At 59.1% G+C, this 47702-nt stretch carries 48 protein-coding genes; 23 read left to right on the forward strand and 25 right to left on the reverse strand.

Translation table 11 applies throughout. From position 1 onward, the window contains the following. Positions 1 to 99: 99 nt before the first annotated feature. The 7 genes from AB5Y67_RS12065 to AB5Y67_RS12095 form a co-directional block, all read right to left on the reverse strand. On the reverse strand, positions 100 to 1587 hold the full coding sequence (locus AB5Y67_RS12065) for a peptide MFS transporter (RefSeq protein WP_234915158.1): 1488 nt from the start codon (positions 1585 to 1587) through the stop codon (positions 100 to 102). Between the two features lie 525 nt (positions 1588 to 2112). Next, positions 2113 to 3015, reverse strand: a complete 903-nt coding sequence (locus tag AB5Y67_RS12070; RefSeq protein WP_106844060.1) for a hypothetical protein — start codon at positions 3013 to 3015, stop codon at positions 2113 to 2115. Between the two features lie 11 nt (positions 3016 to 3026). Next, positions 3027 to 3794, reverse strand: a complete 768-nt coding sequence (locus AB5Y67_RS12075) for a hypothetical protein (RefSeq protein WP_005335887.1) — start codon at positions 3792 to 3794, stop codon at positions 3027 to 3029. Positions 3795 to 3806: 12 nt separating this feature from the next. After that, positions 3807 to 4349 carry a hypothetical protein gene (locus AB5Y67_RS12080; RefSeq protein ID WP_199427741.1) on the reverse strand — a complete coding sequence of 181 codons (543 nt, stop codon included), beginning with the start codon at positions 4347 to 4349 and terminating at the stop codon, positions 3807 to 3809. Between the two features lie 22 nt (positions 4350 to 4371). Next, positions 4372 to 4656: a DnaJ domain-containing protein gene (locus AB5Y67_RS12085; protein ID WP_113739870.1), complete on the reverse strand. Its 285-nt coding sequence runs from the start codon at positions 4654 to 4656 to the stop codon at positions 4372 to 4374. Between the two features lie 280 nt (positions 4657 to 4936). After that, positions 4937 to 5689, reverse strand: a complete 753-nt coding sequence (locus tag AB5Y67_RS12090; protein WP_199427742.1) for an SDR family NAD(P)-dependent oxidoreductase — start codon at positions 5687 to 5689, stop codon at positions 4937 to 4939. Beyond that, complete coding sequence (locus AB5Y67_RS12095; RefSeq protein WP_144713996.1) at positions 5686 to 6564, reverse strand: NAD(P)-dependent oxidoreductase; 879 nt, start codon at positions 6562 to 6564, stop codon at positions 5686 to 5688. The genes AB5Y67_RS12090 and AB5Y67_RS12095 overlap by 4 nt, the downstream gene beginning before the upstream one ends. A gap of 130 nt (positions 6565 to 6694) precedes the next feature. Between AB5Y67_RS12095 and AB5Y67_RS12100 the strand changes: the two genes are divergently transcribed. After that, positions 6695 to 7519, forward strand: a complete 825-nt coding sequence (locus AB5Y67_RS12100; protein ID WP_199427743.1) for a LysR family transcriptional regulator — start codon at positions 6695 to 6697, stop codon at positions 7517 to 7519. Positions 7520 to 7594: 75 nt separating this feature from the next. Here the strand turns inward: AB5Y67_RS12100 and AB5Y67_RS12105 are convergent, their stop codons facing one another. The 4 genes from AB5Y67_RS12105 to AB5Y67_RS12120 are packed head-to-tail and all read right to left on the reverse strand — an operon-like array spanning position 7595 to position 11340. Then, on the reverse strand, positions 7595 to 8110 hold the full coding sequence (locus AB5Y67_RS12105; protein ID WP_199427744.1) for a protein disulfide oxidoreductase: 516 nt from the start codon (positions 8108 to 8110) through the stop codon (positions 7595 to 7597). Positions 8111 to 8113: 3 nt separating this feature from the next. Next, a complete protein-coding gene (locus tag AB5Y67_RS12110) occupies positions 8114 to 8857 on the reverse strand; it encodes a DsbA family protein (protein ID WP_199427745.1) in 744 nt (247 codons plus the stop codon). A gap of 9 nt (positions 8858 to 8866) precedes the next feature. Then, positions 8867 to 10909, reverse strand: coding sequence for a protein-disulfide reductase DsbD (locus tag AB5Y67_RS12115; protein ID WP_199427746.1), 2043 nt, complete (start codon positions 10907 to 10909; stop codon positions 8867 to 8869). Between the two features lie 53 nt (positions 10910 to 10962). Beyond that, positions 10963 to 11340: a hypothetical protein gene (locus tag AB5Y67_RS12120; protein ID WP_005354882.1), complete on the reverse strand. Its 378-nt coding sequence runs from the start codon at positions 11338 to 11340 to the stop codon at positions 10963 to 10965. Between the two features lie 181 nt (positions 11341 to 11521). On the opposite strand from AB5Y67_RS12120, the gene AB5Y67_RS12125 reads away from it, so the two are divergent. From AB5Y67_RS12125 to pspG, 4 genes are all read left to right on the forward strand, one after another. Next, entirely contained in the window at positions 11522 to 12250 is a 729-nt protein-coding gene (locus tag AB5Y67_RS12125) for a 1-acylglycerol-3-phosphate O-acyltransferase (protein WP_019446682.1), read from the forward strand. 210 nt (positions 12251 to 12460) lie between these two features. Beyond that, on the forward strand, positions 12461 to 13123 hold the full coding sequence (pspA, locus tag AB5Y67_RS12130) for a phage shock protein PspA (RefSeq protein WP_110303598.1): 663 nt from the start codon (positions 12461 to 12463) through the stop codon (positions 13121 to 13123). Between the two features lie 2 nt (positions 13124 to 13125). Further along, positions 13126 to 13332 carry a PspC domain-containing protein gene (locus AB5Y67_RS12135; protein ID WP_005335873.1) on the forward strand — a complete coding sequence of 69 codons (207 nt, stop codon included), beginning with the start codon at positions 13126 to 13128 and terminating at the stop codon, positions 13330 to 13332. Between the two features lie 48 nt (positions 13333 to 13380). Continuing rightward, positions 13381 to 13599, forward strand: coding sequence for an envelope stress response protein PspG (pspG, locus tag AB5Y67_RS12140; RefSeq protein ID WP_005335871.1), 219 nt, complete (start codon positions 13381 to 13383; stop codon positions 13597 to 13599). A gap of 90 nt (positions 13600 to 13689) precedes the next feature. On the opposite strand, the gene AB5Y67_RS12145 is transcribed toward pspG, so the two are convergent. Then, complete coding sequence (locus tag AB5Y67_RS12145; RefSeq protein ID WP_199427747.1) at positions 13690 to 14034, reverse strand: GIY-YIG nuclease family protein; 345 nt, start codon at positions 14032 to 14034, stop codon at positions 13690 to 13692. 44 nt (positions 14035 to 14078) lie between these two features. Here AB5Y67_RS12145 and AB5Y67_RS12150 point away from each other — a divergent pair, with 44 nt between their 5' ends. Beyond that, positions 14079 to 14813, forward strand: coding sequence for an ABC transporter substrate-binding protein (locus tag AB5Y67_RS12150; RefSeq protein ID WP_199427748.1), 735 nt, complete (start codon positions 14079 to 14081; stop codon positions 14811 to 14813). Here AB5Y67_RS12150 and rarD read toward each other — a convergent pair. Then, positions 14795 to 15685 carry an EamA family transporter RarD gene (rarD, locus tag AB5Y67_RS12155; protein ID WP_042052465.1) on the reverse strand — a complete coding sequence of 297 codons (891 nt, stop codon included), beginning with the start codon at positions 15683 to 15685 and terminating at the stop codon, positions 14795 to 14797. The genes AB5Y67_RS12150 and rarD overlap by 19 nt on opposite strands. Before the next feature lie 99 nt (positions 15686 to 15784). Here rarD and AB5Y67_RS12160 point away from each other — a divergent pair, with 99 nt between their 5' ends. Continuing rightward, the gene (locus AB5Y67_RS12160; protein ID WP_199427749.1) at positions 15785 to 16372 is read left to right on the forward strand and encodes a uracil-DNA glycosylase family protein; all 588 of its coding nucleotides are present in this window, start codon (positions 15785 to 15787) and stop codon (positions 16370 to 16372) included. A gap of 4 nt (positions 16373 to 16376) precedes the next feature. Here AB5Y67_RS12160 and AB5Y67_RS12165 read toward each other — a convergent pair whose 3' ends face one another. Then, a complete protein-coding gene (locus AB5Y67_RS12165; protein ID WP_128834201.1) occupies positions 16377 to 17234 on the reverse strand; it encodes a DMT family transporter in 858 nt (285 codons plus the stop codon). A gap of 91 nt (positions 17235 to 17325) precedes the next feature. Here AB5Y67_RS12165 and AB5Y67_RS12170 point away from each other — a divergent pair, with 91 nt between their 5' ends. Then, positions 17326 to 18216 (forward strand): LysR substrate-binding domain-containing protein, encoded by an 891-nt coding sequence (locus AB5Y67_RS12170; RefSeq protein WP_107682801.1) that lies wholly within the window; start codon positions 17326 to 17328, stop codon positions 18214 to 18216. Between the two features lie 9 nt (positions 18217 to 18225). On the opposite strand, the gene znuB is transcribed toward AB5Y67_RS12170, so the two are convergent. Both znuB and znuC read right to left on the reverse strand, forming a co-directional pair. Beyond that, a complete protein-coding gene (znuB, locus tag AB5Y67_RS12175) occupies positions 18226 to 19005 on the reverse strand; it encodes a zinc ABC transporter permease subunit ZnuB (protein WP_042019412.1) in 780 nt (259 codons plus the stop codon). A gap of 21 nt (positions 19006 to 19026) precedes the next feature. Further along, positions 19027 to 19803: a zinc ABC transporter ATP-binding protein ZnuC gene (gene znuC, locus AB5Y67_RS12180; protein WP_005354861.1), complete on the reverse strand. Its 777-nt coding sequence runs from the start codon at positions 19801 to 19803 to the stop codon at positions 19027 to 19029. A gap of 93 nt (positions 19804 to 19896) precedes the next feature. On the opposite strand from znuC, the gene znuA reads away from it, so the two are divergent. After that, entirely contained in the window at positions 19897 to 20829 is a 933-nt protein-coding gene (gene znuA, locus AB5Y67_RS12185) for a zinc ABC transporter substrate-binding protein ZnuA (protein WP_199427750.1), read from the forward strand. Positions 20830 to 20896: 67 nt separating this feature from the next. Beyond that, positions 20897 to 21571, forward strand: coding sequence for a transglutaminase-like cysteine peptidase (locus AB5Y67_RS12190; protein ID WP_042052461.1), 675 nt, complete (start codon positions 20897 to 20899; stop codon positions 21569 to 21571). Here the strand turns inward: AB5Y67_RS12190 and AB5Y67_RS12195 are convergent. Further along, positions 21566 to 22507, reverse strand: coding sequence for a TAXI family TRAP transporter solute-binding subunit (locus AB5Y67_RS12195; RefSeq protein ID WP_111900247.1), 942 nt, complete (start codon positions 22505 to 22507; stop codon positions 21566 to 21568). The genes AB5Y67_RS12190 and AB5Y67_RS12195 overlap by 6 nt on opposite strands. Further along, complete coding sequence (locus tag AB5Y67_RS12200) at positions 22504 to 23802, reverse strand: LapD/MoxY N-terminal periplasmic domain-containing protein (protein ID WP_064341643.1); 1299 nt, start codon at positions 23800 to 23802, stop codon at positions 22504 to 22506. Before AB5Y67_RS12200 ends, AB5Y67_RS12195 begins: the two co-directional genes overlap by 4 nt. 260 nt (positions 23803 to 24062) lie before the next feature. Between AB5Y67_RS12200 and mepM the strand changes: the two genes are divergently transcribed. Then, positions 24063 to 25400: a murein DD-endopeptidase MepM gene (mepM, locus tag AB5Y67_RS12205; RefSeq protein ID WP_042081590.1), complete on the forward strand. Its 1338-nt coding sequence runs from the start codon at positions 24063 to 24065 to the stop codon at positions 25398 to 25400. A 71-nt stretch (positions 25401 to 25471) separates the two neighbouring features. Here mepM and AB5Y67_RS12210 read toward each other — a convergent pair whose 3' ends face one another. Then, positions 25472 to 26416 (reverse strand): D-2-hydroxyacid dehydrogenase, encoded by a 945-nt coding sequence (locus AB5Y67_RS12210; protein WP_005363043.1) that lies wholly within the window; start codon positions 26414 to 26416, stop codon positions 25472 to 25474. Positions 26417 to 26578: 162 nt separating this feature from the next. On the opposite strand from AB5Y67_RS12210, the gene AB5Y67_RS12215 reads away from it, so the two are divergent. After that, complete coding sequence (locus AB5Y67_RS12215; RefSeq protein ID WP_005335839.1) at positions 26579 to 27160, forward strand: YjaG family protein; 582 nt, start codon at positions 26579 to 26581, stop codon at positions 27158 to 27160. Positions 27161 to 27230: 70 nt separating this feature from the next. Here the strand turns inward: AB5Y67_RS12215 and AB5Y67_RS12220 are convergent, their stop codons facing one another. Further along, on the reverse strand, positions 27231 to 27710 hold the full coding sequence (locus tag AB5Y67_RS12220) for a MarR family winged helix-turn-helix transcriptional regulator (protein ID WP_199415965.1): 480 nt from the start codon (positions 27708 to 27710) through the stop codon (positions 27231 to 27233). A 163-nt stretch (positions 27711 to 27873) separates the two neighbouring features. Between AB5Y67_RS12220 and AB5Y67_RS12225 the strand changes: the two genes are divergently transcribed. Beyond that, positions 27874 to 28401, forward strand: coding sequence for a hypothetical protein (locus tag AB5Y67_RS12225; RefSeq protein WP_005335836.1), 528 nt, complete (start codon positions 27874 to 27876; stop codon positions 28399 to 28401). Positions 28402 to 28410: 9 nt separating this feature from the next. Then, positions 28411 to 30009 (forward strand): BCCT family transporter, encoded by a 1599-nt coding sequence (locus AB5Y67_RS12230; protein ID WP_199427751.1) that lies wholly within the window; start codon positions 28411 to 28413, stop codon positions 30007 to 30009. 119 nt (positions 30010 to 30128) lie between these two features. Here AB5Y67_RS12230 and AB5Y67_RS12235 read toward each other — a convergent pair whose 3' ends face one another. Continuing rightward, positions 30129 to 31367 carry a multifunctional CCA addition/repair protein gene (locus AB5Y67_RS12235; RefSeq protein WP_199427752.1) on the reverse strand — a complete coding sequence of 413 codons (1239 nt, stop codon included), beginning with the start codon at positions 31365 to 31367 and terminating at the stop codon, positions 30129 to 30131. A 237-nt stretch (positions 31368 to 31604) separates the two neighbouring features. Between AB5Y67_RS12235 and mutY the strand changes: the two genes are divergently transcribed. From mutY to mltC, 3 genes are all read left to right on the forward strand, one after another. After that, positions 31605 to 32657, forward strand: a complete 1053-nt coding sequence (gene mutY / locus AB5Y67_RS12240) for an A/G-specific adenine glycosylase (protein ID WP_199427753.1) — start codon at positions 31605 to 31607, stop codon at positions 32655 to 32657. An 8-nt stretch (positions 32658 to 32665) separates the two neighbouring features. Continuing rightward, entirely contained in the window at positions 32666 to 32938 is a 273-nt protein-coding gene (locus tag AB5Y67_RS12245) for an oxidative damage protection protein (RefSeq protein ID WP_005335828.1), read from the forward strand. Positions 32939 to 33055: 117 nt separating this feature from the next. After that, on the forward strand, positions 33056 to 34159 hold the full coding sequence (mltC, locus tag AB5Y67_RS12250; RefSeq protein WP_199427754.1) for a membrane-bound lytic murein transglycosylase MltC: 1104 nt from the start codon (positions 33056 to 33058) through the stop codon (positions 34157 to 34159). Between the two features lie 85 nt (positions 34160 to 34244). Here mltC and AB5Y67_RS12255 read toward each other — a convergent pair whose 3' ends face one another. After that, positions 34245 to 34631 carry a YgiW/YdeI family stress tolerance OB fold protein gene (locus AB5Y67_RS12255; RefSeq protein ID WP_005335826.1) on the reverse strand — a complete coding sequence of 129 codons (387 nt, stop codon included), beginning with the start codon at positions 34629 to 34631 and terminating at the stop codon, positions 34245 to 34247. A gap of 254 nt (positions 34632 to 34885) precedes the next feature. Here AB5Y67_RS12255 and AB5Y67_RS12260 point away from each other — a divergent pair, with 254 nt between their 5' ends. Together AB5Y67_RS12260 and ompA are read left to right on the forward strand one after the other, a co-directional pair. After that, positions 34886 to 35923 (forward strand): SGNH/GDSL hydrolase family protein, encoded by a 1038-nt coding sequence (locus AB5Y67_RS12260; RefSeq protein ID WP_064341648.1) that lies wholly within the window; start codon positions 34886 to 34888, stop codon positions 35921 to 35923. Between the two features lie 265 nt (positions 35924 to 36188). After that, positions 36189 to 37226: a porin OmpA gene (gene ompA, locus AB5Y67_RS12265; RefSeq protein WP_005335824.1), complete on the forward strand. Its 1038-nt coding sequence runs from the start codon at positions 36189 to 36191 to the stop codon at positions 37224 to 37226. A gap of 131 nt (positions 37227 to 37357) precedes the next feature. Here the strand turns inward: ompA and AB5Y67_RS12270 are convergent, their stop codons facing one another. Continuing rightward, entirely contained in the window at positions 37358 to 38380 is a 1023-nt protein-coding gene (locus AB5Y67_RS12270; RefSeq protein ID WP_019445736.1) for a GGDEF domain-containing protein, read from the reverse strand. A 134-nt stretch (positions 38381 to 38514) separates the two neighbouring features. On the opposite strand from AB5Y67_RS12270, the gene rnr reads away from it, so the two are divergent. Further along, positions 38515 to 40902 (forward strand): ribonuclease R, encoded by a 2388-nt coding sequence (gene rnr, locus AB5Y67_RS12275; RefSeq protein ID WP_064341649.1) that lies wholly within the window; start codon positions 38515 to 38517, stop codon positions 40900 to 40902. A 287-nt stretch (positions 40903 to 41189) separates the two neighbouring features. Here the strand turns inward: rnr and AB5Y67_RS12280 are convergent, their stop codons facing one another. After that, on the reverse strand, positions 41190 to 42893 hold the full coding sequence (locus AB5Y67_RS12280; RefSeq protein ID WP_064341650.1) for a LeoA/HP0731 family dynamin-like GTPase: 1704 nt from the start codon (positions 42891 to 42893) through the stop codon (positions 41190 to 41192). Then, positions 42890 to 45097, reverse strand: coding sequence for an AAA family ATPase (locus AB5Y67_RS12285; RefSeq protein WP_199427755.1), 2208 nt, complete (start codon positions 45095 to 45097; stop codon positions 42890 to 42892). The genes AB5Y67_RS12280 and AB5Y67_RS12285 overlap by 4 nt, the downstream gene beginning before the upstream one ends. Positions 45098 to 45816: 719 nt before the next feature. Between AB5Y67_RS12285 and rlmB the strand changes: the two genes are divergently transcribed. The 3 genes from rlmB to AB5Y67_RS12300 are packed head-to-tail and all read left to right on the forward strand — an operon-like array spanning position 45817 to position 47653. Then, positions 45817 to 46566, forward strand: a complete 750-nt coding sequence (gene rlmB, locus AB5Y67_RS12290) for a 23S rRNA (guanosine(2251)-2'-O)-methyltransferase RlmB (protein ID WP_199427756.1) — start codon at positions 45817 to 45819, stop codon at positions 46564 to 46566. A gap of 2 nt (positions 46567 to 46568) precedes the next feature. Further along, on the forward strand, positions 46569 to 47141 hold the full coding sequence (locus AB5Y67_RS12295) for a Crp/Fnr family transcriptional regulator (protein WP_199427757.1): 573 nt from the start codon (positions 46569 to 46571) through the stop codon (positions 47139 to 47141). A gap of 56 nt (positions 47142 to 47197) precedes the next feature. Next, positions 47198 to 47653: a GNAT family N-acetyltransferase gene (locus AB5Y67_RS12300; RefSeq protein ID WP_005335818.1), complete on the forward strand. Its 456-nt coding sequence runs from the start codon at positions 47198 to 47200 to the stop codon at positions 47651 to 47653. Positions 47654 to 47702 lie beyond the last annotated feature (49 nt).

A 47702-nucleotide genomic window follows, 5' to 3' on the forward strand; every position in this document is an offset into this window, starting at 1 on the left:
CGCCATCCATGATGGCGGGGCCCTTCGCATTATCAGCCGCATTGCTGATTCAACCGTTCGCACTGGCAGGGGCCAATAAAATGGCTGGCCCGAGCCCGATTAGACAGGAATGGCTGTCGCCGCCGGTGGCGGGGTGATCTTGGAGGCGATCAGCTGGCGCAGGCGGGGCACCAGCAGGAGCAACACCACGCCGCCCGCCAACGAGCCCCAGCCCAGCATATTGAATACTGAGCTGTAACCCGGGTTGGTGGCGGCCGGGGTGCTGCCGATATTTTGCGGCATGGCGCCGGAGACATAGCCCGCCAGCACAGAGGCGACGCCGGTCACCATCATCCAGCAGCCCATCATCAAGCCTTGCAGGCTGGCGGGGGCCAGCTTGCCAATCATGGCGTAGCCGATGGGGGAGATGAGCAGCTCGCCAAAGCTCTGCAGCACATAGCTGATGGCGATCCACTTGAAGGCGACCAGCCCGTCGGCCCCCGCCAGATGGATGCCGAGCGGCAGCACCAGCATGCCGAGCCCCATGCAAAACAGGGAGGCGGCAAACTGGGAGGGGATGTCGATATTCCAGCCCTGTTCGCGCAGCCGCTTGAACAGCAGTGCCATCAGCGGGCCACCGATGACGATGACAAGGGTGTTGATGTTCTGGATCCACTGGGGGGCGACCCGCAACCCGAACACGTTGAGGTTGATGTTGTGCTCGGAGAAGAGCATCAGCCCCATGGGCGCCAGCTGGTAGAGCGACCAGAAGATAAGGGAGCCGAGGGCGAGGATCAGATAGGCCACCATGCGGCTGCGCTCGGCGGCGTCCGGGTGGCGGGCTGTCATCACGCAGAGCAGCACCAGCACCACGGCCCCCAGGATCAGCACGAAGCTGCCGCTAAAGCTGGCGTGGGTCAGCAGCAGACGCAGCGCTGGCACCAGCATGGCCAGAATGGCGATCCCGGCCAGCATGCGGCGGTAGAAGCCGCTCCCTTTGACATGGCGCAGCGGGGTGCTGATATCCGCCAGAATGGGCCAGCAGGCGAAGGTGGCGATGATGGCGATGATGTTGCCCAGCGTCGCAAACAGGAACAGGGTGCGGTAATCCTCGGTGAGCTGGAAGTAGCCCGCCACCGTGAAGCCGATAAAGAAGCCCAGATTCATGCCGGCGTAGTTCCACAGGAAGGCGCTCTCGCGGCGGTGATCATCCGGGGCGAAGCGCTGGGTCAGCATCATGTTGAGGCAGGTGACGTTGAGGCCGCTGCCGGTAAGGAACATGGCGAGCCCCCAGTAGAGGCCGGTGATCCCCATCTCGGCGATGAAGTAGCAGCCGATCACCTGCAGCACCATCCCCATCACGAACAGGTTGCGGTTGCTGAGGTAGCGCCCGCCGAGATAACCGCCAAACAGGTGCAGGCCATAGTTGAAGGCACCGAAGACCCCCATCATGGCGTTGGCCTGGGATTCACTGAAGCCGAGCCGCTTGGTGGCGTAGAGCACCAGCGTGGAGTAGAGCACGGCAAACCCCAGAGTCGAGAAGGTCTGGATAAAGAACAGCGCCCCGGAGCCGGGGGGAATGGTGGGGTGTTGATTCGAAGCGCTCACGGTCTGTCTCCTGTGAGAGAAGAAAGTCATAACTCGTCCTGAGAGCGTACCGGTCTGCTGCCGGCTAGCCTTGTGCGCTTCCATGCTGGTCTGAAGGCCGGTCTGTCATTTAGCGGCCAAGCGGTGCAAATAGCCATACCTGAAATTTAATCTGGCGCGATTAATTGCTTTTTATTGATCTATTCCGCCTTTTTATGCGTGATTGAGCCGTGGTTTTAGCTCGGCTTACCACGCGGTTGCGGCACGGTTGATGTGATCCAGTCGGCTATTTGGTGCTGATTCTGGCGCTGTAGCGGGATCTGCGTCCCGCTTTGTTGCCCCGAAGCGCAGCTGGCGCCAAGCCGTTGTATTGCAGGTTGTTTATTCATCCCTGGGTATTGAGTGAATAAATATCGGTAAGAGAAGAGCCAGCCCCGGGGTGACTTGCGCGTGTTCTCTCTTTGCTTGGGAGAGGGTGAGGGGAGGATAAAACAACGCCCGGCGGGCCGGGCGTTGTGGTGCGACTGATGGGCGGCGAAAGCGGCCTTAGAAGTCGTGGTAGAGCGGCCAGCCGAGCAGCGGGTGCTTGAGACCGGCGCGCATCTCGACGTTGTCGAGCTTCTCCGGCGAGGCGTTCTCTTTTTGCAGCAGCTGGTACTGGCGCACAAAGCCGAGGGTGTGCAGCAGGTTGGGCACAAAGCCCGGGCTCAGCTCCTGCCGCAGGGCGGCGGCCATGTCGGCAGGCAGCGCGCTCAGCATCAGAGCGAGCTGGGCGGCGAGATAGTCTGTGTCGTACCAGCCCTCGTCGAGCTCAATCTCCCGCGCCAGTTTGCGCTTGAGATCCTGCTTCACCTTGAGCGGGGCGGCGCCACTGCCCTTGCCGCAGAGGATGCGGTAGAGCAGCGCTTCGGCCAGCTTGTCCTCCATGGTGGGGTGGTCGCTTTCGCAGGCGAAAAAGTGCTGGTCGATGAGCTCCATCAGGCGGCTCTTGTTGTGCTCGGTCAGCGCCTTCTCGTACTCCTGCCACCCTTGCCACTCCTCCACATCGGGCGGGCTCGAGATCTTGTCCAGCAGGCGGGCATCCACGTCACCGTAGAGGCTGTTGCCAGCCTGCTTGGGGCTGACGGTAATGAGCATCGACCAGCCCTTCTGGAACGGCTTGATGGGGCCTTCCGGCGCCTGCAGCAGCGCCAGCGCTTTGGCCGGATCACGCGCCGAGAGCTCCTGCAGACCGAGGCTCACCACGCCGATGACGTCGTGGGCCGCCTGCTCCAGCAGGTGCATCTTGTACTTGTTGTAGTATTTGTCGGCGAATTTGAGGCTCATCAGCACCGCCTTGCCCTTGATGGCGGCCAGCTGCTGCTGACTCAAGAGTTCGTTGTCGCGGCCAAAGCGCAGCACCTGAGTCAAAAAGGGGCCCTGGTTGGCATCGCGAATGACTAACTGCATGAATGGGCTCCTTAATCCAGAAAGCTGAACATGTCGTCGACGTCGCCGTACTCGTCTTCCTCGACCTTGTTCTTCTCTTTGGCCTGCATCACCAGCTCGGCGGCAAACTTGTTGATGATGCCGTCCCAAGTGGAGTGCTCGTTGCGCAGCAGCGCCTTGATGGCTTTCTCCACCTCTGGGGCCAGCTCGCGAATGAGCATCAAGAGGCTGCGCGGGTCGTCCAGCGCGTAGTCGTGGACATCCTCGCTCTGCTGGCGCTCGCTGTAGCGCAGGGACTCTTCGAGATCTTCCTCTTCGGCGTGCAGCACGTCGCGATAGCCTTCGTCCTCTTCATAGCGATCGCCGCGATAGAACTCGATAAAGGGGATGGCGAGGTAGAAGAGACCGGCCGGATCTTCGGCCACGCACTCGAGGATCTCGCGCTGCTTGGCTTCGCTATCCTGGGTGCGGATCAGGTAGTTGAGGAAGTCGAAGGTGTGCTGTTGCAGCTCGTCGGCGTTGTTCTTGATCGCCTCTTCCCAGTAGAGCGGCTGCTGGCAGACGATGTCGCGGATCCGCTCCGGGGTCATCAGCTCGGAGATGATGGAGGGGAAGGAGATATCGTGCTGGCCGTTAATCTGGGTCAGGGTAACGATATCAATGTTTTCAATCACTTCTGCCAGCTGGTCGTCAGACATGGTCTTGGCGATCAGCTCGAACTTCTCGCTGGCCTGCTTCGGCTCGATAACGGCCAGCTCTTTGATTTCGATGGCGGTAATTTCTATCAGACTGTTGCTCATGCCTTGCCCCAATTAGAAACGGACTTCGTCGTACATATCCTGATCGCCGTCGTCATCACCATAGCGGTCACTGCCGCCATGGTAGTCGGCGTCGGCATCTTCCCCGTCTTCATCTTCTTCGTCGCGCAGCTCATAGTCGTCATCACTGCGGTGGCTGCCGCGCGGCAGCGGGTTGTCGAGCAGAAACAGCACGGCGCAGGCTTCCATCAGCTGATCTTCGCTCTGGGCCCGCACCGCCTTGACCAGCGGCAGGGCGGCGTTGTTGAAGCCGACGCTCACCTTGAACTCGTCCCAGCTAGGCTGCTCGCCGTTGGCGAGCCACTTGTTCCACTGCGACTTGGCCTTGGCCGGGAACTGCACCCGGCCATAGAGGGCCAGCGGCAGATACTCGGGCATAAACTCCAGCATGCTCATATCGGCCAGCAGCAGGCTCTTCATCTGGTCGGTGAACTGTTCCAGCCCCTTGGGGTCGTCCTGATCCCGGTAGGATTCGATGTTTTCGCTGGCATCGCTTTGCAGCGACTTGAGCCGCGCCTGGTCCCATCTCTTTTGCATAGTTGCTCTTCTGCCTGCTGTTTCAGGGGTAGAACTGATCCCACATCTCCTGCATGGCTGCAGCGGGATCGGTCACAATGACGTTGTTGAAATCCTTGATAAAGGCGGCCCGCTGTTTTGGATCGGACAGCACTTCATAGGCCTGCTTTACCTGATGCAGCTTGATGGCTGCCTGCTCTTTCTCTTCTTCACTGGCCCCGTGCAGCTTGTCGGGGTGGTACTGGTTCGACAGCCGACGATAGGCCTTTTTGATGTCGTTTTCGCTGGCGTTGGACTTGACGCCCAGCACCCGAAAGTAGTTGTTCATGGCAGATCCTGCATCACTGGCATCATAGGATTCACGCTGCGAGTGCCTGATGGTGGGGATTGGCAAACCAGGCACGGCAAAAACCCGTCATTTTAACGGAAACAGCCCGCCAACGCGATGAGTTGGGCGATCAATTAACGGGCGAAATGAAGAGGGGTCAGTTGAGCGTCTATTGTTGCCAGTCGGTCTGGCCAGTGCAAGGGCGGCAGGGCAAAAGCGATGAAAAAACGGGCAGGAAAGGCATGGGCGGCAGGCCGGGGCGAGGCTGCCGCCGCAGGGGTTACTCCTCCCAGAAGGAGGCGGAGGTGTGGTAGATCATCTTCTTGCTCATCCCGCCATCGACCACCAGATTGGTACCGTTGATAAAGTCGTTCTGGGGATCCGCCAGAAAGAGGCAAGCGCGGGTGATGTCGTCGGGGCGCCCGACCCGGCCGCTCGGGTGCTGGCGGTGATCCACCTCGGTCAGGGTGTGGTAATCCTCCGCCTGGATCCAGCCCGGACTGATGGCATTGACTGTGATGGGATGGTCGGCCAGCGAGTTGGCGAGGGACTGGGTGAGAGCGACCAGTGCCCCCTTGGAGGCGCCGTAGGCATCCCAACCCGGTTCGTTCTGCTGCCAGCGGGTGGAGGCAATATTGATGATGCGGCCATAGGGCAGATCGCGGTTGACCTGCACAAAGGCGCGGGCGCAGAGCATGGCGCCGCGCACATTGACCGTCATCACCTGATCGAACTGGGCTGCGCTCAGCTCCTCGAAGCGGGTGTGGAACTTGCTGATGGCGCCGTTGTTGATCAGCAGATGGAGGCAGCCATGTTGCGCGCGCACCTCGGCAAAGAGCCGCACGATGGCCTGCTCATCGCGCAAGTCGAGCGGGTGAAAGTGGATCTCGGGATGGTCAAAAGCGTGAGGAGCCAGATCGGTGGCAATCACCCGATAACCCGCCTCGGCCAGCCCGATGCAGAGCTGGCGGCCAATCCCGCCAGCGGCGCCGGTGACCAGCGCAATTTGGGGTTGGTTGGTCAGCTCGTTCATTGTGCCGCTCCATTGCGCGCCCGCAGCACCTTGATGAGGGCCGATACCTCCTGCTGACCAAACCCTTGCGCCACCCCTTCCTCAAACAGATCGGCGGCAAAGCGCGGGAAGCGGCTGTCGATCCCGGCGTCGGTGGCATGACCGGCCAAGCGGCTGATGGCGGCGCTCCAGGTTTTCAGGCTGGCGTAGGGGTGATCGAAATCATCGCTCGCCAGCGTCTTGCCAAGGTGGGCCACATCGCCACCGAGAATGGGCGAGAGCTCGCTGAACTGGGCGCACACCTTGGCCACCGGCAACCCTTCCGCCTCGCAGATCAGCGCGCCGTGCAGAGCACCGAGCAGACCACCGGCAAAGTAGGCGGCGACGGCACAATCTTGCGCCGCGGCGGCGCCCACCGCCTCGGCCACATGGTCGAGGGTGGGGGCGAGCAGGCGCAGCACCGGCTCGGCCTCGCTAAAGGCAGCGATGGCCCCCGAGCAGATGATGCTGGCATCGCTGGTGCCGATCTGATCCGGGAAGCAGAGGATGGCGCCATCGAGATAACGGGCGCCGCGGGCATGGCTCCAGCTCTCCAGCGCTCTGGCCCCCTGCGGGCTGCCGGTAGAGAGCTGCACCAGCAGTTTGCCCGCCACCACATCGCTCGCCTCATCCAGCAACTGCTGGCTGACGGCGTAGTTATCGACGCAGACAAGGGTGATATCGCTTGCGGCGATGGCTGCGCCAACCGAGGGGGCGAGTGTCGCACCCAGCGCTTGCAGCGGGGCGGCCTTGGCGGCGCTGCGATTCCAGACGGTGACCGGATGGCCCGCCTTGAGCAAGGTGGTGGCGAGGGCGGAGCCCATGGCCCCGAGGCCGATGACAGAGAGATGGCGCATGATGGCTCCTGGCTGTGTTGATAGACGCTGATATAGAAAATTGGGATGCCTTGTGGCAGGTAAGCCACTATATTTGCCCCGTTTCGCCGTGAAAAATGGCTTTTATGACTTTCTGGTATAGGTGAATTCTATGGATGTGCGAACCCTGCGTGCGTTTGTGGCTGTCTTCGAGGAGCGCAACATCACGGCGGCCGCCACCCGCCTCTTCATTACCCAGCCCACCCTCTCCACCACCATCAAGACGCTGGAGGATGAGCTGGGGGTGACCCTGTTTGTGCGGCAGGCGCGCGGGGTGGAGGGGACTGAAGCGGCGCACCGGCTCTATCCCCGCGCCAAGCGGCTGATCGCCGACACCGACTCCCTCGCCCGCGAGTTTCGTGAAACCTCCCCCTGCCTCGAGCTGACGGTGGGGATTGAGGCAGACCTTGGCGATGGCGTGGTGGGGGCGCTTGTGCAAGGGGCGCTCGCCCACGAGGAGATCCTGCTGACCCTGGAGGAGGGCTGTTGTGGCGATGTGCGGCTGGGCTGTGAATCCCTGCGCTGTGGCGACGAGCTCTTTATCCCCCTGCTGGAGGAGGAGTTCGTGCTGGTGCTGCCGCCGGATCACCCGCTGGCGGGCAAGGGGACGCTCACCCCGGCAGCGTTGGCGGATGAACCCTGGGTCACCTGCCCGCGCCACGACTCCCACCTGCGGCTGATCGCCATCCTCGGCAATCAGGCGCCGCTCTATCCACGGCGGGCGGGGTCGCTGCGACTGGCGGCGACTATGGTGGCCGCCGGGGCGGGAATTGCCTGGTTGCCTCGTTCCCTCTGTCCGCCCGGCTGTACGGTCGCCGAGCTGGCGGCCTCTTCCTTCAGGCGGCGGGTGGGGCTCTGCTACGCCCCCGATGCGTTGCGCTCGGCGGCGGTGACCGCCCTGCTGGAGCAGGTGCGCGGGATGCAGCTCCCCGTCTGATGTCGGGATAAAAATGTCGGCATAAAAAAGGGCCATCCGGTGGGATGGCCCTGTTGAGGCAATGTTGTTGCGTGGCTAGAGCGACGCCCACCAGAGCCGCAGCTGCAAGCCCCACTTCGAGCTCCAGCCGGTGGTGCTGCTCACCAGCTTGCCATCCTTGATGACGAGGAAAGTCGGGGTGACGCCCACCTGCCACTTGGCAGCTAGCGCTCCCGACTCGTCGTTGTGGGTCGGGAAGGTGAGCCCCTTCTTGCTCATCCCTTTGCCTAACTGTTCCGAAGTGCCGGAGCGCAGTGCCACCGTCAGCACGTTTTCCCCCTCTTGCCAGAGCTGCTGCACGGCCGGGGTGGTGAAACGGCAGACACCGCACCAGCTGGCCCAGTAGTAAACCAGCAGCGGCTTGCCCTGACTTAAGGTAGCGAGATCCGTGCTGCTGCCATCCTGCAGGGTGACGGGGGCGCTCATCGCCCCCTCTGGCAGGGTCGGGCTGCGCCACAGATCCAGCAGGGTCGAGATGACCAGCGCCATCAGCAGCAGCCAGAGCGCCTCCTTGCCCCAGCGGCGCCAGCGGGGTTGAGGGTTGGTAGTCATCGCTTACCCCTGCTTGGCCAGTTCGGCCTTCACCAGATGCTCCAGCTCCTCATAGGGGATGGCGCCCGGCACCAGCTGGTTGCCAATCAGGGTCGCCGGAGTGCCCTGTACCCCGAGGATGGTGCCGATGCGCAGGCTGTTGCGCAGCTCCTCGGTCGCCTTGGCGGCCGGTTTGAGCGCCACGTTGCCGGTGGCGGCCAGCGCCTTGTTGATGTCTGCCTCGGTCAGCATCCCCTGCTTGCTCATCAGCTTGTCGTGCAGGGTGAGGAAGCGGGCGGGATCTTGCTGCCACAGGGTCAGGCTGTATTGGGCCGCCTTGGCGGAGGTCTGCCCCTTGAACGGTAGCAGCTTGATCACCAGCCCCAGATCGTCCGGATAGGCCTTGAGCAGTTTGGTTAGCTGGGGATCGAACTGCTTGCAGTAGGGGCAGTTGTAGTCGGTGAACAGCACCAGCGTCAGCTTGGGATTCTTGGCGCCGAGGCGCGGGCTGGTGGCGCTGTTGAACAGCACATCCTTGTTGCCCTTGATGAAGTTGCCAAGCTGCGCCTCCTGGGCTGCCGCGTTCTGCTTCTCCCAGGATTCGGCGGCCTCGTCGAGGATCTTGGGGTTGGCGATCAGGGTCTCGCGGATCAGCTCCTTGATACGTGCCTCCTGCTCCGGGGTGAAGGGGGCGGCGTGCAGGGCCGGAGCCAGCAGGGCTGCGGAAAGGGAGGCCAGCAGGGTCAGGGCGCTCAGAGTCGGTTTCATGGTTGCTCCTTAAAATCGGGTGGTGCCAGCCTGAAGCAGGCCAGCCTTGTGCAATGTGGTCAGCAGATCGTCCTTGTCGAGCAGGGGTGACAGCGTGACCCCCTGCGGCAACTCCGGGCCGTAAATCTGGTTGAAGGGGACGGCCGCCGCGCCCCGCTTACGCAGGAAGGCGGCGATGGCGTCGCTCGGTTTGCTCCAGTCGCCGCGCAGGGCCACCACATCGGGGGCAGAGAGGGCCTGTTGTACCTCATCGCGCAGCAACACGTTGTATTTGTTGGCCTTGCAGGTGACGCACCAGTCGGCGGTGACATCGATAAAGACCCGCTTGTTCTGGGCCAGCGCATCTGTGATGGCGCGTTCGGAGAGCGGCTGCCAGACCACCTTGTCAACACTGGCCGAGCCCTGCGCGCTAAAGGCGCCACTCAGCAGCAGGGGGCTGCCAATCAGTGCGGCGAGGGCGATCGCCAGCGTGAAGCCGCGGATGCCGTAACGCCAGATGATGCCACTCAGCAGCGCCAGCAGCATGGCAACTATCAGCCAGCCGGTGGCATAAGTGCCGAGATGATTGTCGAGCAGGCTGGTGAGCCAGAGGCTGGAGCCCAGCATCATCAGGCCGAGCAGGATGCGCAGATGGTTCATCCAGCGCCCCGGTTTCGGCAGCCAGAGGGCGAGCCGTGGCAGGGCCGCCACCAGCAGCCAGGGCAGGCTCATGCCAATTCCCAATGCCGTGAAGATCAGCCAGAGCTGGCCAAGTGGCGCCGCCAGCGCAAAGGCCACCGCGGTACCGAGGAAGGGGGCCGAGCAGGGGGTAGCCAGCAGAGTGGCGAAGCTCCCCTGCAGGAAGTGACCGCCGAGGCCGTTGCCGCCGCTGGTGGCGAGGCGGGTGCTGAGGGCGCTGGGCAGGCGGATCTCGAACAGCCCCAACAGGTTGGCGCAAAACAGCATGGTGACCAGCACCATCAAGCCGATAAAACCGGCGCTCTGGAACTGGATGCCCCAGCCAACGGCCCCTTGCGTGGCGCGTAGCAGGCTGCTCATGGCCGCTAGCACCCAGAAGGAGGCGATGATCCCGGCGCTGGCGGCGAGGAACTGCTTGCGCACCGCTCCCTGTTCACGCTTCTGATGTTGCAACACAGTTCCCAGCTTGAGCGCCAGCACCGGCAGCACGCAGGGCATCAGGTTGAGGATCAGGCCGCCGAGCAGCGCTGCTCCCAGCAGCCAGAACAGCGAATGGCTCTGGTTGGGCAGTGCAAGTGGCGCGCCGATCGTCCCCTTGCCCTGCCACGCCTGTTCGCCGCTGGTGAGCAGCAGGCCGAGGGATTGGCCGCGCAGATCCGGCGCATCCCCCTGCCAGCCATCGCTCACCGGCACCCGGGCGATCAGGGTGTTGCCCTCGACCTCAAGCGCCGGTTTGCCAAACTCGGCCCCCTCCAGAGCGTCGATAAAGAGCGCTGGTGATTGCCAGCCCTCTGCCCGCTCGGCGCGCAGTTGCAGTTGGTTGTGCTGATAACCGAGCTCGATCCGGGTCTCAGCAGGCAGCGGCTGGGGCAGGTTGCTGATGGCCTTGGCCCAGCCGAAGTCGAAACCGGCTGGCGCTCGCCCATCCACCGCCAGGGTGAAGGGAAAGTCGGTCAGGATGCAGACATTGCTGCAGGTGGAGAGGCGTAGAGTTCCCTTGAGCGGTTGCCCTGCGGGATAGTTGAGGCTGAGGGGGAAGGTCACATCCCCCTGATAACCCTGGGTGCTGAGCCCGGCTACCTCGAAGTGGCGTGGCACCGGCCAGCGCCACTGAAAGTCACCGACCGGTTCGTCCCACAGGATCTGGGGAGCAATGCCCCCTTCTCCCGGACTGTGCCAGTAGGTCTTCCAGCCCGACTCCAGCTCGACATCGAGCAGGATGCGGGTCTGATCTGCCGTGCTGCGGTCGGCCTGCAGCCGTACCCGGGCGTGATCATTCTGTGGGCTGGTGAGCCAGCCCGTGTCGCTGGCCAATCCCATGGATTGCCACAGCAGACCGCCCAGTAGCAGGGCCGCCTTGAAGAGATTCGACATCTTTTTGGTCTCGCAATAATTGAGTGACAGCTAACGGAAGAACGCTGCCGAACTCATTCCCGCCAGACGCAGAGGGTGAGGTGCAGACGCCGCTCGGGCGGCGAGATGACTCTGGGAGGGGGCAGTGGCGGTGTGTAGCGCCAAAGGGGGGCCAGCAGGGCGATCAGCACGGCCACGGCAAAGAAGAGCTGTTCGACGCAGAGCAGGGTGGCGGCGCTTAGCCACTTGCCGTTGAGCTGGCAGCTGGTGGGCTGCGGGCTGGCCGGTTTGGCATCCTCTTGATCCGTTGCCGAGCCTGGAACGGGCAGTGCCTGACAGCTGAGGGCGTGATCGAGCAGGGCAAGCCGGGCCAGCGGCTGGGCCGCACAATTGAGCACCAGCAGGCAGACCAGCAGCAGGAGATGTTTCGCTACCCGTTGTTGCAACATCATGTTCGCCCCGTCCATCAAGATGGGGCCATCCTAACGACCAATGGCGGGTGGGGCAAGTCGGCGGCGTATTGATGAGCAGCAATGTGTGTGGCGCGACGGGGTGGTCGGTTCTGTTTGGCGAACGCTTGTTCGCTAAAAGGGGGATCAGTATACTGCGCCGAGTTAAAACTCGAGGTGTTCGATGCTCAAAATTGCCCGTGTGCTGCTGCTTGGTCTGCTGCTCATTTTCTGGTTCCTGTTCGGCCTGCTGCTCTGTCTGGTTCGTCCGCGCCATCCCAACAACGTCTATGTTTTCGCCCGCATGTATCACGCGGTCTGCCCGCTGATCGGGCTGCGAGTCAAGGTGACGGTGGCCGACGAAGTCAAATCGGTCGGCCCGGCGGTCTACGTCTGCAACCACCAGAGCAACTTCGACATCTTCACCGTGACCGGTGCGGTGCAGCCTGGCGTGGTGGCAGTGGGCAAAAAGAGCCTGCTTTGGCTGCCGCTGTTCGGCCTTATCTTCTGGCTCTCCGGTAACGTGCTGATCGACCGCTCCAACCGCTCCCGTGCCATCGGCACCATAGGTCAGGTGGTGGATCGCATCAAGAACCGCGGCACCTCCATCTGGATGTTCCCGGAAGGGACCCGTTCCCAGGGGCGTGGCCTGCTGCCGTTCAAGGCGGGCGCGTTCCACACTGCGGTACAGGCTGAAGTCCCCGTGGTACCCATCGTCTGCTCCAGCTACTTCGGTCAGGTAGACCTCAATCGCTGGGACAACGGCGAAGTGCTGGTGGAAGTGATGGCCCCGGTCTGCAGCAAGGAGCACGGTGCCAGCGGCATTCGCGATCTCTCCGACACCTGCCGCGCCCGGATGGAGGCCAAGCTGGCCGAATTGGACAGCAAGCTGGGCCACAGCCACGCAGCCTGACGGATATCGCAGACGAATCGACAAGGGAGCCACAGGCTCCCTTTTTTGTTGGTAAAAATCACCACCAGGTTGGCTATTCTCACCAACAAGCCCATCTTGAATTTCCTCAGTAAATTCCCATCTATATGTAAAACAACAATAATTTTTCTTGGCACGGCTCTTGTAATGCAATGGGAAGAGATAGCCATCCCATCAACAAGGAGCCAGACCATGAGCGTATTCAGCCGCCTGACCGACGTGATAAATGCCAACCTGCACAGCCTGCTCGACAAGAGTGAAGAGCCGGAGAAGATGCTGCGCCTGATGATCGAAGAGATGGAGCAGGTGCAGGTCGAGATGCGTACCCAGGCCGCCCGCGTGATTGCTGAACAGAAGCAGCTGGAGCGTCACCAGCAGGCGTTGCAGGCGCAGATCCTGGAGTGGTCGGCCAAGGCCGAGCTCGCCATCCAGAAGGGACGTGAGGATCTGGCCCGCGCCGCCCTCACCGAGAAGCTGGCGGAGGTCAAAAAATGTGAACAGCTGGAGCAGGACAAGGCTCGGGTGGCCGAGGTGCTGGCCCAGCTCACCGCCGATAGCGAGCGACTGGCGGCCAAGCTGACCGAGGCGCGCGAGAAGCAGAAACTGCTGACCTTGCGCGAGCAGACCGCCCACAGCCGCATTCGGGCCCGCGCTCAGGTGGACAACCAGCGTATGCATGAGCTGATGGCGCGCTTTGACGGTTTTCAGGGCCGGGTCGATCAGCTGGAAGCCCAGCTGGAGGCGGCCACCTTGGGGCAGAATCCCTCGCTGGAGGCACAGTTCCGCGAGCTGGAGCTCAATGACGAGATCGAGCGCGAGCTGGCTCGCCTCAAAGGCCAGAAGGCGGAGGCGTAATCATGAGCCCCTGGCCCAAGGATCTGGTGCATCGCAAGCTGACCGGGGTCTGCGCCGGTATTGCCAGGCGGTTGGGGGTCTCCAGAGTCACGGTGCGGGTGGTGGCACTGCTCGCCCTGATCCTGATGCCGCCGCTGGCTCTGGCCGCCTATCTGCTGGCGGTGCTGGTGATGCCGCCCCGTTATGAATTGAAGCGCTGGCTGGATTGACCGAAGGGTTGAACAGTCGGCAGACAAGGTACTGATAAGGAGCAAGTTATGCTGGAATTTTTCATCTTGCTGGTGGTGCTGCTGGTCATGGCACTGACCGGTTTTACCCTGGTAGCCATGTTGCTGGTGAGCGGCCTGTTCGTGCTGCTTGGGGCGCTGGGCGGCATGCTTGCTCTGATCATCAAGCTGGCCCCCTGGTTGCTGCTGGTGCTGGCGGTTTGCTGGCTGATCAGCAACCGCAGCAAGCGTTCCAATACCTACCTCTAACCCGCCTGAGGTTGTGCAAGACGTTGTGTGATGCTCCCTGATTTCCCCTTTCCGGCCACTCATCGAGTGGCCTTTTTTTGCCTGTCGTCCTCAAGGCTGGGTGGCTGCGGGTAACCACTGGGGGCTCCAGCTCTGCCAGAGTGCCGGGCTTTTTATCAGCTGTTCTTTGAAGGATTTTGGCTGCTGCTTGAGGCGATATTCGATGCGCAGGGCCGCCCCCTTCTCGCCGACTTCCTGTTGCCACGCCAGCGTCAGTGGCCCCTTGCCGCGCAGGGCGCGAGCGCCCTTGCCACTCTGGTGCTGACGCAGACGGCGCAGCGGGTCCGTGCTGATCCCGGTATAGAGCAGGCCGGTGGCGGTACGCACCATATAGACAGACCAGCGGGAAGGGGCGGATGGTTGCGGCGCTGGAGTGGTGGTCGCGGGTTCTCTCATTCAAATTCTCTGTGCCAAACTCAGAGGCAGCTCAAGGAGGTGCGATGAGAGTCTGGTTTTGGTTGTGGTTACTGTTGTCGGTCCCGGCTCTGGGGGAGACGATCCGTCTCTACGATTACCATCAGCATCCGCCCTTCAACACCGGAGTGGATGCAGGGCTGAGCCGCGAGCTGGTCAAGTATCTCAATGAAAAGCTGGGGGGTGAACCCAGAATCGAGCTTTGGCTGGTCAATCGCGCCCGACTGGCGCTGGAGATGTCGGATCCCGACTTTGACGGTCTGGTGGTCTGGGTCAATCCCGCCTGGGTGGGGGACCCCCATCGCGAACGCTATCTCTGGACTTTCCCGGTGATGCGCGACACCAACGAGCTGGTCTCGAACATTGACAACCCGGTCACCTATCGCGGGCCAGACTCCCTAAAGGGGCTGGTGTTTGGCGGGGTGGAGGGCTACCGCTATCAGGGGATCGATGATGCAGCTGGTCGCGGGGAGCTGTTACGTCAGGATGCCAAGAAGGTGAAGACCAACCTCGAGCTGCTGGTGCGCGGCCGCATTGATGTGACGCTGGTGAGTGGTTCATCGCTGGGCTTTTTCATCGACTCACAGCACTATCAGGGCAAGCTGTTTATCTCGCCCTTCCCCCAATCCAGCTATACCCGCCATATCCTGCTGCCCAAATCCCGTCCCGAGTTGCATGCCACCCTCAACGACATCGCCGAGCAGATGGACAGGGATCCCCGCTGGCACAAGGTGCTGGAGTCCTATCGCGGTACGCCCTGAGGGCGGCGCTTGAGCCGGTGCAGCGGCAGCAGGCTCACCAGCAGACCAGCCCAGACGAAGGCGAAACCGACCGCCTTGATGGGGTCCGGCGCCTCACCAAACCAGTAGATGGCGAGCAGGAAAGCGAGGCTGGGCTCGATATATTGCAGCAGCCCCACCGTGCTCATCCGGGTTCTCGCCACTGCGTAGCAGAACAGCCCCACCGGCAGCAGGGTGGCGGGCGCACTGCCCATCAGCAGCAGCTTGTCAGCCAGATCTCCGTTCACGAATGCCCCTTCCCCGTGCCACGCCAGCGTGCCGATGATGATCAGCGCGACGGGCAGTTGCACCATGGCTTCCAGATAGAGGCTGGTGCCGGTGTCGTAGTGGATCTTCTTCTTGATAAGGCCGTAGCAGGCGAAGTTGGCCCCCATGATGAGGGAGAACCAGGGGAGCTGGCCGTAGCAGAAGAGCATGTAGGCGAGACCCGCCAGCGCCAGTGCCACCGCCAGATGCTTTTGCGGGGTGAGCCGCTCTTTGAGGAAGATGACGGCGAATACGATATTGAACAGCGGGGTCATAAAGAAGGCGAGGCTGGTGGTCAGCACCTGCCCGGTAGTGAGGCACCAGGTGAACATGCACCAGCTGATGGACATCACGGGGCCCGCCAGCAGAATGAGGCCGAGCTGGCGCGGCTCGCTGCGCAGTTGTGCCCAAGGCACCTTGTGGCCAAGCAGCAAAAACAGGGCACCCAGCAGCACCACAGACCAGAGCACCCGGTGGGAGATCAGCTCCCACATGTTGACCTCGGGCATGAATTGATAATAGAGCGGTAGCATCCCCCACAGGATGAAGGAGAGGGTCGCGGTGCCGGTACCTAGCCAGTTTTTCATTATTTTCCGTTTATTAAATTAAACATCCATGGCGATAGTAGGGGGCGCGCCCTGTTTCCACAAGAGGGAAAACAGGGAAATGCTGGTACTATCAACGTCATGCAGCGAATCGATAAGTTGTTTGAGCAAATCAGGGCCTGCCGTCTGTGTGAGGCTCATCTGCCGCTGGGGCCTCGTCCGGTGATCCGCGGGGCCGAGAGTGCCCGCTTGCTGATCATTGGTCAGGCGCCCGGCACCCGGGTGCATGCCAGCGGTATCCCGTGGGATGACCCCTCCGGTGACAGGCTGCGCCAGTGGCTCGGGGTCGATAAGGCCACCTTTTACGACCAATCCCGCATCGCCATCATGCCGATGGGGCTCTGCTATCCCGGCAGGGGAAAATCCGGCGATCTGCCACCGCGCCCCGAATGTGCGCCCACCTGGCACGACAAGGTATTGATGCTGTTGCCCAATATCGAACTGACCCTGCTGATAGGCCAGTATGCACAGGCCCATTACCTGCGGGGGGCGGCCAAGGGGTCGCTCACCGAAACGGTGCGCAGCTGGGCCGATTATGGCCACGGCTGGCTGCCGTTGCCGCATCCCTCCCCGCGCAATACCCTCTGGCTCAAAAAGAATCCCTGGTTCGAGCAGGAGGTCATCCCTCATCTGCAGCAAAGGGTCGCCCCTTTGCTGGCACGACCCTGAGCGCTTAAACCGCCGGTTCTGCCAGCGGTTTTGGCTTGCTGCGGGCCATGGCGATAAGCGGCAGGACGATGCAGATACAGCCCAGCAGCAGCGGCAGGCCCGGCTGCTCGTCAAACAACCATACCCCGATGGCCACCGCCATCAGCAGACCGGTGTACTCCGCCGAGGCGATCTTGCTCGCCTCCGCCTTGCGATAGGCCACCACGCACAATCCTGCATAGACCATGATCAGCGCCGAAGATCCGAAGGCGGGCCACCACATCTGCCACTGCCAGTTGCCCCCTTCCCACAATGCCAGCGCCAGAATGAAGGGCATGCTCAGCACGTTGGTGAAAAACAGGGTCTGGGCGATGGGCTGCTTGAGCGGGATCCGCTTGATCAGCAGATTGTTGAGCGCCATCGACAGCGCCACCCCAAGCGCCGCCAGCGCGGCCCAGTTCACCTCGGTCGGGCGCAGCACGATCAATACCCCGATAAACCCGATAACCGCGGTCAGCACCTTCTGGCGCGAGATCGCTTCCCCCGCCATCCACACCGCCAGCGGCACCATCATCAGGGGGGCGGCATAGAAGAGGGCATTGGCAGTGGCGAGCGGCAAGCGGGTGAGGGCCACTACCATCAGGCAGACGCCGACCGCCCAGATATGGGCCCGCAGCAGGTGCCACTTGATGGCCACCGGTGGATTGCGGCGCCATGACCAGAGCAGCCAGGGCATTAGCAGAATGGCGGCCGAGAGCTGGCGGAAAAAGACAAACTGGAAGATGGGCTGATCCGGCTCCAGCACCTTGACCAGCGCATCGGAAAAAACCGCCACCATATTGCCCAGCACCAGATAAAGGATGCCGATCCCAACTGCATTCATACCACCTCCCACTTCAGATGGGCGGAGGGTAGCGTGCCGGTTGATATCCAGTAAAATGATAAAAAATGACCACTCATGAGATATTTAGATAATGAAGCTTCCTCCTCTGCGTGCGGTGCAATATTTCGAGGTGGTGGCCCGGTTGCTCAGCTTCTCCCGCGCCGCCCTTGAACTGAACGTCAGCCAGAGTGCGGTCAGCCACCAGATCCGCCTGCTGGAGGATTTTCTGGGTGAGCGCTTGCTGCTGCGTCAGGGTCGGCTGCTCTCGCTGACAACCCAGGGGGAGAGCTACTTCGAAGGGATTGCCGCCGGGCTCAGCCAGATTGCCCAAAGCAGCGAACAGCTGCGTGGTGGTGGCGAGATGCGAGTCCGGCTCGCGGTCTACAGCTCGTTTGCGGTGAAGTGGCTGATCCCGCGGTTGGCTGGATTGCGCCAGCTCTACCCCGAGCTGGATTTGAGTCTGGAGATGGTGGCGGAAGACCCCGAACTCTCCGATAGAGTGGCGGACTGCTTTATCACAGTCTCACCCCACGGGCGTGGCTATTGCCACGATCTTATCTATCAGGAGCGGCTCTTTCCGGTCTGTAGTCGCCGCCTGTTGCAGCAGATCAGCGGGGAGTGGCCCGAGGCCATCTGGCAGCTGCCGCTGCTTTCGGTGCAGTCCATCTACAAGGCGCGGGGGGAGGATTGGCAGCGCTGGGCCAAGGCGGGTGGGCTGGTGATTCCGGACGAGGCGCGGATGCACCACTTCAGCCATGTGCTGTTGGCGATGGAGGCGGCAGCCTGGGATCAGGGGGTGGCATTCGTGAATGATTACATGCTGCGGCCCGATGATCCCCAGCTGGTGGCCTTGCCGGTACACCAGCTGGAGACGGGGGATGCCTTCTACTTTACCTGCAAGCGCTCGCGGGCCCATGAGCCCGCCATCAGCCGATTGCGCCAGTGGCTGATGATGGAGACACGCCAGAGCATGCCGCTCTAGCCTGCACCGTTACGCTCTCTTGAACTGGCTCAGCACAAACAGGCTGGTGGCACAGACGACGACCGAAGGCCCAGCTGGGGTGTCCTGATACCAGGAGAGGGTCAATCCACCCAGCACGGCGAGGCAGCCAATCAGCGCGGCAAAGCCAGCCATCTGCTCCGGCGTCTGGCTGAAGCGGCGGGCGGTGGCGGCGGGGATGATCAGCAGGGAGGTGATGATCAACGCCCCGACAAACTTCATCGCCACGGCGATCACCAGCCCAATCAGCAGCATAAGCACGCAGCGCAGCACATCGACCCGGATCCCTTCTACCCGTGCCAGCTCTTCCGAGATGGTCATGGAGAGCAGGGGGTCCCACAATCGCCACAGGGTGAGCAGCACCAGCGCGCCACCGCCGTAGATCCAGAGCAGATCTATCGGTTGCACCGAGAGCAGGTCGCCGAACAGGTAGGCCATCAGATCCACCCGCACGTTATCCATAAAACTCAAGGTAACCAGACCGAGCGACAGGGCGCTGTGGGCCAGAATGCCGAGCAGGGTATCGGTCGCCACTTGCTGGTTGCGACTCATGATCACCAGCAGCATCGCCATGGCGAGGCAGCAGACCACTACCGCCAGAGTGAGATCGACCTGCAGCAGGATGCCCAGCGCGATGCCGAACAGGCAGGCGTGGGAGAGGGTGTCGCCAAAGTAGGCCATCTTGCGCCATACCACGAAGCTGCCGAGGGGGCCGGCCAGCAGGGCGATGCCGAGACCGGCCGCGAGGGCGTATAACAGAAAGCTGTCCACTTGAATGTCCTGTTGCTTGCGCTATTTGCTGTGAGCGTTGTTGCGAGAGGGCAGGCGGATGACGGGAGCCTGCGGTTCATGATGATGGTGTTCGCCGTCGCAGTGGTGATGGTGGGTATAGACCGCCAGCACCTCCTGCTCCGGTCGCCCGAACAGGCGGGCAAATTCGGGGTGGCGCGCCACGCTTTCCGGCTCGCCATGACAGCAGACGTGGCGATTGAGGCAGATCACCTCGTGGGTGCTGGCCATCACCAGATGCAGGTCGTGGGAGACCATCAGCACGGCGCAATTGAATTCGGCGGCGAGCTGACCGATCAGGGCGTAGAGCTCGATCTGTCCGGTGATATCAACCCCTTGCACCGGTTCGTCCAGCACCAACAGCTCGGGCTTGACCAGGAGGGCGCGGGCCAGCAGCACCCGCTGCATCTCGCCGCCGGAGAGTTTTTGCATCCGGTTTTCCAGCAATCCCTCTGCGCCCACCCGGGCCAGCGCCTCCTCGATGGAGAGACGGCTGTTTTTGCCCAGCTGCAGGAAGCGGCGCACCGTCAGCGGCAAGGTGGGATCCAGATAGAGGCGCTGTGGCACATAGCCGACTCTCAGATCGCGGCTGCGGGTGATCTTGCCCGAATCCGGGGTGAGCAGACCCAGCACCAGCTTGCTCAGGGTGCTCTTGCCCGCCCCGTTGGGGCCGACGAGCGTGGTGATTTTGCCTTTATTGAGGGTAAAGGAGACCTTGTCGAGCACAGAGCGTCCATCAAACGAGAGAGAGACCTCTTTCAGCTCTACCAGTTGGCTCATGACAACTCCGGGGTTTACAGCCAGTGAGAGTTATAATATAACAAAAAGCGGCTGTTATATTATCACATACTCACCCCCTGACGAGATTTACCAATGAGAATTATTGCGCTTTTCACTGCCCTGCTGGCGGTGAGTTTGCCTGTTCGTGCCATTGAGGTACTGACCACCATCAAGCCGCTAGGCTTCATCGCAGCAGCGATCACTGACGGGGTGAGCGAGCCCAAGGTATTGCTGCCCACCGGCGCCTCTCCCCACGATTTTTCCCTGCGCCCTTCCGATATTCGCAGCATCAACAGTGCCGATCTGGTGGTGTGGATTGGCCCAGAGCTGGAAGGTTTTATGGCCAAGCCGCTGGCCAATCATCCCCATGCTCTGGCCCTGACTCAGGTTGAGGGGATGCCGCTGTTCAACTACGCGACTCAGGATAGTCACGATTCCCATGACCATGATGATCACGATCATGCCGCCCACGAGCACGGTGACCATGATGAAGGGCATGAGGGACATCATCACGAAGGGGTCGATCCCCATATCTGGCTTGGCCCGACGCAGGCCAAAGTGATTGCCAAGGCGATCGCAAGTGAATTGGGCAAGCTGGATCCGGCCAATCAGGCTCGTTATGACGCCAACCTCGCGGCATTTGATACCAAGGTGGATGCCAAAGACAAGGTGATTGCTGGCCAGATGAAGGCGGTGAATGAGAAGGGGTACTTTGTCTTCCACGAGGCGTATGGCTACTGGGAGCGCCACTACGGCATGAGTTCAAAGGGTCACTTTACCGTGAGCCCTGAGCGTCGCCCGGGCGCCAAGACGCTAGTGGATATTCGCAAGGCACTGGAAGAGAAGCAGGCGAGCTGCATTTATGCCGAGCCGCAATTCTCACCGGCTGTGATCGAATCGGTGGCACGCAATACCGGCGCCAAGGTGCTGTTGCTGGATGAGGTGGGTGAACAGGTACCGCTCGGCCCGGATGGTTATCCCCAATTCATGCAGCAACTGGCAGACGCATTCGCACAGTGTCGCTGATCGCCTGCTGAGCCTCTCATCCGGAGGGACTATACTGACCTCCAGCATCTGACATGGAGTGTCCGGTATGAAATGGTTGTTGATCCCGGCCTGCACGTTGGCGCTATGTTGCGCCAGTGTGCAGGCTTCGCGTCTTTCCGAATATATTGCCAGTCCGGATCTGCGGGCCAAGCTGCAGGAAGTGTATGGTGGCCGGGCCATCCAGCGGGCCGAGGCATTTTCTCGCTTGCTCACCCCCAGAGCGGGTACAACCGACCAGCAGAAGATCGAGCTGGTGAACAACTACTTCAACAATCTCACCTATAGCGAGGATCCCAAGCTGTGGGGTGATGAGGATTACTGGGCCAATCCGCTGGAGTTCATCGGTGCCCGGGGTGGGGATTGCGAGGATTACAGCATCTCCAAGTACTACACCCTGATGGAGCTGGGGGTGGATGAGAAGAAGCTGCGACTGGCCTACGTCAAGGCGGTGCGTTACAACCAGTTCCACATGGTGACACTCTACTTCCCGACACCCAAAGCTGACCCACTGGTGCTCGACAACATCAACAGCCGGATCCTGCCGGGTAGCAAGCGTACCGATCTCATTCCCGTTTACAGTTTCGATGCCAAAAGCATCTGGATCATGAAGTCACGGCGGGAAGGGACGCTGGCGGGGAGTGCCGATCGGCTGGCGCAGTGGACATCGATGAAGACCCGTTTCTCCAGCGAGCAACTGCGCTCTCCCCGTCGTCAGCTATAGCTTGCCTGCCGCTTTCAGCTCCTCGAAATATTTAGCCGCGCCCGGATGCTGCTCAATACTCAGTACCGGGCCGGTTTTATTGCGTGCCCGGTGAAACATATTGGCGTAGCCATAAGTCTGCTCATTGAACTTGGTCTGCTGGGTCAGCATGGCCTTGGTCAGACGATAGACAGACTCTTCCGGCATGTTTGCATTGGTGACCAGGGTGGCGGCAATGGCAAAGGTGGGGGTCGCCTTCAGATTGCCGGGGTAGATGCGGGCGGGCACCTGACTACGTTGGTAATATTTGACCCCTTTGAGTAGCTGATCACGGGTGGCCCCATCGATGGGGAGGAAACTGACCGCGCAACGTTTGGCGGTGTCGAGCACAATCCGGTTAGGGTGTCCCATCACCAATGCAAATGCATCGATCTGCTTGCTACAAAGCGCATCCGGCAGGTTGGCCATGCTTTTCAGATCGAGATCCTGCTCTTTCGCTCCCAAGATGTTGAACAGGGTCAGCGCCGTCTGGCGTGTTCCCGAGCTCTTCAACCCCATGTCGATGGGGGCGAGCTTGAGCTGTTCCAGTGAAGTGATATCGCCATCGGCACGGATCACTATGGTGAAGGGCTCGGCATGGGTGGCAAACAGGGCGCGCAGCTCAGGTTGCGGCTGCGTGGCAAAAGGGCCCAAGCCCTGGTTTGCCTGATATAGCCAGTCTGATTGCACCATGGCGTAGGAGGTCTCGCCACTCTTTAGCCGCTTCAGGTTTTCTATTGAACCCGATGAGCTTTGCAATGTGCACGCAAGTTGCTCATCGACCTCATGGGCCAGACGGCAAAACTCTTTGGTTATCTGGTGATAAATCCCCTGCTCACCCCCGGTGGTGATAGTGACGGTTTCAGCCATCAGGCCGGATTGCCACAGCAGGGGCAACAGCATGGCGAGCTTCTTCATGATTGCGCCTCCTTGGCATAACCATCGATACCCCAGGTCCGCAGTTTGTCGATGTCGCGACACTCTCCCGATTCTGCCAGCAGGGTATAACCGGCGGCATGCATGGTTTGGGAGAGCAGATTCCAGTAGAGCGGCGCATCGGTCAGCTGACAGCTGATAAAGATGGGATTGAGCGGGTCAAGTTGATTGAAGGTATCCGCATTGAGGGGAATGGCGCTGAAGGCGAGCTCACACCCCTGTTCCTGCAACGCGGCCAAGGTAGACTGGCCGTGGGCGGGGAATGTGGCTACATCCCAGCGCCAATCCAGTGTTTTTCCTCGCCCCTGGCTTAGCAGAGGGGCGATCTCGGACCATTGCGGGTGATTGAGCAGGGAGAGGGGCAGCAAGACCCCTTCTATATGAGAGTGCTGCCACTGTTGCAGGGCGCTCTGGATGGTTGCGAGATCGCTGTCGGCACCGAGGGGCTGACTGGGCAAGAAACGCTGATAGAGGGCGATCTCCCCTTGTGTGGAGACAAATTTTTGCAGTTGCCCACCTTCCGGCAGCGGGCTCACTCCTTGCAGCGGCTGTGGGGGCGTCAGTGGCAGCTGTTTTCCCAGCTGGGTGATTTTGAGTCGTTGTTGCAGCAGATCCCGTTTGCGTTCGGAAACCAATTGGTTGATGGAAAGTGCCACTTCTTTGAGGTCTTGCAACCAGGGAGTGGGCAGGGTGCTGTTGAACTGGTGTTTGCGGATACGGATCAGCTGCAGGTTGATCTGCTCCAGGGGCTGCAGCAGGCGTTTGCACACCAGGGAGATGATCAGGGTAAATACGACGAGGCCCGCCAGCAGCGCCAGACCGGTGCGACTGATGGCATTCCACAGATGCTGATAGGCGTAGCCGCTATGCCCCTCAAGGGTCAGAGTGCCCAGCATGCGCCAGCCATCGGTCAACTCTTGCTCAATCTTGACGGGGGGCATGCCGATAACCGAGGGAAGCCAGCCGGGGACATTTTGCTGGGTAGAGTGGAAGACCTTCTGAAACAGCAACTGGCCATCAGGATCGATCAGGGTGACCGAGCTGACGAAGCCGCCGTCGAACATGGCATTGACGATGGTCTCGGCCAGCACATTGTCGTCATTGAGCAGGGTTCCTTGCAGCACCAGCCCGAGAGCGGTGACGGCGGTTTCCAGGTTGGCTGACATCTGGTCGAGGATGGATTGGCGGACCGTCGTGACTTCCAGTGCAAACAGCAGCGCTGCACCGATCAGGAACAGGACGACAATTATTCTGATTAACAGTTTTGCTAACGACATATCCACTCCATGGAAAAGTTATCGCAACATTTTGGGTTTCTATTCAGTATCGAATCCGACCCGGTTCTTAAAAATAGGAAAAAATGGTTAAAAAAGACGATCATTTCTGCCCATCCGGGCGGGTTATGCATAAAATGTGAGGTTCATGCAGATTGTGATGAACTATTTGTAACTATTTGTGTCCAACAAACAGTTTTATACGGTTTTGTCACAACTGACATCGCAACTCACAATCTTTAGATCTAAATACAGGATAGCGGATGAAACGTCTCCGTCCCTTGGTAGTACAGGCTGCCAATTGGGAACCACCGGTTCCCCGCAAACACTTTTACGCCATGCTGATGCTGACGGCCATGACCCTGTCAGCAGTGGCATTATTGCCAGCTCCGGGTGACATCCTCGAGCGGCCGCTGCGTCTTGAGTTGCCCATTGATACCGCAGGTACGGCAACCAACGAAAACAACACCGACTTTAACGAAATCCCCGATCACGAACTGGTTGATCAAAGTGCGCCGGATGACGACATCCCGGTTGACACCACCCCCCAGTGGCAGGATTACCGGGTCCGCAACGGCGAAAACCTGACCGCTATTTTTAACAATCTCGGTCTCTCCACCACCACCCTTTACAAGGTGCTGGACGCCGATAACAAGAATTATCTGGCGCGCCTCAAGCCGGGCCAGAATATCGAGCTGCTGATCGATCAGGACAACATCCTGCAGCAACTCAAAATCCGCCTGAACATCAAGCAGACGCTGGTGATGGCGCGCAGCGACGATGCCTATACCGCCTCCATGATCAATGAGAAGGTTGAGTGGCAACCGCAGCGTTACAACGGCGTGATCAACGGCAGCTTCTATGTTAGTGCCCGCAATGCGGGGATTCCGGCCAACCATATCCAGAAAATTGCCAACCTGTTCCAGTGGCGGATGAATTTCGCCAAGGATCTGCAGAAGGGCGACAAGTTCAAAGTGCTGGTACGCCAGGAGACGGTGGAAGGCAAAAGCACTGGCAACAGCCAGCTGCTGGGTGTGGAAGTTACCAGCCAGGGCAAGACGGTGTCGGCCTGGCTCTCCGATGACGGCAACTACTACGACGGTCAGGGCAACAGTCTGGAGCGCGGATTCCGCCGCTACCCGACCCATAGCCGCTATCGGATCAGCTCCAATTTCAACCCGGCGCGCAAACATCCGGTAACCGGTATGGTGCGTCCTCACGAGGGCACCGACTTCGCGGTGCCGGTGGGCACGCCAGTGCTGGCGACCGGTGATGGTGTCGTCCAGAAGGCAACCAGCCACCCGCTAGCGGGCACTTATATCGTCATCAAGCATGGCCGTACTCTCTCTACCCGTTATCTGCACCTGAGCAAGCTGCTGGTCAAAACCGGTCAGCGAGTGAAGATGGGCGACAAGATCGGCCTCTCCGGCAACACAGGTCGCTCGACCGGTGCTCACCTGCACTACGAGCTGCGGATCAACAACCGCCCGGTCAATGCCATGACCGCCAAGCTGCCGATGGCTGAACCGCTCAGCGGCAAGGAGCGTCGTCAGTTCCTTGCCAAGGTGAAGAGCTACCGCAAGGAGCTGGCCGCGGGTTGATTCCTGTCGTCACAGCCTGAAATGAAAGGCCCCGCCAGATTGGCGGGGCCTTTTTACATGCACAGTGAGGGTTAGTAACCCTTGTCGAAGTCGATCTTGCCATCCAGTGGCTGGCCATCGATAAAGCGGATGTAGTTGCGCACAAAGATCTGGGCCACATCATCCGGGAAGCTGTAGGCGCTGTTGTGGGGGGTGACGATGAGGTTGGGTTGGCCCCACAGCGGACTGTCGGCGGGCAGCGGCTCCTGCTCGAACACATCCAGCACCGCCATCGCCAGCTTGCCGGTACGCAGTGCGGTGAGCAGATCGCCAGAGTGCACGGCGCTGCCACGACCGACGTTGAACAGGATGGCGCCCGGTTTGCAGTGTTCGAAGCGGGCGGCATTGAACAGATGACGGGTATCGCGGGTGGCTGGCAGCACGCTGACGATGACATCGGCCTGCGCCAGCATCTTGTTGAGCGCAGGCAGTTGATAAACCTGATCAAACCCGGCCCGCTCCCGACCGCTGCGGCTGATGCCCAGTACCTTCATGCCAAAATGTTTGCCGGTGTGGGCAATATGCTGACCAATGCTGCCGGTCCCCAGGATCAGCATTGTGCGCCCCTTGAGGCCCTGATAGGGGTGGCTTTGCCACAGTCGCTGTTTCTGCTGTTCCCGATAAAGGGGAATTTGGCGCATCAGGCTGAGCAGATGACCAAAGACATACTCGCTCATCAGTGGGCCGAAGATGCCGCGGACATTGGTGAGCTGATAGTCGCGGCGACTGTCAGGGTCGAGCAGCACATCGACTCCCGCATAGGTGGACTGGAACCAGCTCAGCTTGTTGGCTTTGGGCAGCAGCGGTTTGGCACGGGCCGGTTCGGCCATCAGAATATGGGCTTCGCCGATCAGCTTCTCGGCATCGCTCTGGTTATCGGCCCGCAGAATGCGCAGATGGGGGAGGTTGGCGGCCTTGAGCAGCCGTTCGTAGTGAGCATTATCCTGGCTGAGCAAAAGAAGGGTACGTTGGCTCATACTCTTGTTCCTTATCAGAATTTGCGGCGCAACAAGATGCCGCTCTCGACCCATCTTACCTGACTTCATATCGCAACATAGCCGACCAGGGCGCTTTTTCGTTTTCGCCGCGCGCCTCGTGGGCTACAATCTGCCCCACATTTTGCAAAGGATCCGACTCCAGTGTTTGGTGACAAGTTTTATAAGCGACTGGCCGAGCTACAGCCTTGGCAACAGACCGTCTACACCCTGGCGCTGGCAGAGCGCATGTACCCCAACTATGCCCTGTTCTGTCAGGCCTCCGGCTTTGGCAATGCTGGCGCTTTCCGGCATGCGCTGGATCAGATGTGGGTCTACCTCACCGTCAAGGGATCCCGGGTCAATCTGGGGGCCATTCTCGAAGAGTTCGAGTCTCACATTCCGGATCCCCGCAAGTTTGAATCCTACGGCGCCTATCCCGCGCTGGATGCCTGTGTTGCGCTGGGCTGCGCCTATAACTCGGTGATCTGCCGGGTTGGCGAAGAGGCCAACGATGCCAGTCATGCCTCAGTCGGTACTGTGGCCGGTTTTATCGAGCTGCTGGAAGAGCGGGATCTGACCGAAGAGGAGCTCTACGAGCACGAGTACATGGAAGCCGAGCTGGAGTTCCAGGTTGAACTGCTCAAGCGGGTTGCTCATGAGCGCGACAGCGATCGTATCCTGGCCATCAGAGTATTTGCCTCTCAGGATGGCGTCTCCAATATCGGGATCAGCCTGGAAGAGTAATCCTCTGCGGCCCCTGATCGAAAAAGCTCCCGTTCGGGAGCTTTTTTTATGCCTGAAATTGTTCAGCAGCTTATGCCTGCTCTTCGGTGAGGGGTCTGACGCTCAGCACCGGGGCTGCGTCGATTTCGTCTGCATTCATCATGGCGGAGATGCGTTGCAGGGAAGAGAGCAGCAGGGTCTGTTCCCACGCTTCCAGCGCCTGAAAACGCTGGATGAAGCGCTCTTGCAGCGGGGTCGGGGCCTGAGCCAGCAGGGCGTAGCCTGCGTCAGTCAGTGTCGCGTGAACCTTGCGCTTGTCGGTATTGCTGCGAACGCGCTGCACCAGTTGGCGGCTCTCCAATCGGTCCATGATGGTGGTGGCGGTAGCCTGGCTCATGTTGGTGTGATCGGCCAGCTGGCGCATGGAGGTCTGTCCCAGCTCGTCGATCCCTTTGAGCAGCAAGAGTTGCGGGGAGGTGAGCCCGGCTTCTTTGATCAAGCGCCTGGAGTGCATGTCGATGGCACGAATAATCTGGCGCAGGGCGACCAGCACTTCATCATGTTTTTCCATGGGGTGTGCGTCATTGGAGGGCTATGGAGAGGGGCAAAATTTTCCGCCTAATTCGTCATAAGGTCAATATGGTTTTTGCTGTAATAATTTCTGCTCTAACTAATTTTGTGTTAGGTTGACGGGCATTTCACGGAATTCACCCTGGCATTTGAGGAGCTAAATGATGAATGACGAGCTGGATATCAAGTCTCTGGTGGCCGAGTTACGTGTGGTCAGAGTACGCTATGAACTGCCGGATACCTCGGCTTTTGTGCGCTATCAGCCTGCCTATGATGAAGACCCCAACAACCTCAAGGTACACCACTATGATGGTGAGTTACCCCTCTCTTGCAGTGAGACAGGTACTTTCAACCTAAAGGAGTTGGTGAATGAATTACGCTACGCCTATGTGCTGGTGCACCTCTTTCCTGACGAAAGTGCCATGAACTTCTATCTGACTGGCCTCGATACCGGCCTGGCACAGCTGGAGTTCATCGGTGGCTCTTACGACTTCAACCGCCTCTGGATCACCAGCGGTATCTCCAATCTGGGCGTCCCCATGGCCATCTTCCTTGGCAAGCGTCACGCCGTGAATGGCCAGCCCTCGGTTTCGCTGGTGGATCACCGCGAACAGGCGGCCGGCAAACTGGTCTATCGTGCCATCGGCGGCGCCGGTGATCATGTGGGCGAAGACTTTTTCAACAACGACTAAGGAGGCTGGATGCGAGCAAGCAAAGGGCTATTGAAAGGCCTCAACCCGACTATGGCCATGACGGCCCTCACCGTGATCACCCTGTTTTTGCTGTTTGGCGTATTTGTTCCCGATACCGCGGCCGCCTGGTTTGTCGGTGCCAAGGATCAGATTATTGCCGGATTCAAGTGGTACTACATTCTGGTGGTCGCCCTGTTCCTGTTCTTCGCTGTCTACCTGATGTTCAGCCGTTTTGGCAGCATCCGGCTGGGTGACGACGACCAGGTACCGGAGTTCGGCTACTTCGCCTGGTTCTCCATGCTCTTTAGCGCAGGCATGGGTATCGGTCTGGTGTTCTGGAGCATCGCCGAGCCGATGAACCATCTGCAGGGCAATCCGTTCATTACCGAAGGGATGACCCCGGAAGCGGCCCAGATCGCCATGCGCCTCACCTTTTTCCATTGGGGCCTGCACCCCTGGGCCATCTATGTGATCGTTGGCCTATCGCTGGCCTTTTTCAGTTATCGTCGCAAGTTGCCGCTGGCGATCCGCTCCGTGCTTTACCCCATCCTCGGTGAGCGCATCTACGGCTTCTGGGGCCATGCGGCCGATGTGCTGGCGGTGTTCGGCACCGTGTTCGGGGTGGCTACCTCCCTTGGTCTGGGGGTCTCCCAGATGAATACCGGCCTCAACCAGATGTTTGGTATGGCGGTGTCGCAGTCCAACCAGCTCTGGCTGATTGGCGGTATCAGCCTGATCGCCACTCTGTCGGCGGTTTCTGGGGTCGGGCGCGGAGTGAAAATCCTCTCCGAGCTCAATATCTGGCTGAGCGTCTTCGTACTCGCACTCTTTCTGGTGCTGGGGCCGACCACCTATATCCTCAACGCCTATGTACAGAATATCGGTGATTACCTGCAGAACATCGTCAAACTGAGCTTCTGGACCAACACCGAGGCCAATGGCACCTCGGCCTGGCAGTCGAGCTGGACGGCGTTTTACTGGGGCTGGTGGATTGCCTGGGCGCCGTTTGTCGGCATGTTTATCGCCCGCATTTCCAAGGGGCGTACTATCCGCGAGTTTGTGCTCGGTGTGCTGCTGGTACCCTCGCTGCTCGGCATGTTCTGGCTCACCGTGTTTGGCGGTACGGCGATGAATCTGGAGCTGTTCGGTGGTGGTGGCGTGGTCGCTGCGGTCAATCAGGATGTGACGCTGGCGCTCTACAAGACGGTCGAGCTGCTGCACTGGGATACCTTCGGCTGGATCGCCAAGGCCGTGTTGACCCTGCTCATCTGCACCTACTTCATCACCTCCAGTGACTCGGGCACGCTGGTCATCACCACTCTGCTCTCCATCGGTGATCAGGAGCCGCCGGTACTGCACCGCACCGTATGGGGTCTGGGGCAGGGGCTGGTTGCCGCTATCCTGCTGGTTTCCGGCGGCCTGGCGGCCTTGCAGGCGGCCAGCATCATAGCGGCGCTACCCTTCTCGGTGATCATGCTGGCGATGTGCTATTCGCTGATGCTGGGGCTCAAGCAGGAGAGCCAGCGCCAGTTTGAGTATCGTCAGAACCTCAAGCGCCACGATGGCTCATCCCATATGAGCCTGATGGAGCGAATTGGTCCGGCATAACGGCACCAGAAGAGGGCTGACTCCCCTTCCTATGTAAACCTGGATGCAAAACGGCCGCCCTGGCGATGCTCTCCTTGCGGAGTTCATCATCAGGGCGGCCGTCTGTTATGGGGCCGAGGTTACTCCTCGATAAAGGTCCACTCATCCTTGATGCGGCTGATGGCATCGGTCCGCTTTTTGGCGAGCTGCTCCTTGATCTCTTCCCCTTTGAAACCGGCCGCCACTATTTCTTTCACCGGCACCGCCTGGGCGGCAGCCAGCGCTTCGGCCACATAGTCCGGCTCGGCGTAGACCCGCTCCTCGAAACCGGTGCGGCCATGGAAGTCGGCGCGACAGGCATCCAGCAACTGGGCAAAGCGCTCGGGGCGGCGCCAGGCATCCGCCTTGTCGAACACCTTGAGCAGGGTGGCGGGCTTGAGCTCAAAGGCGATATGGATGTGGGTATGCAGATCGCTCACCAGCAGCGCCAGATCCCGGCACTCGTTGGGAACCCGGAACCGCTCGCACAGGGCGCGAATAAGCGGCAGCCCCTTCTGGCCGTGACCGCGATGGCTTGGCCAGAACTCCTGGGGGGTCACTCCCTTGCCAAGGTCGTGGCAGAGGGCAGCAAAGCGGACGGTCAATTCCGGGGAGATCCGGCACGCCTGCTCCAGTACCATCAGGGTGTGGATGCCGGTGTCGATCTCCGGGTGCCATTTGGCCGGGGCGGGGACGCCGAACAGAGCGTCGATTTCGGGGAAGAGCGCCTTGAGGGCGCCGCACTGGCGCAGCACCTCGATAAAGATCTGCGGGGTCGGCCCCAGCAGCACCTTCTCCAGCTCCTTCCAGACTCGCTCCGGCGTGAGGTGGGCCAGCTCGCCAGCGGCCGTCATCTCGCTCATCAGGGCGAGGGTCTCCGGCGCTATGGTAAAGCCCTGAGCGTGGAAGCGGGCGGCGAAGCGGGCGACCCGCAGGATGCGCAGCGGATCTTCGGCAAAGGCAGGGGAAACGTGGCGCAGCAGCCGTTTTTCCAAATCCTCGATGCCACCGTAGGGATCGTGGAGTTGGCCCTGATCATCCTCGGCGATGGCGTTGATGGTGAGATCCCGGCGCAGCAGATCCTGTTCCAGTGTCACATCGGGGGCGGCGTGGCAGACAAAACCGGTGTAGCCCTGACCCTGTTTGCGTTCGGTACGGGCGAGGGCATACTCCTGCTGGGTTTTGGGGTGAAGAAATACCGGAAAGTCGCGACCGACCTGGGTAAAGCCCAGCGCCAGCATCTGTTCCACGGTGGCACCGACCACCAGATGATCCCTGTCGCCCTGCGGCAATCCCAGCAGGCGATCCCGCACTGCACCCCCAACCAGATAAGTCTGCAAACCGTCTCTCCCGTCATCAATCGTGGGGCCGAGTATATCGTCTTTGTTACCGCTTTGCTGCTTGACCACCACCCGCCCGCAGCGCCAGTCAGCGCGGCTTTGACTTGGGCGTGACGAGGCCTTACGCTGCCGCACCAGACAGCTGGCGCTGTGCTGCGGGATGACTTTATGCCCGCGCAGGCCAGATGAGCCGAAGGAACCGCAGAGTTCCCCATATATCAACGACATGAGAACAACGTGAATCAATCAACCTTCGCAAGCCGGGTTCTGGAGTGGTACGAGCTTCATGGCCGCAAAACCTTGCCCTGGCAGCAGGAGAAGACCCCTTACCGGGTCTGGGTCTCGGAGATCATGCTGCAGCAGACCCAGGTCGCCACAGTCATCCCCTATTACCAGCGTTTTATGGCGCGCTTCCCCGATGTGGTGGCGCTGGCCGATGCCCCTGTCGACGAGGTGCTGCACCACTGGACCGGGCTGGGCTACTACGCCCGGGCCCGCAACCTGCACAAGGCGGCCCAGCAGATCCGCGATCACCACCATGGCCTCTTTCCCGAGCGCTTTGACGAGGTGATGGCGTTGCCGGGCATTGGCCGCTCAACCGCCGGGGCCGTGCTGTCGCTCTCTCTGGGTCAGCCCTACGCCATCCTTGATGGCAATGTGAAGCGGGTACTCACCCGCTGGCTGGTGCTGCCGGGCTGGCCCGGCCAAAAACAGGTGGAGAACGAGCTGTGGGAGATCGCCATCCGGCTGACTCCCAAACTGGGCGTGGCGCAATACAATCAGGCGATGATGGATATCGGGGCGACGATCTGCACCCGCAGCAAGCCTGCCTGTGATCGCTGTCCGGTGTGGGCCGATTGCCAGGGGCTATCGCAAGGCAACCCCACTGCCTACCCCAACAGCAAGCCGAAGAAGAGCATTCCGGCCCGCGATGGCGTCATGCTGCTGATCCGCCATGGTGACGAGTTATTGCTGGAGAAGCGGCCGCCACAGGGGATCTGGGGCGGGCTCTACTGCTTCCCGCAGGTGGCCTCGCTGGCGGAGGTGGATGGTCTGCTGGCATCCCTCGGCCTGAGCCATCACGGTTATCGTGAACTGGCCGGTTTTCGCCATACCTTCAGCCACTTCCATCTCGATATTCAGCCGCTGCTGATTGACATTGATGAGGCGCAGCCGCTGCGGCTCATGGAAGCAGATAACCGACTCTGGTATAACTTATGCCATCCTGCCGAGGTGGGGCTGGCGGCCGCCACGGCCCGTCTGCTCGCCTATCCAGAGTTACAACCATAGAGGTCAACATGAGCCGTACTGTATTTTGCCAACGCCTGAAAAAAGAGGGCCCGGGTCTGGATTTCCAACTCTATCCCGGTGAGCTCGGCAAGCGGATTTTTGACAACATCAGCAAGGAAGCCTGGGCCGAGTGGCAGAAGAAGCAGGTGATGCTGATCAACGAGAAAAAGCTCAACATGATGAATCTTGAGCATCGCCAACTGCTGGAAAAAGAGATGGTCAGCTACCTGTTTGATGCAGGTGAAGTGCAGATCGAAGGTTACACCCCGCCTGCCCAGTAAGCTCTCCGGCTGTTGTACGTGTGAACAGGTGCGGGAATGGCGCCACACTGGCGTGACCGCTCCTGAAGTCGCAGCAAATGAATGATGGGCAGCTCTGCTGCCCGGTTTGAGGATCCTATGGGCCGATTTTTTTGGCTGCTGTGCACCCTGCTGTTTCTCTCTGCCTGCTCATCCTCCCCCAAGCCCAGCGGGAGTGAGGATGACGATCTGGTCAACGGCAAGGACATCCGCGGTTTTGAACACATGATCAGCGCGCTCTCCCATAACGTGAACGAGATATGGGGGCGGGAGGCGCTGTTTGCGGGCAAGTTTGACTACGTCAAATACACGGATCAGTACAAGAGCCGGGCCCACATCGACTTCTCCAGCGGTCACATCATGGTGGAGACGGTCTCGGGCATCGATCCCCGCGCTCACCTGCGTCGCGCCATCATCGAGACCCTGCTGACGCCGGACGATCCGGCCGAAGTGGATCTTTACTCCGACCGGGAAATTCTGACCGGCGGCGAGCCCTTCCTCTACGGTCAGGTGCTGGACAATCAGCGCCAGCCAATCCGCGCCTCCTGGCGCGCCGAGCGTTATGCCGATTACCTGCTCAACACGGCGATGAAGAAGCGCACTCTGGGTATTCGCACCATCTTCTTCGTCGATATACCCATGGTGGCCAACCATGAAGACCGACGGGGCTACAAGTATGCGGGGATCATCCGGGAAGCGTCGCGCAAATACGGCGTGCCGGAGAGCCTGATCTATGCGGTGATCAAGACCGAGAGCAGCTTCAACCCCTATGCGGTGAGCCATGCCAACGCTTATGGCCTGATGCAGGTGATCCCGGCTACCGCCGGTCGTGACGTCTATGTTCGGGTCAAGGGCAAGAACGGCCAGCCGACCCGGGAGGAGCTGTTCAACCCGGCCTACAACATCGATGTCGGTACCGCCTATCTGCACCTGTTGCAGACCGTCTATCTGGCGGATATTCAGGATCCGCGCTCCCGTCGCTATGCGGTGATCTCCGCCTATAACGGTGGCGCTGGCGGGGTGCTCAATACCTTCTCCAGCGATCGCAAGGCGGCGCCGGGCCGGATCAACCGGCTCTCCCCCGAGGCGGTCTATCAGGTGTTGACCGAGCAACATCCCAAAGAGGAGGCGCGCCGTTACCTCTACAAGGTCAATCAGGCCGAGAAGGGGTTCAAGAGAGCCTTTTCCAGTCGGGCCGGTTAAGCGGTGACGCTGGGTTAACCATGCAAAAGGGCGCTTGATATCAAGCGCCCTTTTAACGTCTGGCCAGTTCGTCGTTGAAGTGGCCTTATTTGGCGATAAAGCCGCCCTTGGTCTGCGGGGCCGCGCCCACTTTCTCCAGGGTTTTCACTTCCACTTCGGTTTTGTTCCAGCTGTGGTCCACTTCACCACGGATGCGGATCTGATCATCCGGGCCCACTTCAGTGCCACGCCACACATCCTGATCCACTTCGACCTCCACCTCACCGCTGGCATCGCGGAACAGATAGTTCTCGCCGCCCAGGTGCTTGACCAGTTTCCCTTCCAGGGTGGCCCAGCTGTCATCGGCCAGATCTTTCAGTTGAGCAACGGAAACCTTGTTCTGCTCTTGCGGGCCGGTATAGGCCGCCATGGCAAAAGAGGAGACAGACATCAGGGTCAACAGTCCGATTACGCTTGCGCTTGCCTTGTTCATTTCATACTCCTGTCGTTGGTATGGGGGCATTGTGCCGGGGGGGGCGTGAAACAAGCGTGAAAGAAATAGGCTGGTGTGATTGTCTGTTTTGTGAGCGCAAGCGATTTCATCGGTGGCGGAACATGTGTGATTTCATCTGGAACTGTAATCTGTCGCCTTCACCAGAAGTCAGTGGCAGCAGACTCTTCCCATGCCTGTCGCCACTCGAGGAGAAGTCCGCAGGTCTCACCTGCTTAATCGAAGAGCATAACAATATGAAAAAATGGCTTGTTTGTTTATTGGGGTTAATGGCATTGACCGCGCAAGCGGCAGAGGGACGCCAACCTTTTTCCCGGGTTGTGATGTTTGGTGACAGCCTCTCCGACACCGGCAAGATGTACAAGAAGATGCGGGGGTATCTCCCCTCCAGCCCACCCTACTTCAACGGGCGCTTCAGCAACGGCCCGGTGTGGCTGGAGCAGTTGGGTGACGAGCGCTTCCCCGGTCTGGTCGTGGCCAACGAGGCGGAAGGCGGTGCGACCGCGGTGGCCTATAACCATCTGGGGGCTCTGAACGGCTGGCTCGGTTTCTGGTCATGGGATCCCAAATATCAGGTGATCAACAACCTCGATTACGAGATCGATCAGTTCCTGAAAAAGGACAAGTTCCGCCCCGATGATCTGGTGGTGATCTGGGTCGGTGCCAACGACTATCTGGCCTATGGCTGGAACACCGAGCGGGATGCTGATCGGGTGATCGATACCATCCGGCTGGCATCCAACCGGTTGGTGCTCAACGGTGCGCAGCAGATCCTGCTGTTCAACATCCCGGATCTGGGGCAGACCCCGTCAGCCCGCAGCATGAAGGTGGTGGAGAAGGTGCGCCATGTGGCCAGTTACCACAACCAGAAGTTGCAGAACCTCACTCGCGAGCTGGCTCCCCTTGGCATCGTGAAGCTGTTCGAAGTGGACAAGCAGTTTGACGAGATGATGCGCGATCCCCAGCAGTTCGGGCTGAGTGACACAGAACACGCCTGCTACGGTGGTGGCTATACGTGGAAGCCGTTCTCCGGCAGCGCCGCCGAGGTGGCTGCGACCCCGGCTTTAAGTTTCTCCGAAAGAGTGGCTATTGCCGGTAACCCGATCCTGGCGCAGGCGGTGGTGAGCGGGCAGGCAAAAGGGCGAGCAGCGACTCTCAACTGCGATGAGCATATGTTCTGGGATCAGGTGCATCCGACCAAGACGGTGCACAAGGTACTGAGCCAGCGTGTTGCTGACTTTATCGATCAGCACTACGAGTTTGTTCGTCACTGATATCGCTTCGGGCCAGCATGTTGCTGGCCTTTTTTCCCTTTCAGCCCTCATCTGTGCGTCTTTTTGCGTCACGTCCAGTTCAAATAACAAACGTTTGTTGCTGTTTTTGTAACGTGGTTGCGTTAGAGTGTTTTTTGTTAATTGATATCAGTGACTTGAAAATAGGCTAACGTTGATATGCTGCGATCGCTTTTGGGTGGTTGCACCTATAAGACGAGGTGATATCAATCAACCTCCTCCTACATAAAGTTGCAGAGGCTCAAACATGAAAAAATCATTGATTACCTTGCTGGTTACCGGCTTGCTGGCGGCCAATGCCCAGGCTGCCGGTCAAGACAATACCTGGTATGGCGGTGCCAAACTGGGTTGGTCCAACTTCTACGGCATTGATGAAAGCAATGCCCTGACCCTTGGCAATGAGACCAACGATGCCTTGGGTGCAGGCGTGTTTGGCGGTTATCAGATCAACAAGAATCTGGGGTTGGAGCTGGGTTACGACTATCTGGGCAATTACAAATACGATGCCACTACGGCGGCAGGCGCTTTCAGTGATGAAGTAAAAGCACAGCTGGCTCAACTGACCCTGAAACTGGGCTTCCCGGTTACCGATAATCTGGATCTGTATGGTCGTGTCGGTGGCGGTTATGGCTGGGCTGATACCAAGAGCGATGTCTACAAAGATGACAGCCGCTTTGTCATGGTCGGTGCACTGGGTGCCGAGTATGCGTTCAACCTCGACTGGGCAGCTCGCCTAGAATATCAGTACACCACCCCGTATGGCAGCCGCGATGATACCGGTCTGAGAATGGATAATGGCCTGCTCTCGCTGGCAGCGGTTTATCGCTTTGGTCAGGTAGCCCCTGTGGCGCCCGCCCCGGCTCCGGAACCTGCTCCTGCACCTGTGATGGTTGAGAAGCAGTTCACCCTGAGCTCCGATGTGCTGTTTGACTTCAACAAGGCGACTCTCAAGCCAGAGGCCAGTCAGGCACTGGATAGCCTCTATAGCCAGATTGAAGAGGCGCGACCCAAAGATGGCGTGGCAACCGTAATTGGTCACACCGACCGTATCGGTTCCGATGCCTACAACCAGAAGCTCTCCGAGCAGCGTGCCCAGACCGTTGCCAACTATCTGGTTGGTAAAGGGATTCCGGCCGCCAAGATCAATGTGGAAGGGCGTGGTAAATCCTCACCGGTTACCGGCGACAGCTGCGTCAGCAAGTCCAAGCGTGAGCTGATCGTCTGCCTGGCTCCGGATCGCCGTGTTGATGTGAAAGTCGAAGGTGTCAGCGAGGTGCAGGAGTAATCCTTCACACTGAGAGGGTCTCCAATGGGGCTGCAATAAACAGCCCCTGTCGGAGCAAGAGAGACCAAAAAGCCAGTCAGTTGATCTGACTGGCTTTTTACATTGGCATTGCGGCCGGGCAGGGGACTAAATCAGGAAGGGAGCGGCATCACCCGGTTGCGCCCCAGCTCCTTGGCCTTGTAGAGCAGCTTGTCGGTACGTTCGACCAGGCAGTCTGCGCTCTCCTGACCGTTGAACTCACCCACGCCAAACGAGGCAGTGATGTGGTCGATGCGGCGGCCCGATTTGCGATCCAGAATCGACATCCGCTCGATGGCGCGGCGCATGCTCTCCGCCATCTGTCTGGCCAGCGCCAGCGAGCGATGGGGGACCAGCATGGCGAACTCCTCCCCACCCAGCCGATAGGCGGTGACCCCCTCCTTGCAGGCATCGCGCAGCCGTTTGCTGAAGGCGCGCAGCACCTGATCGCCGAGCAGGTGCCCATATTCGTCGTTGAAGTTCTTGAAGCGATCGATATCGGCGAGGATCAGCGAGAAGGGGTGCTGGCTGCGGATCAACCCCTCCAGCTCCAGATCGAAGGCGCGGCGGTTGAGCAGGTTGGTGAGGGCATCCTCGTTGGCCAGCTTGCGCGTCTCGTTGAGCGCCGCCCGCAGCTCCTTGATCTCTTTCTCCGCATTGCTGAGCTGGTTGCGAAAGTGCATGGTGGACATGCGCACGTCCCGGGATTCGCGCACCAGCTCTCGCAGGATCCCCATGGTGTCTTCCAGGCTGAAGCCCTCGTCATCAATGCGGCTGAGCTTGTCAAAACTCTTGTCGAGCATCTCCTGAAACATGCCGGTATCAGAGATGGCGTCCTGCATGGAGTGGCCGAGCTCGTTGGCCATGGCGGCGAGGCTCAGTTTCATCGCCTCCATCTGCTTCTCGTCCTGAGCGGCCAGATACTGGTGATAGAGGCGCTCGCAGGTGGTGAGCGAGCAGGTTCCCTGCATTTTGACAGCCTGATCGATCGCCTGGTTGAGCTCGGGCATGCTGGCCGAGACATAGTTGTACCACAGGTGGTAATTGTCCGGCGTCGTGGGGATCTGGTACTTGATCATCAAGGGAACCGCCTGTTTGAGATAGGCGGCGGATTGGGCAAATGTGTCCTTACTCATGAGTTCTGTGTCTCATCATGCCAGCGAACTGAAGATAGTATGACAGAGAGATTGGCCAAAAGGCAGCCGATGGATGCCATTCGCCCCCCCCTCCGATATAATGGCACCGTTACCACCTACCCTAAGGCCTGCTTATGTCTCAAAAAGATCCTTTCCTCGAACGCGAGGCCGAAAAATACGATAACCCCATCGCCAGTCGCGAGTTGATCCTGGAACTCATCAAGGGCCATGAAAAGCCCATGTCCCGTGAAGAGTTGGCCAAGGTCCTCAAGCTGAAAGATGAAGAGCCGTTGGAAGCCTTGCGTCGTCGTCTGCGCGCCATGGAGCGTGATGGACAACTGGTATTCACTCGCAACCAATGTTATGCCCTGCCGGATCGCCTGAATCTGGTCAAAGGTTATGTAATCGGCCACAAGGATGGCTTCGGTTTTCTGCGTCCGGAAGGTGGTGGTCCGGATCTGTATCTGAACAACCGAGAGATGCAACGCCTGATGCATGGCGATTACGTGCTGGTGCAGCCGACCGAGATCGACCGCAAGGGTCGTCAGGAAGCTCGTCTGGTGCGCCTGCTCAAGTCCCGTGAGGCAGACATTGTCGGCCGTTACTTCGTCGAGAATGGCGTTGGTTTCGTGGTGCCGGATGACAGCCGTATCGGCCAGGACATCATCATCCCGGAAGGGGAAAACAAAGGGGCTCGCCAGAGCCAGGTCGTGGTTGTGCGCATCAATCAGCGCGCCACCTCCCGCATCAATGCCGTCGGTACCGTCCTGGAAGTGCTGGGTGAGAACATGGCGCCGGGCATGGAGATCGAAATTGCCCTGCGTACCCACGGTATCCCGCACACCTGGCCGGAAGAGGTGACCAAAGAGGTTGCCGGTCTCGGCGAACAGGTGCCGGAGAAAGCCAAAGAGGGCCGCATCGACCTGCGCGCCCTGCCGCTGGTGACCATCGACGGCGAAGATGCCCGCGACTTCGATGACGCCGTCTTCTGTGAAGCCAAACGCGGTGGTGGCTGGCGTCTGTGGGTTGCCATTGCGGACGTTTCCGCTTACGTGAAGCCCGGCACGGCGCTGGATGCCGAAGCGTATCAGCGCGGCAACTCCGTCTACTTCCCCGAGTTCGTGGTGCCCATGCTGCCTGAGGTGCTCTCCAACGGCTTGTGTTCCCTGAACCCGCAAGTTGACCGCCTCTGCATGGTGTGCGAGATGACCATCTCCGCCGCTGGCCGCATGTCCGGCTACAAGTTCTACGAAGCGGTAATGAACTCTCACGCCCGTCTGACCTACACCAAGGTTGCCGCGATCCTCGATGGCGATCCCAAGCTGCGCCAGCAGTATGATCCGCTGGTGGGCCATATCGAGGAGCTCAACAACCTCTACAAGGCGCTCAAGCATGCCCGTCACCAGCGCGGTGCGGTGGAGTTCGAGAGCGAGGAGACCCGCTTCATCTTCAACGCCCAGCGCAAGATCGACCGCATCGTGCCGCTGGTGCGCAACGACGCCCACAAGATCATCGAAGAGTGCATGATCCAGGCGAACGTGGCAGCTGCCCGTTACATCGAGAAGAACGAAGCCTTTGCCCTGTTCCGGGTACACGATCGTCCTGGCGAAGAGCGTCTGACCGGTTTCCGCGACTTCCTGGCCGAACTGGGTCTGGAGCTCAAAGGCGGCCTCGAGCCCGAGCCGAAAGACTTTGCCGAGCTGGCTGCCAAGTTTGAAGGGCGCCCGGATGCGGAGCTGCTCTCCACCATGCTGCTGCGCTCCATGCGTCAGGCCATCTATCAGGCTGACAACATCGGTCACTTCGGTCTGGCGTTGAAGTCCTACGCGCACTTCACCTCGCCGATCCGTCGCTACCCAGACCTGATCCTGCACCGGGCGATCAAGTATCAGACCGCCAAGGAGCAACAGGGCAACCTGCGCCACAAGTGGACCCCGAGCGGTGGTTATCACTACCAGCTGGAAGAAGTGGACCCGATGGGCGAGCACTGCTCCATGACCGAGCGCCGTGCCGACGATGCCACTCGCGACGTGGCCGACTGGCTCAAGTGCGAGTACATGCTGGATCACGTGGGTGACGAGTTTGACGGCGTTATCGCCAGCGTCACCGGCTTTGGCTTCTTCGTGCGTCTGGCGGAGATCCACATCGATGGTCTGGTGCACGTCAGCACCCTCACCAACGACTACTACCAGTTTGATCCACTGCACATGCAGCTGATCGGCGAGAACTTCCGCCGTCGCTACCGTCTGGGCGACAAGGTGCGGGTCAAGGTGATGGGCGTCAATCTGGACGATCGCAAGATCGACTTCGTGATGGTGGAAGAGCCGCTCAAGGCCACCGGCAAGAACGCCAAAGAGATGGCGCGCAAGCAGGCCGAGATCAAGAAAGAGAAGGCCAAGAGCGCTCAGCGCCACGAAAAACGTAAAGAGGGCAAGGATCACGGCAAATCCGACAAGGGTGGCCGCGCCAAACCCAGCAACAGACGACCGGGCAAAAAAGCTCGCGATAAGGCCAAGGGTTAAGCCCTCGGCCTATGGCTTGGGTCCAGCGACCCGGGGATAGGCTGTAACGGGCTGATGGTCCCGCGTTATCTTCGCCAGTGCCTGATAGTCTTGGCGATGAAAAAAATCCGAACCCTATTACCGGGGTTCGGGTTTTTTTATGGTCAGCGAAAAGGGGAGGGGCTCAGCCCTTCGGCGGAGAGCGGCCAAGCGCCGTGCCTATGGCGAGGGGCATACTCCCTGCGCGATGGTCACTCTATTGGCTGCTACGCAGCGCTCAGAACTATGGGGGGACTAATTTCCGGAATTCATCCCATACGTTTGAAATCTACTTTTATTGCCTCCGCTTCGGATTTCCATGCTTGAAACTTCTGTTGGATTTCGCGTCTCTGATTGAGCATCTGCCCTACCTCCACGACTTGCTGCCTGAGCTCAATATAGTTCCCAAAGAACATTTCCTTGAACTGGACAGAATTGATCAGTGTAAGCAGCTCCTCCCGCTGCTTCTCGAAATTGCTCACCATTTTGGCTATCGCATTCTGAAATTCGGTCTGGCGCTTATGCTCTTCCCAGCTATCCCATAGCTCAAACGCCAATCCTACTGCAGCAAGAGCCCCGTTCGCACCTTTGGCAAATTTGGTGGCACCCCAGGGCTTGAATTTAAGATACTTACCCAGGTCGACTCCAACGGACTTCGCGACATTCACAATGCCATCCCGGGCGGCCAAGACAGAGTCTTTATTAATGAACTTTCCGTTCAAGACATGGTTGACCCCCTGCTTGCCCAGCGACTTGATTGTGGTATTGAAGTGACTGACTTCGTTGTCAAAGCCAATCTGCATTTTTTCGACTTCCAGCGTAATTGGCTGAACCTGACGACTGAACTCATTCTGTAAGCGAGTGGCGATCACAATACCCTCAGAGCCGATTTCCCGCTCGAAGAAATCACCGAAGGTTTCGAGACTACAACCTTTCGCTTTGAGGATTAGGTCGGAAAAATATCGGACGACGAACTCCCGTAGCTCTATCCTCGCGTCTTCGATATCCCGCTCGGTAGTCGCCAGCTCAAGCTTCAAATGGCTATTTAGCTCATCCAGCTTGGTGACTTCCTGCGAGATCTTCTGGTCGTTCTCTATCGCTATCGGCAGCTGTTTGCTAAGAACATCGCGGATAACACTGGCGCGCATCTCTTCTGCAAGGGCGGCTGCACCACCGTTGTTATGAATCTTCTGCGCCGTCTCTGCCTGAAGCTCGGTAATATGTGACAGTTCTTTAAACTCATCGGGGTTCTGGAGCCAGTGGTCAGCGCCCAGATCAAACGGATTTGCCGCCACAGCAACTACCGATAGTTCTTTTTCTTCTTCATCGTCAAGCTCTATTGCCGCGCGAAGTCTACCAACGACGTTGTCATATTTAACTTTAAGGTTGTCCCGGTAGTCATCTTCATCTTCCACATCCGCTACTTCGTCGAAGCGGCTGAGTACGAATACTGTCCTGGGCAGAAGCCCCAAGCTCCGGAACAGCCAGGCCAGGTCGTCCTCGTGGCTCTCTTTGATCGGATTTGTCGGGTTCATGACATACAGAACCAGGTGTGCTTCGCTCACGTATTTCTTAGTAATGTCTTTATATTTTTCGATAGCCTGCTTCTCGGCGTTGTACTTTTCTTTGAAGCCAAACAGACCAGGGGTATCAATAAGTACAAAGTCCTCCCCCACCTCGTAGACCTTCACTTCATTAGAAGATTCACTGTGGCTGATTTTCATGCTGGACTTATCGAGCTGCTCCATCCAGGCGGCGGCAATAGACGTTTTACCCTCTGAAAAACCGCCGATGAGTGCAACCTTGAGCCGTTCGCCAGACACGGACTGTATGGCTGTTTGAAGCTTGGAACGCAGCTCTTGATCGATCGGAACCCCGGCCTTTTCACCTTGCGTCAAAAACTTCGAAAGCCTATTCAGCAGCTCCAGAGATTCGTTCTGCTGGCCTTTGAAAGTATTGAGAGTGTCTTTCATTTTAGCGCTCCTGTAGCTTCAATCATGCCCGACAAGGTCTTGATTTTTGTGTTCGACTTGTTAATGAGGTCGGCGAGGGTCCTCGCCTTGTTCACAGGCCTGGCGAGTGCCTGTTCAATACCACTGATTGTTTTTTCCATCTCTGGGAGTCCCTGTTTGAGACTTTCTTTCAGTGAATCGCGCAATTGGCCGGTTATATTTCTGAGGTTTTCATCAGCAGCTTTTCGTTGCTGTGCTTTTTTGTAACTGGAGCTTAGAAATCCACGCACGGCCTTGTATGCACCGATTGCAATACTGGCGGCTCCCATACCAATAACTAACCAGCTTGCTGGGTTCCACCACAGCAGAGCCCCACCAACGATTAGTGCCAGAAGGTTCGTCAATCGCAGACCATTGTCGATATCCAGTTTTAGGTCGAAGTCACGATCAATGTCAGCACTGGCAATCGTGGTGTAGATATCCGTCAACTCGCGACTTTTATCCTCGAAACGCTTAACTATTTTCTCAGTCTCCTTTCCAAAGCGTTCAATTTCCTTAGCCATCGCCTTCTTCAACCTTTCACTCAATCGCTCCTGATGGATTTCAATTAACTGCTTCAACTTGGTTTTAAAGGCGTCATTGCTAATATCGTCGTCAATTTCTGAATACACTTCGTTCAGAACATCGCTGTTGAAGCGATCAATCAATATCTCAGTGGATGATTCGAGACGTTTCCTGAATGATGAAAAGCCACTTCTGATTTGCTTCTTCGAACTCTGCTCACCAAGGTGGAGGTTTGATACCAACTCTGAAATTCCCTCTCCTACCTGCTCGAGGACGATAGCAGTCTTATCAAGAGCATCCTTCACCTTGAAAAGGTTGGCCCGTTGGATCTTTTGCTGACTTCCCTCCAGCAGACTGTCCTGTATAAGGCTGATAAATGCCACTACACCGGATAATTCGATCAGCTGTCCGGCTTCAAATTCGGATAGAGCTTTTTTGCTGCGTCTCGCGTTCTGTGTGTCGGGCGCAAAATGATCTGTTGCAGCTAAGAAAGCGGGTAGTGCGGTCAAAGGATGCACGCCCTGGAAATGCGATCCGAGCTGTTCCTCCATTTTTCCTTCAAGCTCCCGCAGACTAGCGCATTCATCTTCGGAGATCAGGGGACGATCTTTCAGCGCATACTTGGGATTTATTACTTTTTTATTGAAAACACACCAGACCTCCGTCGAAGCCCCCAGGTGCATTTTGATTTTCTCGAGGGTACCTTTCCGTCGCTTCGGATCCCCCGTTTGTGGAGGGGCGGGCTGGTTCGTAACGTAGAACACCGCATGGGCTGCCTGGAGGGCTTTTTCAATCTCCTCAGCGATCAGGCGTTCGGTACCTTCTATTCCTGGTACGTCGAGTAGTGCGAATTCTTGGCCAGCGACGCTTAAGTCGAATCGTTGCGTCGTTCGAGTAAAATCCGAACGGCCATCTCCTATAATTCTGCCGTCAGACAGAGCTTCAAGCTCTGGCAGGCGTTCCTTGAACCCCTGCAGTTTGTTCCTGGTGTCAGCCAACTGACTTTCCAGTCCTATTTTCTGTTCGTTCAGGGTCGACAGCTCGCTCTCGCATTCTGTTTCGATCTTGCGCAACTGTAGCTTTTCACGCGCAAAGGCCAGCTCCTCTTCCGTTTTCCGAAACAGGTGCAGAAACTTCTGCCACAAGGACGCCGTTCGTTTTTGCTCCAGTAACAGCTCACGATATTGGGTAATTTTGTTACTGGATTCCACACTTAGCTGTTCATATTTGGCAGACGTTTTTTCATATTCATCGCTGAGATCTTCAAGTGCTCGGCCGAGTCGCTCTGCCTCATGGTGGAGCCCGTCCAGTGCTTCAACTGTCAACCCGTGTTTGCTCTGGAATTCCCGGAACGCTTCCTGATCTTTCAGTTTGCTGGCTTCTTTCAGCAATATTCTCAGGGTCTCTATGATGGTGGATTTTCCGGCACCCGTTTCGCCATAAAACGCGATAGTGAATGTATCCCACTCAGCATTTGTCTCAAGTGCTTCCAGCTGACCCTGAAGGTTTGACCGATGCTTCTGGAGCAAGGCATGGGCCTCACGCTGAGCTACTTTCAATTGCTCATCATCTGACTCTGTGGTCAGTTCTCCGATAAGGCCATCCAGTTCAGCGTTAACCCCGTGATACAGTTCACGTGGATCATCTATATTCAGTTTCATGTAGTCATCTACTATTTTATTGCCTTCCCAAGCACTGCTTAATCTCTGATGTTAAACCTTGGCAAGGTTATTTAAAATCAAGGTGTTATTGTCTTCCATTTGAAACTTAACGTGTTCGCATGACTTCAGCATTTTACTCGCGGATTACCGTTGTGAGGAAAAACCGTGGAGGGGGCATGGCATGTGGCGGCAAGGCTACCGCCCTTGAATGTCAGCCTCCAGTCAGCTGCTTTTTACCGGCTTACCGGCGATATTGCACTGACATGACCCATGGGGGACTCTGACAAGTTTGTTGCCAAACGGCTATGTTAGCGAGCGATGCAGGATAGGGAAGCGGGAGATGATGGTTTTCTGGGCAAGATCAATAAATTAATCATCTTGAGCCGTGTTGCAGTCGAACATCCACAACGAAAGGGCTGATCTCCAAGGGCTGAAAATGGGAATGCGACCGTTTTGTGCACCGCGTAGCGAGCCCACTTAGTCACTGCCGGGCCGGGTCAGGTTCGCCATCAAGGATGATGGCGCAGCCGGATCAAGAGGCCTGTCATAGTTTCGCAGCTTGGCCTAGCAGCTTCCTCCTCCCTAGATGCCGGTCTCTCTGGTATGATGCGCCATCATTTAGCGACCGGTGACGACGCCAGTATCATGGCGGTCAGGCTGCCGGTACGGCCATTTTTCTTCGGGGCGCATTCGCGCGACCCGACCTACGGATCTTGAACATGAGCACTGAACTTATCTACGGCATTCACGCTGTATCCGCGCTGCTGGAGCGCACCCCAGAGCGCTTTATCGAAGTGTGGGCCCTCAAGGGGCGGGATGACGACCGGCTGCAACCTCTGCTGGCCGAGCTGGAATCCCTCGGCCTCAAGGTGCAGAGCGTGAACCGCAAGACCCTTGATGACAAAGCGGAAGGCAACAATCACCAGGGCATCATGGCCCGGGTGAAAGAGGCGCCGAAGCTGGCCGAGCACGATCTGGCCAGCCTGCTGGACGAGTTGGCGGCACAACAGAGCCAGCCCTTCCTGCTGGTGCTGGATGGCGTGACCGATCCGCACAATCTCGGCGCCTGCCTGCGCAGCGCTGATGCCGCCGGGGTGCACGCGGTGATCGTGCCGCGCGACAAGGCCACGGGTCTCACCCCGATCGTGCGCAAGGTTGCCTGTGGCGCCGCCGAAGTGGTGCCGCTCATTCAGGTCACCAACCTGGCCCGTACCCTGCGCGAATTGCAGGAGCGCGGCGTCTGGATTGTCGGCACCGCTGGCGAGGCCGATCACGACCTCTATCAGGCCAAACTGACCGGCCCGATGGCGCTGGTGATGGGTGCTGAAGGCAAGGGGATGCGCCGTCTGACCCGCGAGCACTGCGACGAGCTGGTGAGCATCCCGATGGCGGGGGCGGTATCCAGCCTCAACGTCTCGGTGGCAACCGGCGTCTGCCTGTTTGAAGCCGTACGCCAGCGCCGTGCTTGATCATGCTGACTGACAGACCCCCCTTCGATTGGGCGCAGGTCGCAGATAGAGAGGAGGCCGCGCGCCTCCTCTCTTTTGCCCGCCCGCTGACCCTCAGCCCGAAAAGCTGCCTCTGGCATGCTGGCGACAGCCCGGATCTGCTGGTCAGGGTGGAGCAGGGGCTGCTGCGGGCCAAGCTGGTGCTGGAGGATGGCCGCGAGTACATCAAGGAGTTCTACTGGGAGGGGGACGAGTTTCTCGACTTCCACCACCTGCTCAGTGGCGAGCCGGCCCGCTACAGCGTGGAGGCGCTGGAGCCCTGTCGTCTGCAGCTGTTCAGTCTGGCCGACCTGCGCCAGCTGCACGGCTGGCCGCGCTGGTACCAGCACCTGCTGGAGGTGCAGCTGCGCATCAAGGAGGAGAAGGAGCAGTTGCTGCTGACCGGCAGCCCGCAGGCGCGCTATCAGCACTTTCTCGACAGTTTTCCTGCTCTCGATGCCAGAGTGCCAGACCACCAGATTGCCGCCTATCTCGGTATCACTCCCATTAGTCTGAGCCGCATTCGCAAACGGCTGAAAGAACTTAACAAAGGTTAATGCAGGGCGCTGGCGCCACGATTATGCTGGCAGGCCGAACTGATAAGGAGTTGCCGATGAACTGGATCCTGAAACCCTGGTCTGAACTGACCACTGACGAGTTGTATGAGTTGCTGGCGCTGCGGGCCGAGGTGTTCGTGGTGGAGCAGACCTGCCCCTTTCAGGATCTGGACGGGCTCGATCGCCGCGAGGGGGTCTGGCACCTGCTCGGCTATCAGGGCGACCAGCTTGCTGCTTACGCGCGGATCATGGCGCCCGGCATCGGCGATGAGAGCGGCGCCGCCATCGGCCGGGTGGTGACCTCACCCAAGGCGCGCGGCGGCGGTCTCGGTCATAAGCTGATCGGCGAGGCGGTCAAGGCGTGCGAGGCGCGCTGGCCGACCCACAGCATTTGGCTGGGGGCGCAGGCCCATCTGCAAGGCTTCTATGGCCAACACGGTTTTGTGGCGGAAGGGGAAGGCTATCTCGAAGATGATATCCCCCATATGGGGATGCGCAGAGTGGTGGCATAACCACTCGTCAGAGTGATCCAGAATGCAGAAGGGCCATCCCGCGGGATGG

Origin of the sequence: Aeromonas sp. s12 (assembly GCF_040907925.1) — a bacterium.
Lineage (GTDB): Bacteria > Pseudomonadota > Gammaproteobacteria > Enterobacterales > Aeromonadaceae > Aeromonas > Aeromonas veronii.

Bases quoted from the DNA above. Each gene is read 5' to 3' on its own strand.
- AB5Y67_RS12070 (WP_106844060.1), bottom strand. From the start codon at position 3,015: ATGCAGTTAGTCATTCGCGATGCCAACCAGGGCCCCTTTTTGACTCAG.
- AB5Y67_RS12075 (WP_005335887.1), bottom strand. From the start codon at position 3,794: ATGAGCAACAGTCTGATAGAAATTACCGCCATCGAAATCAAAGAGCTG.
- AB5Y67_RS12080 (WP_199427741.1), bottom strand. From the start codon at position 4,349: ATGCAAAAGAGATGGGACCAGGCGCGGCTCAAGTCGCTGCAAAGCGAT.
- AB5Y67_RS12085 (WP_113739870.1), bottom strand. From the start codon at position 4,656: ATGAACAACTACTTTCGGGTGCTGGGCGTCAAGTCCAACGCCAGCGAA.
- AB5Y67_RS12090 (WP_199427742.1), bottom strand. From the start codon at position 5,689: ATGAACGAGCTGACCAACCAACCCCAAATTGCGCTGGTCACCGGCGCC.
- AB5Y67_RS12095 (WP_144713996.1), bottom strand. From the start codon at position 6,564: ATGCGCCATCTCTCTGTCATCGGCCTCGGGGCCATGGGCTCCGCCCTC.
- AB5Y67_RS12100 (WP_199427743.1), top strand. From the start codon at position 6,695: ATGGATGTGCGAACCCTGCGTGCGTTTGTGGCTGTCTTCGAGGAGCGC.
- AB5Y67_RS12105 (WP_199427744.1), bottom strand. From the start codon at position 8,110: ATGACTACCAACCCTCAACCCCGCTGGCGCCGCTGGGGCAAGGAGGCG.
- AB5Y67_RS12110 (WP_199427745.1), bottom strand. From the start codon at position 8,857: ATGAAACCGACTCTGAGCGCCCTGACCCTGCTGGCCTCCCTTTCCGCA.
- AB5Y67_RS12115 (WP_199427746.1), bottom strand. From the start codon at position 10,909: ATGTCGAATCTCTTCAAGGCGGCCCTGCTACTGGGCGGTCTGCTGTGG.
- AB5Y67_RS12120 (WP_005354882.1), bottom strand. From the start codon at position 11,340: ATGATGTTGCAACAACGGGTAGCGAAACATCTCCTGCTGCTGGTCTGC.
- AB5Y67_RS12125 (WP_019446682.1), top strand. From the start codon at position 11,522: ATGCTCAAAATTGCCCGTGTGCTGCTGCTTGGTCTGCTGCTCATTTTC.
- pspA (WP_110303598.1), top strand. From the start codon at position 12,461: ATGAGCGTATTCAGCCGCCTGACCGACGTGATAAATGCCAACCTGCAC.
- AB5Y67_RS12135 (WP_005335873.1), top strand. From the start codon at position 13,126: ATGAGCCCCTGGCCCAAGGATCTGGTGCATCGCAAGCTGACCGGGGTC.
- pspG (WP_005335871.1), top strand. From the start codon at position 13,381: ATGCTGGAATTTTTCATCTTGCTGGTGGTGCTGCTGGTCATGGCACTG.
- AB5Y67_RS12145 (WP_199427747.1), bottom strand. From the start codon at position 14,034: ATGAGAGAACCCGCGACCACCACTCCAGCGCCGCAACCATCCGCCCCT.
- AB5Y67_RS12150 (WP_199427748.1), top strand. From the start codon at position 14,079: ATGAGAGTCTGGTTTTGGTTGTGGTTACTGTTGTCGGTCCCGGCTCTG.
- rarD (WP_042052465.1), bottom strand. From the start codon at position 15,685: ATGAAAAACTGGCTAGGTACCGGCACCGCGACCCTCTCCTTCATCCTG.
- AB5Y67_RS12160 (WP_199427749.1), top strand. From the start codon at position 15,785: ATGCAGCGAATCGATAAGTTGTTTGAGCAAATCAGGGCCTGCCGTCTG.
- AB5Y67_RS12165 (WP_128834201.1), bottom strand. From the start codon at position 17,234: ATGAATGCAGTTGGGATCGGCATCCTTTATCTGGTGCTGGGCAATATG.
- AB5Y67_RS12170 (WP_107682801.1), top strand. From the start codon at position 17,326: ATGAAGCTTCCTCCTCTGCGTGCGGTGCAATATTTCGAGGTGGTGGCC.
- znuC (WP_005354861.1), bottom strand. From the start codon at position 19,803: ATGAGCCAACTGGTAGAGCTGAAAGAGGTCTCTCTCTCGTTTGATGGA.
- znuA (WP_199427750.1), top strand. From the start codon at position 19,897: ATGAGAATTATTGCGCTTTTCACTGCCCTGCTGGCGGTGAGTTTGCCT.
- AB5Y67_RS12190 (WP_042052461.1), top strand. From the start codon at position 20,897: ATGAAATGGTTGTTGATCCCGGCCTGCACGTTGGCGCTATGTTGCGCC.
- AB5Y67_RS12195 (WP_111900247.1), bottom strand. From the start codon at position 22,507: ATGAAGAAGCTCGCCATGCTGTTGCCCCTGCTGTGGCAATCCGGCCTG.
- AB5Y67_RS12200 (WP_064341643.1), bottom strand. From the start codon at position 23,802: ATGTCGTTAGCAAAACTGTTAATCAGAATAATTGTCGTCCTGTTCCTG.
- mepM (WP_042081590.1), top strand. From the start codon at position 24,063: ATGAAACGTCTCCGTCCCTTGGTAGTACAGGCTGCCAATTGGGAACCA.
- AB5Y67_RS12210 (WP_005363043.1), bottom strand. From the start codon at position 26,416: ATGAGCCAACGTACCCTTCTTTTGCTCAGCCAGGATAATGCTCACTAC.
- AB5Y67_RS12220 (WP_199415965.1), bottom strand. From the start codon at position 27,710: ATGGAAAAACATGATGAAGTGCTGGTCGCCCTGCGCCAGATTATTCGT.
- AB5Y67_RS12225 (WP_005335836.1), top strand. From the start codon at position 27,874: ATGAATGACGAGCTGGATATCAAGTCTCTGGTGGCCGAGTTACGTGTG.
- AB5Y67_RS12230 (WP_199427751.1), top strand. From the start codon at position 28,411: ATGCGAGCAAGCAAAGGGCTATTGAAAGGCCTCAACCCGACTATGGCC.
- AB5Y67_RS12245 (WP_005335828.1), top strand. From the start codon at position 32,666: ATGAGCCGTACTGTATTTTGCCAACGCCTGAAAAAAGAGGGCCCGGGT.
- mltC (WP_199427754.1), top strand. From the start codon at position 33,056: ATGGGCCGATTTTTTTGGCTGCTGTGCACCCTGCTGTTTCTCTCTGCC.
- AB5Y67_RS12255 (WP_005335826.1), bottom strand. From the start codon at position 34,631: ATGAACAAGGCAAGCGCAAGCGTAATCGGACTGTTGACCCTGATGTCT.
- AB5Y67_RS12260 (WP_064341648.1), top strand. From the start codon at position 34,886: ATGAAAAAATGGCTTGTTTGTTTATTGGGGTTAATGGCATTGACCGCG.
- ompA (WP_005335824.1), top strand. From the start codon at position 36,189: ATGAAAAAATCATTGATTACCTTGCTGGTTACCGGCTTGCTGGCGGCC.
- AB5Y67_RS12270 (WP_019445736.1), bottom strand. From the start codon at position 38,380: ATGAGTAAGGACACATTTGCCCAATCCGCCGCCTATCTCAAACAGGCG.
- rnr (WP_064341649.1), top strand. From the start codon at position 38,515: ATGTCTCAAAAAGATCCTTTCCTCGAACGCGAGGCCGAAAAATACGAT.
- AB5Y67_RS12280 (WP_064341650.1), bottom strand. From the start codon at position 42,893: ATGAAAGACACTCTCAATACTTTCAAAGGCCAGCAGAACGAATCTCTG.
- AB5Y67_RS12285 (WP_199427755.1), bottom strand. From the start codon at position 45,097: ATGAAACTGAATATAGATGATCCACGTGAACTGTATCACGGGGTTAAC.
- rlmB (WP_199427756.1), top strand. From the start codon at position 45,817: ATGAGCACTGAACTTATCTACGGCATTCACGCTGTATCCGCGCTGCTG.
- AB5Y67_RS12295 (WP_199427757.1), top strand. From the start codon at position 46,569: ATGCTGACTGACAGACCCCCCTTCGATTGGGCGCAGGTCGCAGATAGA.
- AB5Y67_RS12300 (WP_005335818.1), top strand. From the start codon at position 47,198: ATGAACTGGATCCTGAAACCCTGGTCTGAACTGACCACTGACGAGTTG.